The organism is Virgibacillus alimentarius (genome assembly GCF_000709085.1).
In the GTDB taxonomy this organism is placed as follows: domain Bacteria; phylum Bacillota; class Bacilli; order Bacillales; family Amphibacillaceae; genus Virgibacillus_B; species Virgibacillus_B alimentarius.
In genome coordinates this window covers 1-43,225 of the sequence record NZ_JFBD01000017.1, presented here as the reverse complement: position 1 = coordinate 43,225, position 43,225 = coordinate 1, and the positions used below count along the sequence as shown (strand labels likewise).

General features: G+C 38.6%; 50 protein-coding genes, 1 pseudogene and 2 other annotated features. All 51 genes and pseudogenes read right to left on the bottom strand.

Annotated features, from left to right (window positions below; all coding sequences use genetic code 11):
- Positions 1-1,064, bottom strand: a 1,064-nt coding sequence (gene secY / locus GZ63_RS0103655; RefSeq protein ID WP_029266951.1) for a preprotein translocase subunit SecY, incomplete at its 3' end; no start/stop codon positions are given.
- Positions 1,064-1,501 (bottom strand): 50S ribosomal protein L15, encoded by a 438-nt coding sequence (gene rplO / locus GZ63_RS0103650; RefSeq protein ID WP_029266950.1) that lies wholly within the window; start codon positions 1,499-1,501, stop codon positions 1,064-1,066. The genes secY and rplO, both read right to left, overlap by 1 nt.
- A 31-nt stretch (positions 1,502-1,532) precedes the next feature.
- Positions 1,533-1,715: a 50S ribosomal protein L30 gene (rpmD, locus tag GZ63_RS0103645; RefSeq protein WP_029266949.1), complete on the bottom strand. Its 183-nt coding sequence runs from the start codon at positions 1,713-1,715 to the stop codon at positions 1,533-1,535.
- Between the two features lie 13 nt (positions 1,716-1,728).
- Positions 1,729-2,232, bottom strand: a complete 504-nt coding sequence (gene rpsE / locus GZ63_RS0103640; protein ID WP_029266948.1) for a 30S ribosomal protein S5 — start codon at positions 2,230-2,232, stop codon at positions 1,729-1,731.
- Positions 2,233-2,252: 20 nt separating this feature from the next.
- Complete coding sequence (gene rplR, locus GZ63_RS0103635) at positions 2,253-2,615, bottom strand: 50S ribosomal protein L18 (RefSeq protein ID WP_029266947.1); 363 nt, start codon at positions 2,613-2,615, stop codon at positions 2,253-2,255.
- 32 nt (positions 2,616-2,647) lie between these two features.
- A complete protein-coding gene (gene rplF / locus GZ63_RS0103630) occupies positions 2,648-3,184 on the bottom strand; it encodes a 50S ribosomal protein L6 (RefSeq protein WP_029266945.1) in 537 nt (178 codons plus the stop codon).
- A 30-nt stretch (positions 3,185-3,214) separates the two neighbouring features.
- Positions 3,215-3,613, bottom strand: coding sequence for a 30S ribosomal protein S8 (gene rpsH, locus GZ63_RS0103625; RefSeq protein WP_029266944.1), 399 nt, complete (start codon positions 3,611-3,613; stop codon positions 3,215-3,217).
- Positions 3,614-3,641: 28 nt separating this feature from the next.
- Positions 3,642-3,827, bottom strand: coding sequence for a type Z 30S ribosomal protein S14 (locus GZ63_RS0103620; RefSeq protein WP_029266942.1), 186 nt, complete (start codon positions 3,825-3,827; stop codon positions 3,642-3,644).
- Between the two features lie 29 nt (positions 3,828-3,856).
- Positions 3,857-4,396 carry a 50S ribosomal protein L5 gene (gene rplE / locus GZ63_RS0103615; RefSeq protein WP_029266940.1) on the bottom strand — a complete coding sequence of 180 codons (540 nt, stop codon included), beginning with the start codon at positions 4,394-4,396 and terminating at the stop codon, positions 3,857-3,859.
- Between the two features lie 25 nt (positions 4,397-4,421).
- Positions 4,422-4,733 (bottom strand): 50S ribosomal protein L24, encoded by a 312-nt coding sequence (rplX, locus tag GZ63_RS0103610; RefSeq protein ID WP_029266936.1) that lies wholly within the window; start codon positions 4,731-4,733, stop codon positions 4,422-4,424.
- A 37-nt stretch (positions 4,734-4,770) separates the two neighbouring features.
- Entirely contained in the window at positions 4,771-5,139 is a 369-nt protein-coding gene (rplN, locus tag GZ63_RS0103605; RefSeq protein WP_029266935.1) for a 50S ribosomal protein L14, read from the bottom strand.
- 43 nt (positions 5,140-5,182) lie between these two features.
- The gene (gene rpsQ / locus GZ63_RS0103600; RefSeq protein ID WP_029266934.1) at positions 5,183-5,446 is read right to left on the bottom strand and encodes a 30S ribosomal protein S17; all 264 of its coding nucleotides are present in this window, start codon (positions 5,444-5,446) and stop codon (positions 5,183-5,185) included.
- A gap of 23 nt (positions 5,447-5,469) precedes the next feature.
- Positions 5,470-5,670: a 50S ribosomal protein L29 gene (rpmC, locus tag GZ63_RS0103595; protein WP_029266933.1), complete on the bottom strand. Its 201-nt coding sequence runs from the start codon at positions 5,668-5,670 to the stop codon at positions 5,470-5,472.
- Entirely contained in the window at positions 5,660-6,094 is a 435-nt protein-coding gene (rplP, locus tag GZ63_RS0103590) for a 50S ribosomal protein L16 (RefSeq protein WP_029266932.1), read from the bottom strand. The genes rpmC and rplP overlap by 11 nt, the downstream gene beginning before the upstream one ends.
- 6 nt (positions 6,095-6,100) lie before the next feature.
- A pseudogene (gene rpsC / locus GZ63_RS0103585) lies at positions 6,101-6,756 on the bottom strand (30S ribosomal protein S3); the annotation flags it as partial.
- A 3-nt stretch (positions 6,757-6,759) separates the two neighbouring features.
- Complete coding sequence (rplV, locus tag GZ63_RS0103580) at positions 6,760-7,101, bottom strand: 50S ribosomal protein L22 (protein WP_029266930.1); 342 nt, start codon at positions 7,099-7,101, stop codon at positions 6,760-6,762.
- Between the two features lie 18 nt (positions 7,102-7,119).
- Positions 7,120-7,398, bottom strand: coding sequence for a 30S ribosomal protein S19 (gene rpsS / locus GZ63_RS0103575; RefSeq protein WP_029266929.1), 279 nt, complete (start codon positions 7,396-7,398; stop codon positions 7,120-7,122).
- 56 nt (positions 7,399-7,454) lie between these two features.
- On the bottom strand, positions 7,455-8,291 hold the full coding sequence (rplB, locus tag GZ63_RS0103570) for a 50S ribosomal protein L2 (RefSeq protein ID WP_029266928.1): 837 nt from the start codon (positions 8,289-8,291) through the stop codon (positions 7,455-7,457).
- A gap of 27 nt (positions 8,292-8,318) precedes the next feature.
- Positions 8,319-8,606, bottom strand: coding sequence for a 50S ribosomal protein L23 (gene rplW, locus GZ63_RS0103565; protein ID WP_029266926.1), 288 nt, complete (start codon positions 8,604-8,606; stop codon positions 8,319-8,321).
- Positions 8,606-9,229, bottom strand: a complete 624-nt coding sequence (gene rplD / locus GZ63_RS0103560; RefSeq protein ID WP_029266924.1) for a 50S ribosomal protein L4 — start codon at positions 9,227-9,229, stop codon at positions 8,606-8,608. Before rplD ends, rplW begins: the two co-directional genes overlap by 1 nt.
- A 26-nt stretch (positions 9,230-9,255) precedes the next feature.
- A complete protein-coding gene (gene rplC / locus GZ63_RS0103555; RefSeq protein ID WP_029266922.1) occupies positions 9,256-9,885 on the bottom strand; it encodes a 50S ribosomal protein L3 in 630 nt (209 codons plus the stop codon).
- A 30-nt stretch (positions 9,886-9,915) separates the two neighbouring features.
- Positions 9,916-10,224, bottom strand: a complete 309-nt coding sequence (gene rpsJ, locus GZ63_RS0103550; protein ID WP_029266921.1) for a 30S ribosomal protein S10 — start codon at positions 10,222-10,224, stop codon at positions 9,916-9,918.
- 311 nt (positions 10,225-10,535) lie between these two features.
- Positions 10,536-11,726 carry an elongation factor Tu gene (gene tuf / locus GZ63_RS0103545; protein ID WP_029266920.1) on the bottom strand — a complete coding sequence of 397 codons (1,191 nt, stop codon included), beginning with the start codon at positions 11,724-11,726 and terminating at the stop codon, positions 10,536-10,538.
- Between the two features lie 114 nt (positions 11,727-11,840).
- A complete protein-coding gene (gene fusA, locus GZ63_RS0103540) occupies positions 11,841-13,919 on the bottom strand; it encodes an elongation factor G (protein ID WP_029266918.1) in 2,079 nt (692 codons plus the stop codon).
- A gap of 42 nt (positions 13,920-13,961) precedes the next feature.
- The gene (gene rpsG / locus GZ63_RS0103535; protein ID WP_029266917.1) at positions 13,962-14,432 is read right to left on the bottom strand and encodes a 30S ribosomal protein S7; all 471 of its coding nucleotides are present in this window, start codon (positions 14,430-14,432) and stop codon (positions 13,962-13,964) included.
- A gap of 36 nt (positions 14,433-14,468) precedes the next feature.
- A complete protein-coding gene (gene rpsL, locus GZ63_RS0103530; RefSeq protein WP_029266916.1) occupies positions 14,469-14,882 on the bottom strand; it encodes a 30S ribosomal protein S12 in 414 nt (137 codons plus the stop codon).
- Positions 14,883-15,040: 158 nt separating this feature from the next.
- Positions 15,041-15,295 (bottom strand): ribosomal L7Ae/L30e/S12e/Gadd45 family protein, encoded by a 255-nt coding sequence (locus GZ63_RS0103525; protein WP_029266915.1) that lies wholly within the window; start codon positions 15,293-15,295, stop codon positions 15,041-15,043.
- Between the two features lie 205 nt (positions 15,296-15,500).
- A complete protein-coding gene (rpoC, locus tag GZ63_RS0103520) occupies positions 15,501-19,124 on the bottom strand; it encodes a DNA-directed RNA polymerase subunit beta' (RefSeq protein WP_029266914.1) in 3,624 nt (1,207 codons plus the stop codon).
- Positions 19,125-19,306: 182 nt separating this feature from the next.
- Positions 19,307-22,843, bottom strand: a complete 3,537-nt coding sequence (rpoB, locus tag GZ63_RS0103515; RefSeq protein WP_029266912.1) for a DNA-directed RNA polymerase subunit beta — start codon at positions 22,841-22,843, stop codon at positions 19,307-19,309.
- 585 nt (positions 22,844-23,428) lie between these two features.
- The gene (locus tag GZ63_RS0103510; protein WP_029266911.1) at positions 23,429-24,031 is read right to left on the bottom strand and encodes a class I SAM-dependent methyltransferase; all 603 of its coding nucleotides are present in this window, start codon (positions 24,029-24,031) and stop codon (positions 23,429-23,431) included.
- A 178-nt stretch (positions 24,032-24,209) separates the two neighbouring features.
- Positions 24,210-24,575: a 50S ribosomal protein L7/L12 gene (rplL, locus tag GZ63_RS0103505; protein ID WP_029266909.1), complete on the bottom strand. Its 366-nt coding sequence runs from the start codon at positions 24,573-24,575 to the stop codon at positions 24,210-24,212.
- A gap of 40 nt (positions 24,576-24,615) precedes the next feature.
- Positions 24,616-25,116 (bottom strand): 50S ribosomal protein L10, encoded by a 501-nt coding sequence (rplJ, locus tag GZ63_RS0103500; RefSeq protein WP_029266906.1) that lies wholly within the window; start codon positions 25,114-25,116, stop codon positions 24,616-24,618.
- A 53-nt stretch (positions 25,117-25,169) separates the two neighbouring features.
- Positions 25,170-25,315 (bottom strand) — a sequence feature (ribosomal protein L10 leader region).
- A gap of 42 nt (positions 25,316-25,357) precedes the next feature.
- Positions 25,358-26,053 (bottom strand): 50S ribosomal protein L1, encoded by a 696-nt coding sequence (gene rplA, locus GZ63_RS0103495; protein ID WP_029266905.1) that lies wholly within the window; start codon positions 26,051-26,053, stop codon positions 25,358-25,360.
- A gap of 181 nt (positions 26,054-26,234) precedes the next feature.
- Positions 26,235-26,660, bottom strand: coding sequence for a 50S ribosomal protein L11 (gene rplK, locus GZ63_RS0103490; RefSeq protein ID WP_029266903.1), 426 nt, complete (start codon positions 26,658-26,660; stop codon positions 26,235-26,237).
- A 193-nt stretch (positions 26,661-26,853) separates the two neighbouring features.
- On the bottom strand, positions 26,854-27,387 hold the full coding sequence (gene nusG, locus GZ63_RS0103485) for a transcription termination/antitermination protein NusG (protein WP_029266902.1): 534 nt from the start codon (positions 27,385-27,387) through the stop codon (positions 26,854-26,856).
- A gap of 193 nt (positions 27,388-27,580) precedes the next feature.
- Positions 27,581-27,760, bottom strand: a complete 180-nt coding sequence (gene secE, locus GZ63_RS16330) for a preprotein translocase subunit SecE (RefSeq protein ID WP_029266900.1) — start codon at positions 27,758-27,760, stop codon at positions 27,581-27,583.
- A gap of 22 nt (positions 27,761-27,782) precedes the next feature.
- On the bottom strand, positions 27,783-27,932 hold the full coding sequence (gene rpmG / locus GZ63_RS17290) for a 50S ribosomal protein L33 (protein ID WP_084178950.1): 150 nt from the start codon (positions 27,930-27,932) through the stop codon (positions 27,783-27,785).
- A gap of 98 nt (positions 27,933-28,030) precedes the next feature.
- Positions 28,031-28,684 carry an RNA polymerase sporulation sigma factor SigH gene (sigH, locus tag GZ63_RS0103475; protein WP_029266898.1) on the bottom strand — a complete coding sequence of 218 codons (654 nt, stop codon included), beginning with the start codon at positions 28,682-28,684 and terminating at the stop codon, positions 28,031-28,033.
- Between the two features lie 135 nt (positions 28,685-28,819).
- Positions 28,820-29,329 (bottom strand): NYN domain-containing protein, encoded by a 510-nt coding sequence (locus GZ63_RS0103470; protein ID WP_029266897.1) that lies wholly within the window; start codon positions 29,327-29,329, stop codon positions 28,820-28,822.
- Positions 29,330-29,331: 2 nt separating this feature from the next.
- A complete protein-coding gene (gene rlmB / locus GZ63_RS0103465) occupies positions 29,332-30,075 on the bottom strand; it encodes a 23S rRNA (guanosine(2251)-2'-O)-methyltransferase RlmB (RefSeq protein ID WP_029266895.1) in 744 nt (247 codons plus the stop codon).
- A complete protein-coding gene (locus tag GZ63_RS0103460; protein ID WP_029266893.1) occupies positions 30,068-30,472 on the bottom strand; it encodes a Mini-ribonuclease 3 in 405 nt (134 codons plus the stop codon). Before GZ63_RS0103460 ends, rlmB begins: the two co-directional genes overlap by 8 nt.
- A 2-nt stretch (positions 30,473-30,474) precedes the next feature.
- Positions 30,475-31,875 carry a cysteine--tRNA ligase gene (gene cysS, locus GZ63_RS0103455; RefSeq protein WP_029266891.1) on the bottom strand — a complete coding sequence of 467 codons (1,401 nt, stop codon included), beginning with the start codon at positions 31,873-31,875 and terminating at the stop codon, positions 30,475-30,477.
- Positions 31,876-31,879: 4 nt separating this feature from the next.
- A complete protein-coding gene (gene cysE / locus GZ63_RS0103450; protein ID WP_029266888.1) occupies positions 31,880-32,527 on the bottom strand; it encodes a serine O-acetyltransferase in 648 nt (215 codons plus the stop codon).
- A 69-nt stretch (positions 32,528-32,596) separates the two neighbouring features.
- Positions 32,597-32,813 (bottom strand) — a binding site (T-box leader).
- Positions 32,814-32,877: 64 nt separating this feature from the next.
- A complete protein-coding gene (gene gltX, locus GZ63_RS0103445; protein WP_029266886.1) occupies positions 32,878-34,341 on the bottom strand; it encodes a glutamate--tRNA ligase in 1,464 nt (487 codons plus the stop codon).
- Positions 34,342-34,454: 113 nt separating this feature from the next.
- Positions 34,455-35,552, bottom strand: a complete 1,098-nt coding sequence (locus GZ63_RS0103440) for a PIN/TRAM domain-containing protein (protein ID WP_029266884.1) — start codon at positions 35,550-35,552, stop codon at positions 34,455-34,457.
- 214 nt (positions 35,553-35,766) lie between these two features.
- Positions 35,767-37,140: a DNA repair protein RadA gene (radA, locus tag GZ63_RS0103435; protein WP_029266882.1), complete on the bottom strand. Its 1,374-nt coding sequence runs from the start codon at positions 37,138-37,140 to the stop codon at positions 35,767-35,769.
- 201 nt (positions 37,141-37,341) lie between these two features.
- Positions 37,342-39,768 (bottom strand): ATP-dependent protease ATP-binding subunit ClpC, encoded by a 2,427-nt coding sequence (gene clpC, locus GZ63_RS0103430; protein WP_029266880.1) that lies wholly within the window; start codon positions 39,766-39,768, stop codon positions 37,342-37,344.
- Between the two features lie 12 nt (positions 39,769-39,780).
- Positions 39,781-40,848, bottom strand: a complete 1,068-nt coding sequence (locus GZ63_RS0103425; protein ID WP_029266878.1) for a protein arginine kinase — start codon at positions 40,846-40,848, stop codon at positions 39,781-39,783.
- The gene (locus GZ63_RS0103420; protein ID WP_029266876.1) at positions 40,845-41,390 is read right to left on the bottom strand and encodes a UvrB/UvrC motif-containing protein; all 546 of its coding nucleotides are present in this window, start codon (positions 41,388-41,390) and stop codon (positions 40,845-40,847) included. The genes GZ63_RS0103425 and GZ63_RS0103420 overlap by 4 nt, the downstream gene beginning before the upstream one ends.
- A 12-nt stretch (positions 41,391-41,402) precedes the next feature.
- Positions 41,403-41,867, bottom strand: a complete 465-nt coding sequence (locus GZ63_RS0103415) for a CtsR family transcriptional regulator (protein ID WP_029266874.1) — start codon at positions 41,865-41,867, stop codon at positions 41,403-41,405.
- Between the two features lie 234 nt (positions 41,868-42,101).
- Entirely contained in the window at positions 42,102-42,806 is a 705-nt protein-coding gene (locus GZ63_RS0103410; protein ID WP_029266872.1) for an MgtC/SapB family protein, read from the bottom strand.
- Positions 42,807-43,225 lie beyond the last annotated feature (419 nt).

Genomic DNA, 43,225 nt, shown 5'->3' with positions numbered 1-43,225 from the left:
TTTTTTCCAGGTCGGATCCCCGGAATATATCCACCCTGCTTTTGTAAGTTTTCAGCCATTTGTTCTGGATTCACTTGAACAAAAGTATAAAAATAAGTGAAGGCAATAATTAAAACTACATATAATACCATACCAATAGGTTGGGTATAGTCAAAGATCATTTCGATTGTAGAAGCAACTTTACTCCCTTCAAAGAAACTAGCTACCGTACGAGGTGCTATAATAAATGCAATAGCAAAAATAACTGGAATAACTCCTGCAGCATTTACTTTAAGAGGTAAATGTGTTGAGTGTCCCCCGACAGGCGACCGATTCACAAGTTTTTTTGCATATTGTATTGGGATTTTCCGTAGAGCTTGTTGGATAAAAATAACACCAACAACTACTGCAACTACAACTAATGCAATAAGTGATACAATCACGATATTAATAAACAGCTCATCGCCAGGATTGATAAAATACTGACTGTATAATTGTTTTACACCATTTGGCACTGCTGCAACGATCCCTGCAAAAATTAAAATTGAAATACCGTTGCCTACGCCATTGGCTGTAATTTGTTCGCCTAACCACATTAAAAATGCTGTTCCGCTTGTTAGTACGATAGCTATAACCAAGAATTTGGTAATGCTAGGATCGGCAATCAATAAACCGCCAGCCATAGCATTAAAGCCAATAGACATAGCAATTGCCTGGATAAATGCAAGAATGATTGTACCGTACCGGGTAACTTGAGCTAGTTTTTTCCTGCCCATTTCCCCTTGCTTTTTCCATTCCGCAAATTTAGGTACAACATCCATTTGCAATAATTGTATGATAATCGAGGCAGTAATGTAAGGCATAATTCCCATTGCAAAAATGGAAAAGTTCTGTAATGCCCCACCTCCAAATGTATTTAGGAACCCAAAAACGTTTTGTTGGTTCATAAAGTCGATGGCCTGTTTATTAGTGAATGGCACTGGAATAAATGTGCCTAGACGGAAAACGATCAACATTAATAGGGTAAAAATAATTTTCCGCCTAATGTCACCTACGCGCATAAAATTGGAGATTGTGCGGAACATTAGATCACCTCTGTTTTACCGCCCGCTGCTTCTATTGCTTCTTTAGCTGAAGCAGAGAATTTATTTGCTTTCACAGTAAATTTTTTCTCAACAGAACCGTTTCCTAGCACCTTAATACCGGCCTTTTGGTTCTTTATGACACCTTCATTTAGCAACAACTCAGGTGTGATTTCTGTACCTTCATCAAAGCGATTTAGCGCATCTAGATTAACAATGGCAAATTCTTTACGATGAATGTTTGTAAATCCTCGTTTAGGCATACGTTGGAATAGTGGTAGTTGACCACCTTCAAATCCCACACGTGTACCGCCACCTGAACGTGCCTTTTGTCCTTTATGTCCCCTACCTGATGTTTTACCATTTCCAGATGACATACCACGACCAACACGGTTGCGCTGTTTGCGTCCTTCTACTGATTTCAATTCATGTAGTTTCATGCGAGCACCTCCTCTTTACGCTTTATCAAAACTAAATTTCTTTTACCGTTACCATATGAGAAATTTTATTCAACATCCCGCGGACTGCAGGGGAATCTTCTCGTACAACGATATCATTTACTTTTTTAAGTCCTAGTGTTTGAGCAGTTTTTATTTGCCCTTCTTTTTTGCCAATAACACTGCGCTTGAGGGTGATTTCTAATTTTTTAGACATAATATATCCCTCCTTATCCTAACAGTTCTTCTACGGACTTCCCGCGTAATTTAGCTACGTCTTCTGCGCGCTTTAAGTTAGTAAGACCATTTAATGTTGCGCGAATCATATTAATTGGTGTGTTAGCTCCAAGTGATTTCGTTAAAATGTCACCAACTCCAGCAAGCTCAAGCACTGCACGAACTGGTCCCCCTGAAATAACACCTGTACCTTCTGCAGCAGGCTTCATTAACACGTTACCTGAACCGAATCGGCCATGAATTTCATGTGGTATTGTTGTTCCTACGATTGGTACTTCAATTAAGTTTTTCTTTGCATCATCAACAGCCTTTTTAATAGCCTCTGGTACTTCCAAAGCTTTACCTGTACCAAAACCTACATGGCCATTTTTATCACCGACTACTACTAATGCAGCAAAACGGAAACGACGTCCACCCTTAACAACCTTAGCTACCCGGTTGATCGTAACTACACGTTCTTCAATATCTAGTTTATTCGGATCAATGTTTGTATGCATCTATGTCCCTCCTTTATCAATTAAAATTCAAGACCTGCCTCACGAGCAGCATCTGCGATTGCCTTTACACGTCCATGATATAGATAGCCTCCACGATCAAACACAACTGTTTTATAACCTTTATCTTGGGCACGTTTTGCAATCAATTCACCGACTTGTTTAGCAGCCTCTACATTACCTGTGTTCTTATTACTGAATTCCTTATCCATTGTAGATGCACTTACTAATGTTGCTCCATTGATATCATCAATTAATTGCGCATAAACGTTTTTATTTGAACGATATACATTTAAACGAGGTCGTTCAGCCGTACCATAAAGATTTTTACGGACACGAGCGTGTCTTCTTTTACGCACGGAATTTCTATCAGGCTTTGTGATCATTTAGGTCACTCCTTTCCGCTTCCTAACTAGTCTTACTTAGCAGTTTTACCTTCTTTTTGGCGTACATTTTCACCCATGTAACGAATACCTTTTCCTTTATAAGGTTCCGGTGAGCGAATGGCTCTAATGTTAGCAGCAACAGCGCCAACTAATTCTTTATCAATACCCTTAACAACAATTTGTGTGTTTTTAGGTACTTCTATTTCAATGCCCTCTGGTTGCTCTATTTCAACCGGATGAGAATAACCTGCATTTATTGTAGTTTTATTACCTTGTTTTTGCGCTCGGTAACCAACACCAATAATTTCAAGCTGTTTTTCAAAGCCTTTATGAACACCTTCGATCATGTTATTGATGAGGCTTCGTGTTGTTCCGTGCAATGCACGGTGTGCTTTATGGTCACTAGGGCGCTCAAATGTAATTGTGTTATCTTCAACATTGATTTTAATATCCTGGTGCAGTGTTCTTGTTAACTCCCCCTTAGGGCCCTTAACAGTAACAGTGTTATCATCGAACTTTACTTCTACACCTTCTGGGATTTGAATCGGATTAAGTCCTATACGAGACATTCCATGCACCTCCTGTCTTTAAAATGTTAATTACCAAACATACGCTAGCACTTCGCCACCAACAGCTTGCGAACGTGCTTCTTTATCGGATAACACACCTTTTGAAGTCGATACAATAGCTGTTCCTAAGCCATTAAGTACTCGTGGTACTTCATTTGCTTTGGCATAAACACGTAGTCCTGGCTTACTAATACGCTTAACTCCCGTAATTACGCGCTCTTCGTTTGCACCGTATTTAAGGAAAATGCGCAGAACACCTTGCTTATTATCTTCAATGAATTCATAATCACGCACAAAACCTTCACGTTTAAGAATATCAGCGATCTCCTTCTTCATCTTAGAAGCCGGAAGTTCTAATTTTTCATGGCGCACCATGTTAGCATTACGAATACGAGTTAGCATATCTGCGATTGGATCTGTCATTACCATTACTCATTACCTCCTTCCCTTACGGGGTTTACCAGCTTGCTTTTTTGACACCAGGAATTTGACCTTTATGGGCAAGTTCGCGGAAACAAATACGGCATAGTTTAAATTTGCGAATTACAGAATGTGGACGGCCACATCGCTCACAACGTGTATATTCACGTACTCGATACTTTTGTGGGCGTTTTTGTTTTGCAATCATTGCTTTTTTAGCCACGATTTTCCCTCCTTGTATTAGCTCTAAGCTTATTTTTGGAAAGGCATGCCCAGCTGAGCTAAAAGTTCACGCGCTTCTTCGTCTGTATTGGAAGTTGTTACAATTACAATATCCATACCACGCACTTTATTTACTTTATCATAGTTAATTTCAGGGAAAATTAACTGTTCTTTTACACCCAATGTATAATTACCACGGCCATCAAATGCCTTTTTAGAAATACCACGGAAGTCACGAACACGTGGAAGTGACACTGAAATAAGCTTTTGTAGGAATTCATACATACGCTCACCACGTAGTGTTACTTTTGCACCAATAGGCATTCCTTCACGCAGGCGGAAGCCAGCAATTGATTTTTTCGCACGTGTGATCATTGGTTTTTGACCAGAAATTAATGCAAGCTCTTCTACTGCATTATCTAGTACTTTTGAGTTTTGAACAGCATCCCCAACACCCATGTTAATAATTATTTTCTCTATTGCTGGGACCTGCATAACCGATTTATAATTAAATTTATTCATCAAAGATGGTGTGATTTCATCTTGGTATTTTTGTTTAAGTTGATTCATCATGTCGCCCTCCTTTCGCATGAAACTATTTATCTAACGCTTCACCGGATTTTTTAGCGATACGGACCTTCTTACCATTTTGCACTTCATATCCAACTCGAGTTGGTTCGCCAGATTTCGGATCAATTGGCATTACGTTAGAAACGTGAATTGGTGCTTCTTGGTTAAGAATTCCACCTTGTGGATTATCCTGAGAAGGTTTAGCGTGTTTTTTTGTCATGTTAATACCCTCAACTAGAACACGTTCTTTTTTTGGGTATGCTTCGAGAATAGTCCCTTCTTTTCCACGGTCTTTACCGGATAACACTTTTACTTTATCACCTTTTTTTACATGCATGCTTAACGCACCTCCTTACAAGGCTTTTCATTACGGCTTATAATACTTCTGGTGCTAGAGATACGATTTTCATGAATTTTGCATCACGTAATTCACGTGCAACTGGTCCGAAGATACGAGTACCTCTTGGACTTTTGTCATCACGAACGATTACCGCAGCATTTTCATCAAAACGAATATAAGAACCATCTTTTCGGCGTGCACCAGTTTTGGATCGTACAATAACAGCTTTTACAACTTCACCTTTTTTGACAACGCCTCCTGGTGTTGCATGTTTTACAGTACATACAATTACATCGCCAATGTTAGCAGTTTTACGACCTGAGCCACCTAGCACTTTAATTGCTTGTAATACACGTGCACCAGAGTTATCTGCCACTTTTAAACTAGTTTCTTGTTGAATCATACCGCTGTGACCTCCCTTCGGCTACATTCCGAGCGAACTTTATTTATATAATTACCGCTTCTTTAACGATTTCGACTAAACGGAAACGCTTTGTTGCAGATAGCGGACGAGTTTCCATAATGCGAACGATGTCACCTGTTTTAGCTTGATTATTTTCATCATGCGTTTTGAATTTCTTGGAATACTTAACACGCTTACCGTATAATTTGTGGAACTTGTAAGTTTCAACTAAAACGGTAATTGTTTTATCCATTTTATCCGATACAACACGACCAGTGTATACTTTACGATTATTACGTTCACTCATTTGAGGCTAGCCTCCTCTCTAGATTAGTTATTTACACTAACTTCACGCTGACGTACAACTGTTTTCATACGGGCAATTGATTTTCTCACTTGACGAATCCGTGCTGTGTTTTCCAGTTGTCCTGTTGCAAGTTGGAAGCGTAAGTTAAATAACTCTTCTTTTAATGATTTCACTTTTTGTTCAATTTCGGCAGTGGTTAATTCTCTAATTTCATTAGCCTTCATTGCTTTCACCACCAATTTCTTCGCGTTTTACAAATTTAGTTTTTATCGGTAGTTTATGAGAAGCAAGACGCAACGCTTCACGTGCAACTTCTTCTGATACACCAGCGATTTCAAACAAGATTTTTCCTGGTTTTACTACTGCAACCCATCCTTCTGGAGCACCTTTACCGGAACCCATACGAACTTCGAGGGGTTTTGCAGTGTATGGTTTGTCTGGGAATATTTTAATCCAAACTTTACCGCCACGTTTCATATAACGAGTCATTGCAATACGAGCAGCCTCAATTTGACGGCTTGTAATCCATGTAGCTTCAGTAGCTTGCAGTCCGTATTCACCGAATGCTACTGTCGTTCCACCTTTTGCACGGCCTTTCATACGACCACGATGTTGTTTGCGATATTTAACACGTTTAGGCATTAACATAATGCATCTGCCCCCTTCCTTTAGTTTTTGTTTTTAGTTGGAAGGACTTCTCCACGATAAATCCACACTTTGACACCTAGCTTACCATAAGTAGTATCAGCTTCCGCATGAGCATAATCAATGTCAGCACGAAGTGTGTGTAGTGGTACAGTTCCTTCACTGTAATGTTCCGCACGAGCGATATCTGCTCCACCTAGACGTCCGGATACTTGAGTTTTGATTCCTTTTGCCCCTCCACGCATTGCACGTTGGATTGCTTGCTTTTGAGCACGACGGAATGAAATACGGTTTTCTAGTTGACGAGCAATATTTTCTGCAACTAACTGTGCGTTAAGATCAACTTTTTTAATTTCAACAATATTTATGTGAACACGCTTGCCTGTTAGACTGTTTAAAGATTTACGTAGCGCTTCTACTTCAGAACCGCCTTTCCCAATAACCATACCAGGTTTTCCAGTGTGAATTGTAATATTCACGCGATTTGCCGCACGTTCAATTTCAATAGATGAAACTGCAGCAGTGCTAAGACGATTTTCAAGATATTCTCTTATTTTGATATCTTCATGCAATAGATCTGCATAATCTTTGCCTGCATACCATTTGGACTCCCAGTCACGAATAATACCGACACGAAGACCGGTTGGATTTATTTTTTGACCCACTAACTATCCCTCCTTCTTTTCTGTAACAACCACTGTTACGTGGCTTGTGCGTTTGTTGATTTTACTTGCACGTCCTTGTGCACGTGGACGGAAACGTTTCAATGTTGCACCCTCATCTACAAATGCCTCTGAAATTACTAAGTTATCTGGATCCATTTCGTAATTGTGCTCTGCGTTTGCAATTGCAGAGTTTAAAAGTTTCTCTACAACTGGAGAAGCACCACGTTGTGTATGGCGCAGGATTGCAATTGCTTCGCCTACTTCTTTTCCTCGAATTAAATCGATAACCAAACGAACTTTACGAGGAGCTATACGAACAGATTTAGCAACGGCTTTAGCTTGCATGCTGAGTGCCTCCTCTCATTAGCGTTTTGTTTTCTTGTCATCGCCACTATGCCCTTTAAACGTACGGCTTGGCGCAAATTCACCTAACTTATGTCCGACCATATCTTCTGTTATATATACAGGTACGTGTTTACGTCCGTCATATACAGCTATAGTATGACCAACAAATGCTGGGAAAATAGTTGATCTACGTGACCATGTTTTAATAACTTGCTTTTTATCACTATCGTTTAATTTTTCAACTTTCGTTAATAAGTGATCATCTGCGAAAGGTCCCTTTTTTAAGCTACGACCCATGGATAAACCTCCTTTCAGAGTTGGGGAACGAATATTACTTTAATCATCTACATTCGTTATTTTTTGCGCTTACGTTCACGAACAATATATTTATTTGATGCTTTATTACGATGTCTTGTTTTGTAGCCAATTGTTGGTTGACCCCAAGGTGATAGAGGTGATTTACGTCCAATTGGTGTACGTCCTTCACCACCGCCATGCGGGTGATCAATTGGGTTCATAACAGATCCTCGTACAGTTGGGCGCTTGCCTAACCAGCGTGAACGTCCCGCTTTACCTACAGTGATAAGTTCATGTTCAATATTTCCTACTTGGCCAACTGTAGCGCGACATGTTGTAAGTATTAAACGAACTTCACCAGAAGATAAACGTACTAAGCTATATTTGCCGTCACGACCTAAGATTTGTGCTTCAGCTCCTGCCGAACGAGCTAATTGTCCACCACGCCCTGGTTTTAATTCTACGTTGTGAATGATAGTACCTACCGGGATACTTCCGAGTGGCAGAGCGTTACCTGTTTTAATATCAGCATTCTCACCAGACTCAATCATATGCCCAACTTTCAGCCCTTTTGGAGCTAAAATATAGCGTTTTTCTCCATCAACATAGTTAATTAGAGCAATATTTGCAGTACGGTTTGGATCGTACTCGATTGTAGCAACGCGTCCTCGTATTCCATCTTTGTCACGTTTAAAATCAATTAAACGATATTGGCGCTTATGCCCACCACCTTGATGACGCATAGTAATTCTGCCTTGGTTATTACGACCGCCACGTTTACTTTTTGAGCTTAATAAAGATTTCTCTGGAGTATCGGTTGTAATATCTGTGAAGTCTAAAACAGATTTGTTACGAGATCCATTCGATGTTGGTTTAAATTTTTTGATAGCCATCTTTTTCCCTCCCTTTCTATTCCTATATTAACCTTCAAAGAAGTCTAGTTCTTTACTATCTTCCGAAAGTTGAACGATAGCTTTTTTACGATCTGAACGGTAACCGCCATAACGGCCCATTCTCTTGAACTTACCTTTTATATTCATTGTGTTGACTTTAAGAACTTTAACACCAAAAACAGTTTCAACAGCAGTTTTGATTTCTGTTTTGTTTGCTTTTGGACTTACTTCGAACGTGTATTTTTTCTCTCCCATTAGATCAGCAGAGTGTTCTGTAATTACCGGGCGCTTAATAATATCACGTAGATCTGCCATTATGCAAGCACCTCCCCTGCTTTATCAGCTGCATCCTTTGTTAGGATCAACTTGTCATGCATAAGTAAATCTAATACATTTACTTCTTCCACAGTAAGTACTTTTACTGTTTGAAGATTGCTAGCTGAGCGAATTACATTTTCGTCTTTCTCGGAGACTACAATTAATGTTTTCCCGTCTACTTTAAGACCGTCAAGCATGTTAATTACTTGCTTTGTTTTTGGCGCATCGAATGAAAGACTTTCTAAAATAACGAGATTATCTTCTTTCGCTTTAGAAGAAAGTGCTGATTTCAATGCTAAACGTCGTACTTTTTTTGGTAACTTATAGCTGTAGCTACGTGGTGTTGGGCCAAACACAGTACCACCGCCTACCCATTGAGGGGAGCGAATAGAACCTTGACGAGCACGACCTGTTCCTTTTTGTCTCCATGGTTTACGGCCGCCGCCTCTAACTTCAGAGCGGTTTTTCACTGCATGAGTACCTTGCCTTAAAGAGGCTTGCTGCATAACTACCGCCTCACGCAATACATGTTCATTTGGCTCAATTCCAAAAACAGATTCATTTAGTTCTACATCTCCAGCTTGTGATCCATCTTGTTTAAAAAGTGCTACTTTAGGCATGACATATCCTCCCTTCGTATATATAATTATTTAGCCTTTATTGTACTTGTGATTTTAACGTAAGATTTTTTTGCTCCAGGTACGTTTCCTTTAATTAATAAAAGATTTTTCTCTGCATCTACATTAACTATTTCTAGGTTTTGAATAGTTACTTGTTCAGAACCCATTTGTCCTGGAAGTTTCTTCCCCTTGAAAACCCGACTAGCATCAATCGGCCCCATTGAACCCGGTCCTCTGTGATAGTGGGAACCGTGACTCATTGGTCCACGATGTTGATTGTGACGTTTGATAGCACCTTGGAAACCTTTACCTTTCGTTGTTCCTGTCACATCAATTTTATCGCCAGTTTGAAAAACTTCTACGCTGATTTCTTGACCAACTTCATATTCATCAAGATTCGCGGTACGGATTTCACGAACGCAGCGCTTAGGGGCTGTATTTGCTTTTTCAGCATGACCTTTTTCCGCTTTATTTGTACGTGATCCTTTTTTATCAGCAAATCCGATTTGTAGTGCCTCATAGCCATCATTTTCGATTGTTCTTTTTTGCAAAACTACATTGGGCTCAGCCTGGATTACTGTTACAGGAGTTAGTTCTCCATTATCTGAAAAAAGCTGAGTCATGCCGATTTTACGACCTAAGATTCCTTTCGTCATCCGTTACACCTCCTATATTAAACATTCCTATTATAATTTAATTTCAATATCCACACCGGATGGTAAGTCAAGACGCATTAACGAATCAACAGTTTTTGGTGTTGGATCAACAATATCGATTAATCGCTTATGTGTACGCATTTCGAACTGTTCGCGCGCATCTTTATACTTATGCACTGAACGTAGCACTGTGTAAACATTCTTTTCTGTAGGTAGTGGAATCGGTCCAGAAACATTTGCACCGGAACGTTTCGCAGTGTCTACAATTTTCTCGGATGATTGATCCAAGATGCGATGGTCATAAGCCTTTAACCGAATTCGAATTTTTTCTTTTGCCATTACTTTCCCTCCTTCGTCGCCTATTTTAAAACAGACATTCTCCATGAAAATTTCTCGACCACCCGCCATGGCAAAGGGGCCGGGTGTGTCAACAACCTTTCATTTCATCGCCCATTTAGCCAACATTCTCATTATAAAGAATGTATACGGCTTTTGCAAGCCAATTTCAAAAAAGATCTATTAGATTGCACATCTATGTATTATACAAATTCAAAGGTGTAAATGCAAGGGATAGCAGTGATTTTTCATAAAAAAAATATTACAAAAAGCAGATAGCGTTTCACCGCTATCTGCTTTTTAATTAATAGTTATTACTTTTCAATGCTAGTTACTACACCAGAACCAACAGTACGTCCACCTTCACGAATAGAGAAGCGTGTACCGTCTTCAATAGCGATTGGAGAAATTAGTTCAACAGCCATTTCAATGTTGTCTCCAGGCATTACCATTTCTACTCCCTCTGGTAATTCAATAACACCAGTTACGTCAGTAGTACGGAAGTAGAATTGTGGACGATAATTTTGGAAAAATGGAGTGTGACGTCCACCTTCTTCTTTAGATAGTACGTATACTTCTGATTTAAATTTTGTATGAGGAGTAATTGAACCTGGTTTTGCTAAAACTTGACCACGCTTAATATCTTCACGTGCAACACCACGTAATAGAGCACCTATGTTGTCTCCAGCTTCAGCATAGTCTAGTAGCTTACGGAACATTTCAACTCCTGTAACAGTAGATTTCTCAGCTTTTTCTGCAAGACCGATGATTTCAACCTCATCACCGACTTTAATTTGACCACGCTCAACACGGCCAGTTGCAACTGTACCACGGCCTGTAATAGAGAAAACGTCCTCTACTGGCATCATGAATGGCTTGTCAGTGTCACGCTCAGGTGTTGGAACATATTCGTCCACAGCAGCCATTAGTTCAACAATTTTTTCTTCATACTCTGCATCACCTTCAAGTGCCTTAAGAGCAGAACCTTTAACTACTGGTACATCATCACCAGGGAAGTCGTATTCTGTTAATAGATCACGTACTTCCATTTCTACTAGCTCTAGTAATTCTTCGTCATCAACCATATCAGTTTTGTTTAGGAATACAACGATTGATGGTACTCCAACGTTACGAGATAGTAGAATGTGCTCACGAGTTTGTGGCATAGGACCGTCAGCAGAAGATACTACTAGAATAGCGCCGTCCATTTGTGCCGCACCTGTGATCATATTCTTAACATAGTCAGCGTGTCCTGGGCAGTCTACGTGTGCATAGTGACGAGTTTCAGTTTCATACTCAACGTGAGAAGTTGCAATTGTGATTCCACGTTCTTTCTCTTCTGGTGCACCATCGATTTGGTCATAAGCCATTGCCCCACCAGTACCTGATTTTTTGTGCATTACAGTCGTAATTGCAGCAGTTAATGTAGTTTTACCATGGTCAACGTGACCAATAGTACCAATGTTTACGTGACTTTTTGAGCGATCAAATTTTTCTTTAGCCATTTATAATTCCTCCCTTTGGTTGAAAAAAGTTTTTTTGATTTTATTTTAGAGCGCAGTTATGTATGTAACTACGCCTCCAATCATTGTTATACTTTACATCTGTGAAAAAATCAATTATTCACCGACATTTTTCTTGATAATTTCGTCAGCAATACTTTTTGGAACCTCTTCATAATGATCAAAGACCATTGTAAACGTTCCACGGCCTTGTGTGTTTGAGCGAAGTGCAGTTGCATAACCAAACATTTCTGAAAGAGGAACAAATCCTTTAACAAGTTGTGCTGGTCCGCGAGCTTCCATACCTTCAACACGGCCTCGACGTGAAGTGACGTCACCCATAATGTCACCCATGTATTCTTCAGGGATAACAATTTCCACTTTCATCATCGGCTCTAATAAAACAGGATTACATTTATCTTTCGCTGCTTTTAACGCCATTGATCCGGCAATCTTAAATGCCATTTCATTGGAGTCAACGTCATGATAACTTCCATCATATAGTGTAGCTTTAACATCAATCATTGGGTAACCAGCTAACACACCATTTTCAAGTGATTCTTCAATACCAGATTGGACAGAAGGAATGTATTCACGAGGAACAACACCACCAACGATTTTGTTTACAAATTCAAAACCGGCTCCTTCTTCATTTGGCTCAAAGTTAACCCAAACGTGACCATATTGTCCACGTCCACCAGACTGACGAATGAACTTACCTTCTACTTCTGCTGCACTTCGGAATGTTTCTCGGTAAGCAACCTGTGGTGCACCAACATTTGCTTCTACTTTAAATTCACGTTTTAGACGGTCAACAATAACATCTAGGTGAAGTTCACCCATTCCAGAAATAATTGTCTGACCTGTTTCAACATTCGTCTCGGTAGTAAATGTTGGGTCCTCTTCAGCTAGCTTTCCGAGTGCAATACCCATTTTGTCTTGGTCTGCCTTTGTTTTTGGTTCAATAGCAACACCAATAACTGGATCAGGGAAATCCATAGATTCAAGAATAACAAGGTTCTTCTCATCACATAGGGTATCCCCTGTTGATGTATCCTTCAAACCAACGCCTGCAACAATTTCTCCTGCATAAACGGTAGAAATTTCTTCACGAGAGTTTGCATGCATTTGCAGGATTCTTCCAATACGCTCTCTTTTGTCTTTTACAGAGTTTTTAACATAGGATCCTGAATTTAATGTTCCGGAGTATACTCGGAAGAATGTTAGTTTTCCAACATAAGGGTCTGTCATTACTTTAAACGCCAATGCTGAAAACGGTGCATCGTCACTAGATTCACGTGTAATTGTTTCTTCTGTACCAGGAACGATACCTTCAATTGCTGCAACGTCTGTTGGTGCTGGCAGATAATCGATTACGCCATCAAGCAATAGCTGAACACCTTTGTTTTTAAATGCTGAGCCGCAATAGACAGGGTAAAACTCAACTGCTAATGTTGCTCGGCGAATAGCATTTCTCAATTCGTCATTGGAAATTTCTTCACCTTCAAGGTACTTCATCATTAGATCTTCATCAAGCTCAGCTACTGATTCAACTAAGTCTCCTCGCAATTCCTCTGCCTTCTCTTTATATTCATCCGGAATTTCACGAGATTCAGCTTTTCTTCCTAAGTCATCCAAATAATAATGTGCTTCCATATTAATCAGGTCAATAATACCTTCAAAATTGTCTTCAGCACCAATTGGCATCTGCACTGGATGCGCATTAGCTCCTAAGCGATCTTTCAAAGTACTAGTAGAATAAAGGAAGTCTGCGCCAACCTTATCCATTTTGTTAATGAAAACAATTCTTGGAACCCCGTATGTTGTTGCTTGACGCCATACAGTTTCAGTTTGTGGTTCCACACCAGACTGTGCATCAAGAACTGTTACCGCTCCATCGAGTACACGCAATGAGCGCTCAACTTCTACTGTGAAGTCTACGTGCCCAGGTGTATCAATGATATTAATACGATGGTCATTCCATTGAGCCGTAGTAGCTGCAGAAGTGATCGTAATTCCGCGGTCTTGCTCTTGTTCCATCCAGTCCATTTGTGAAGCACCTTCATGTGTTTCGCCAATTTTATGAATGCGTCCTGTATAGAAAAGAATACGCTCTGTAGTAGTGGTTTTTCCCGCATCAATGTGGGCCATGATACCGATATTGCGTGTCTTTTCCAAGGAGAACTCTCTTGCCATGTATTCTTCTCCTTTCTATAAAAGCTTATAGTGTAGTTTTTATTACCAGCGATAATGTGCAAATGCTTTATTCGCTTCTGCCATTTTATGCAATTCTTCACGTCTTTTAACGGAAGCGCCTGTATTATTTGATGCATCTAGAATCTCATTGGCTAGACGATCTTCCATTGTTTTTTCTCCACGTAGACGTGAATAATTAACAAGATAACGTAAACCTAATGCCTGACGTCTTTCAGGGCGAACCTCCATAGGAACTTGGTAGTTTGATCCCCCAACTCGGCGTGCGCGTACTTCAAGTACTGGCATTACGTTTTTCATTGCTTGTTCGAATACTTCCATCGGGTCTTGACCGCTTCTTTGTTTTACGAGTTCAAATGCTTTATAAAGAATTTTTTGTGCTATTCCACGCTTACCATCTAGCATTACCTGATTGATTAAGCGGGTAACTAATTTTGAATTATAAAGCGGATCTGGTAAGACATCGCGCTTAGGTACTGGTCCTTTACGAGGCATATGTCCCCCTCCTTTCTTTTTTATCTAAATTGCTTTTTATTTTTTGGGTTTTTTAGCACCGTATTTAGAACGGCCTTGTGCACGTCCTTCTACACCTGCAGTGTCAAGCGCACCTCTTACAATATGATAACGAACACCTGGTAAGTCTTTAACACGACCTCCACGAAGCAATACAACACTGTGTTCTTGTAGGTTGTGCCCGATTCCAGGGATATATGCAGTTACTTCCATATTATTTGATAGTCGTACACGTGCATATTTGCGAAGTGCTGAGTTCGGTTTCTTAGGTGTCAATGTACCAACACGAGTACAAACGCCACGTTTTTGTGGAGAGTTAAGGTTAGTGAATTGTTTTTTGAAACTGTTGTACCCTCTATTAAGCGCTGGAGAGTCATACTTTTTAGGCTTATTAACACGGCCTTTTCGAACAAGTTGATTAATTGTAGGCATTTTATTTTCCTCCTTTCTTCTTTATTACATATACTGCCATTAGAATTGTGTAAAATTAAAAACTAGTAACTATCTACATTATCAGGTTTGCTAATACCACACATCCAGGTGGTTCATCTTCCGGTAAAAAACAAAGTCTTCGCGTTGCTACGCCAAAACTAATGCTGTTTTACACCCGCTGTAGATGTAGCGACATCAACGCCACAAGCAGTTCCTAGCTTTTTCATTGAATCTACACGTTCACAAGGTATATTTAGCTCTTTTGCTAAATGAACTACCCTTTGTGTTAATTGTTGATCTGCATCATCAGCAATAAACACTTTACTTATTCCACCTTTTTTCATGGCTTTAAGTGTTTGTTTGGTTCCGATAACCATGTATGATTGAACCTGACTCACTTTTTCATAAGACATATCATATCCTCCAAAGTAACAAGTATAAATCGGAGCACCTTGAATATAGTATCATTACCTTTTTTTAATGTCAACTTAAATTTTACTATTTTTCATAAGTGCTTACCAACTTTTTGTCAATATTTGAGTTCTCAGGTATATCTCATTAAAGTGATATCGGAAAGGGGGAATTAGATAAGCCTAACCCCCACTAACCCATATTTTACTATTTAATCGTTTCTGTTGTTTCTTCCGTCTCTTCTGCTTCGTCTGCTTCCGCCTCTGGATCATCTACATCGGCTTCTATTTTACGATACCTCTGCATACCGGTTCCAGCTGGTACAAGCTTACCGATAATGACGTTTTCTTTTAGTCCTAATAAATCATCGCGTTTTCCTTTGATGGCTGCATCTGTAAGGACTTTTGTTGTCTCTTGGAAGGATGCGGCTGATAAGAAGGAATCTGTCTCAAGAGATGCTTTTGTAATACCTAGCAACACCGGCTTACCAACTGCTGGTTGTTTACCTTCACGTAGCACCTCTTGGTTTGCCTCCTTGAATTGATGCAATTCAAGGAGTGAACCAGGTAGTACATCCGTATCCCCAGACTCTACTACTCTGATTTTACGCAACATTTGGCGAACCATTACTTCTACGTGTTTATCGCCAATTTCAACACCTTGCATACGATATACACGTTGAACTTCGCGCAACAAGTAAGCTTGAACTCCTTCTACACCTTGTACCCGCAATAGCTCTTTCGGATCAACAGAGCCTTCCGTTAATTCTTGCCCTGCAATTACTTTATCACCTACAGATACTTTTAGACGAGCATTAAATGGAGCTGTGTACTCTCGTTGCTCTACTTCGCCCTGAACAACAATTTCCTGCTTATCCTTTCCTTCTTTGATTTCTTCAATTGTTCCAAAGATCTCACTAATGACAGATTGACCTTTTGGATTTCTCGCTTCAAATAGTTCCTGAATACGAGGTAAACCTTGCGTGATATCATCACCTGCAACACCACCAGTGTGGAATGTACGCATAGTCAGCTGTGTACCAGGCTCTCCAATAGATTGTGCAGCAATAATACCTACAGCCTCACCAACTTCGACTTCGTCACCCGTAGCAAGGTTGCGTCCATAACACTTCTGACAAACGCCATGTTTTGTATTACAAGTGAATGCAGATCGAATGGTTACTTGTTCAATACCAGCATCGATAATTTGTTTTGCTTGATCTTCAGATACAACTGTATCTTCTTCAGCAATTATTTGCCCAGTTTCAGGATGTTTAACTGTTTCAAATAGAGTACGTCCGATTAGACGATCAATTAATGGCTCAATTAGCTCTGTACCTACTGTTAATGCAGAAACTTTCAAGCCTCGGTCTGTACCACAATCCGCCTCACGGACAATAACATCCTGCGCAACGTCTACAAGACGTCTCGTTAAATATCCAGAGTCAGCTGTTTTAAGTGCTGTATCTGCTAAACCTTTTCGTGCTCCGTGTGTAGAGATAAAGTACTCTAGCACTGTCAGACCTTCACGGAAGCTGGATTTAATAGGCAACTCAATTATTTCACCAGCCGGGTTTGCCATCAGACCGCGCATACCAGCAAGCTGTGTAAAGTTAGAGGCGTTACCTCTCGCCCCTGAGTCACTCATCATAAAGATAGGGTTCGTGTCACTTAGGGACTTCATCAACTTGTCTTGAATCTCATCTTTCGCATCAGACCAAATTGCAATAACTCTGTCATAACGCTCTTCCTCCGTGATTAAACCTCTACGGAATGTTTTTTGTACGTTATCCACTTTAGTCTGTGCTTCATCTAAAATCTTTTCCTTTTCCCCTAACACCACGATATCAGAGACACCTACAGTCATCCCTGCTTTTGTAGAATAAGCAAAACCTAAGTCTTTCATGCGGTCCAGCATCTTAGATGTTTCACTGATTTTAAATCGCTTAAAGACCTCTGCAATAATATCTCCGAGGATACCTTTCTTAAACGGACCGATTAATTCACGTTTTTTTATTTCCTCTTTTACATCAATGTCCGTGTTTACAAAATACTTATCAGGTGTTTTTACTTCCAAGTTACTATTCGTTGGCTCGTTTATATACGGGAACGAATCCGGTAAGATTTCATTAAAGATTAATTTACCGACAGTAGTCAATAGCAATTGATCATGCTGTTCTTCGGTAAATGTTTTGTTGTCCAAGCTGCCTGCATCTACTGCAATCCTGCTATGCAGATGGACATATCCATTTTGATAAGACATTAAGGCCTCATCCGCATCTTTAAATATGCTTCCTTCACCAACTGCACCCTTACGTTCCAGCGTTAAATAATAGTTACCTAAAACCATATCTTGCGACGGTGTAACAACTGGTTTTCCATCTTTAGGGTTTAATATGTTTTGCGCTGCAAGCATTAAAATACGCGCTTCCGCTTGTGCCTCAGCAGATAATGGAACGTGGACTGCCATTTGGTCACCATCAAAGTCTGCATTATATGCCGTACAGACTAGAGGGTGCAAACGTATTGCACGTCCTTCTACTAGCTTAGGCTCAAAGGCTTGAATCCCCAGTCTGTGCAGAGTTGGTGCTCTGTTAAGCATGACAGGGTGTTCTTTGATAACCTCTTCTAGAATATCCCACACATCTGGATGGACACGCTCAATTTTACGTTTTGCCGATTTAATATTATGAGCAATCCCTTGCTCAACAAGTTCTTTCATAACAAATGGCTTAAATAATTCTAAAGCCATTTCTTTTGGCAAACCACATTCATACATTTTTAGATTAGGACCAACCACAATTACAGATCGTCCAGAATAATCCACGCGCTTCCCTAGTAAGTTCTGACGGAAACGCCCTTGCTTACCTTTTAGCATATGTGATAAGGATTTTAATGGGCGGTTTCCAGGACCTGTAACCGGACGGCCACGACGGCCATTATCAATTAACGCATCTACCGATTCTTGCAACATCCGTTTCTCGTTTTGCACAATAATACTAGGAGCCCCAAGATCTAGTAAACGCTTCAAGCGGTTATTTCGGTTAATAACTCTTCGATATAAATCATTTAAATCAGAAGTTGCAAATCGTCCACCATCAAGTTGAACCATCGGTCTGATCTCTGGAGGAATAATAGGTAAAACATCCAGAATCATCCAAGATGTATCATTGCCAGAGTTTCTAAAAGCCTCCATCACTTCCAGCCTTCTGATTGCACGTGTCCTACGCTGGCCTGAAACCGTATTAAGTTCTTCCTTCAAGGCTTCTACTTCTTTATCCAAATCAATATCCTGCAACAATTTTCTTATTGCTTCAGCACCCATTTGGGCTTTAAATGATTTTCCATATTTATCGTAATAAGTACGATATTCTTTTTCTGATAATAATTGTTTTTTCTCAAGGGGTGTATCGCCTGGATCCGTAACAATATATGCAGCAAAATAGATAACTTCCTCTAATGCTCTTGGAGACATGTCTAAAACAAGACCCATTCGGCTTGGGATCCCTTTAAAATACCAAATATGCGATACCGGAGCGGCAAGTTCTAAATGTCCCATTCGTTCACGACGAACTTTGGCCTTTGTAACTTCCACTCCGCACCGGTCACAAACGACTCCTTTATAGCGTACACGCTTATACTTACCGCAATGACATTCCCAGTCCTTTTGCGGGCCAAATATACGTTCACAAAACAAACCGTCTTTTTCTGGTTTCAAGGTACGATAGTTGATCGTTTCTGGTTTCTTTACTTCTCCATAAGACCAGGAGCGAATTTTCTCTGATGACGCTAACCCAATTTTCATATACTCAAAGTTATTTACATCTAACAAGGGGCCTACCTCCCTTTTTTTGTCCGATTTCACCCTAATTTATCTTCTTATCATTTTGTATGTCAGTTCAGATAAATTGTACATTTATGCCTTTTTAACATTATCACTAAGTACTTCAACCTTTTATGATAAAACCGGAGAAGTAAACTTATGTACAGCACATAAGTCTACATTCCGTTGTTTTAGCTTTCTTCAACTTCTAAGTTGAGTTTACTTGCAGATTGCGAATCTTCCTCTTCAAGTTCTCGCAAATCAATTTCTGCTTGGTCACCGGAAAGCATTTTTACATCCAGGCCAAGACTTTGTAATTCTTTAATCAATACTTTGAATGATTCTGGCACTCCAGGTTCTGATACATTATCGCCTTTCACAATAGATTCATACGTTTTAACTCTTCCAACAACATCATCGGATTTAACAGTTAATATTTCTTGCAGTGTATATGCTGCTCCATACGCTTCAAGTGCCCATACTTCCATTTCTCCAAAACGCTGTCCGCCAAATTGCGCTTTACCACCAAGCGGCTGTTGGGTAACAAGAGAATATGGACCAGTTGAACGTGCATGCAGCTTGTCATCAACCATATGTGAAAGTTTAATCATATACGATATTCCCACAGAAACCCGGTTGTCGAATGGCTCTCCTGTTCTTCCATCATAAAGAATAGTTTTAGCATCTCTAGGCATCCCCGCCTCATCAAGGGTATCCCAAACATCTTGCTCTGTCGCTCCATCAAATACTGGTGAAGCTACATGGAGCCCTAATTTCTTTGCAGCCATTCCCAAATGTAATTCAAAGACTTGCCCAATGTTCATACGTGACGGAACACCTAATGGGTTAAGCATAATATCGATTGGAGTGCCATCCGGTAAGAAAGGCATGTCTTCCTCAGGTAGAATTTTGGAAATTACCCCTTTATTTCCGTGACGACCTGCCATTTTATCCCCTTCTGAAATCTTACGCTTTTGGACAATGTAAGCACGAACTAATTGGTTAACCCCTGGAGGTAGCTCGTCGCCATCTTCGCGATTGAAAATCTTAACATCAAGTACAATCCCTCCTGCACCATGAGGCACGCGGAGTGAGGTATCTCGAACTTCACGCGCTTTTTCTCCAAAGATAGCATGCAATAATCTTTCTTCTGCTGAAAGTTCGGTTACACCCTTTGGCGTTACCTTACCTACAAGGATATCCCCATCAGTAACCTCTGCTCCCACACGTATAATGCCTTGTTCATCAAGGTTTTTCAGAGCGTCTTCACCGACATTCGGAATGTCTCTTGTTATTTCTTCTGGACCTAGTTTTGTATCTCGAGATTCCGATTCATACTCCTCTATATGAATAGATGTATAATCATCATCCTTCACAAGTCTTTCGCTCATAATGATCGCATCTTCATAGTTATACCCTTCCCAAGTCATAAAGCCAACAAGTACATTACGGCCTAATGCGAGCTCGCCGTTTTCCATGGATGGTCCATCAGCAAGAACTTCTCCTTTGGTGACTCGGTCCCCTTCGCTTACAATAGGACGCTGGTTGTAGCATGTACCTTGGTTTGAACGAATATATTTCTCTAAACGATAACGATCAAGGTCCCCTTTAACTTCTTTTCCGTCTACTTCAGCAACGCGGCGTACAAGAACCTCTTTTGCTTCTACACGTTCAACAACGCCATCGTTTCGGCAAATAATAGCAGCACCTGAGTCTTTACCAGATACATATTCCATTCCCGTACCAACGATAGGCGCTTCAGGTTCCATAAGCGGTACTGCTTGACGCTGCATGTTCGCACCCATTAACGCTCGGTTGGAGTCGTCATTTTCCAGGAACGGAATACACGCTGTTGCTGCAGAGACAACTTGCTTTGGAGACACGTCCATATAATCGATCTGATCACGAGGAACAATCGTGTTTTCCCCGCGAAAGCGAGCAATAACTTCTTCGTCTGAAAAACTTCCGTCTTCATCTAGTCTGGCGTTCGCCTGGGCAACAACGTAATTATCTTCCTCATCAGCGGTTAAATAATCGATTTGAGCTGTTACTTTACCCGTGCTTGGGTCAACACGTCGATAAGGCGTTTCAATAAAACCAAATTTATTTACCTTTGCATAACTGGACAAAGAGTTAATCAGACCGATGTTCGGACCCTCAGGAGTTTCAATCGGACACATACGACCATAGTGGGAATAGTGAACATCTCGTACTTCAAATCCTGCGCGTTCCCGCGTCAAACCTCCTGGTCCCAACGCAGATAATCGACGTTTATGTGTTAACTCAGCTAATGGATTTGTCTGATCCATAAATTGCGAAAGCTGGGAACTTCCAAAAAACTCTTTGATTGAAGCAATCACTGGACGAATATTTATTAGTTGTTGTGGTGTAATGCTCGATGTATCTTGAATTGACATACGCTCTCGTACAACACGTTCCATACGAGACAAACCAATCCTGAATTGATTTTGCAGCAATTCCCCTACAGAACGAAGTCGTCTATTTCCCAAATGATCAATATCATCTGTATTTCCAACATGATGTAGGAGATTAAAGAAATAACTAATCGAAGATAAAATATCTGCTGGAGTAATGTTTTTTATGTCTCGGTCAACACCTGCATTCCCTATTATCGTTAACTCTCTTTCTCCATCTGGATCGGTAGGGTCGATAATTTGAATGGATTGCAAACGAATTGGATCCTCAAGAAGCGCCTCTTGCGGTTCCAACATTCTTTCTCCAAGCCTATTTTCCTCATCTTCCAAATATGGAATAATTTTATCTAACAGTTTACGTTCTAATCTATCACCCTTTTGCGCCAGAACTTCTCCAGTTTCTTGATCAACGATAGGCTCAGCTAAAACTTGGTTGAAAAGGCGATTTTGGATATTAAGCTTTTTGTTCATTTTATAACGTCCTACATGAGCCAAATCATAGCGTTTCGCATCAAAAAATCGTGAAATTAATAAGCTTTTTGCGTTTTCAACCGTAGGAGGTTCACCGGGGCGCAAACGCTCATAAATCTCAAGAAGAGCCTTCTCTGTAGTTTCTGTATTATCCTTTTCTAATGTGTTTTTGAGATATTCATTATCCCCTAAAAGATCAATTATTTCTTGATCTGTACTGAAGCCTAACGCACGCAATAAGACTGTTATAGGTAATTTACGTGTGCGGTCTATTCGGACATGCACAACATCTTTTGCATCCGTCTCAAGCTCCAGCCATGCTCCTCTATTAGGTATAACGGTTGCTGTTAAGCCTCTTTTACCATTTTTATCTATCTTTTCATTATAATAGACACTTGGTGAACGGACGAGCTGTGATACAATTACACGTTCCGCTCCATTAATAACAAAAGTTCCTGTTTCTGTCATTAACGGAAAGTCTCCCATAAAGACCTCTTGTTCCTTCACTTCTCCTGTTTCATTATTAATTAATCGCACTCTCACACGAAGTGGAGCATTATAGGTAACATCTCTGTCTTTTGATTCTTCTACAGGATATTTAGGTTCCCCCAAACTGTAATCAATGAATTCCAGAGATAAATTCCCTGTGAAATCCTCAATTGGAGAAATGTCTTTAAACATTTCCTTCAAACCTTCTTCTAAAAACCAGTTATAAGAAGCAGTTTGAATTTCGATTAAATTTGGTAAATCTAAAACCTCACTGATACGCGCGTAGCTTCTGCGCTGGCGGTGGCGCCCATACTGAACTAGTTGGCCTGTCAACAGCTTCACCCCTCAAATCACATTTTTCAGAACCAATCAACATACAACTACTTGTTTATGAAAAAATGATTGATTGTTATATTAATGCTAAAAACATTTAGTCTTTAGCTTTATCCTTCTGTTTCACATGACGAAATAGGCAGATCATAACTACCTATAGCAAAGAATTTCCAAGTAACTATCACTTAAAATGCAAGCCATCATTCTTCTTATACTTTTATAGAAAAATAATCTAGTGTAACACAAATGCCGTTATTATCATTTTTTCCTTTTTTATCTGACAAAAAAACGAAAAGAAACACGGTTATTCACTTGTGCTATTTTAAATTATAGGTTATTATTTTTAATAGAAAAATAAATTTAAATGATTATATTCACTCCGCAATATAATGAAGAGGTATATCATCCAAGATATAAAGTATAAGAAGAAAGAGGACTTATCTCTTATCTCAAACACAATTCCCCTGACATTCTATTCAGTGTTTCCTATTAAAAACATTTTATACAATCTTCAACATAAAATTCTCTTGACAAAGAAAACCCTTTGTTGGCATTTTACTATGCTACCATATAGTGATAGATAGGTCAACTATTTGATGATCGTAATATAAAATACCCTTTTTTACGAGCAACAACTTCCACATTTCCAAATATCTCTTCCATCTTATCCATCGCAGAGGGCGCCCCTTGCTTTTTTTGAATCACTACCCATAAGTCACCATTTTTGCACAGAGCGCACTTACTGTCTTCAAACATTTTATGAACGATCTTCTTTCCTGCTCTAATTGGCGGATTTGTGATAACAGCACCAAAAGAGCGTTGCCTTAAATTAGTGAAACGATCACTTTGAACAAACTCTGCATTACTAATGTTATTTTGATTAGCATTCTGCACAGCCAGCATGATCGCTCTTTCATTAACATCGCTCATTACAACATTCCTATTTCTATTGTTATCAGCTAAAACAATCCCTATTGGTCCATAACCGCAACCAAGGTCCAAAAAATCACCTTCGATCGCCGGCGGCTTGAACTGTTCTATCAGCAACCTCGTGCCGAAATCTACTTCGTTTTTAGAAAATACACCAACGTCACTGGTGAATGTATATTCCTTTTCCTTTAATTGATAAGTCCATGTTTTGGGCGAGCTTTTAGATTGGGGTTTATGTGAAAAGTAATGCTCAGACATTAGGGCACCTACTTTGATCGTATTGTGTAAACGGGATTTATAGATGTGTTTTAAGATAATAAAATTAAGTTGCCATTGATATGTAGAGCTCGCCGTATAACGACGAGCTCCTTATTAATATATTTGCGTAAAAGGCTGTTTCCTGTATAATTAACCTTCTAAATTTTCACTTATGAAATTACTTAACTTCTACAGTTGCGCCAACTTCTTCAAGTTTACCTTTGATTTCTTCAGCTTCTTCTTTTGACGCGCCTTCTTTAACAGCTTTTGGTGCATTATCTACTAATTCTTTTGCATCTTTAAGGCCAAGGCTAGTAATTTCACGAACAGCTTTAACCACCTTGATTTTTGAAGATCCAGCATCTTCAAGTACTACATCAAATTCTGTTTTTTCTTCAGCAGCTTCTCCGCCGCCTGCTCCGCCTGCTACCGCAACTGGTGCAGCCGCTGTTACACCAAATTCTTCCTCAATTGCTTTTACTAGATCATTTAAATCTAAAACTGACATTTCTTTTATCGCATCAATGATTTGTTCTTTAGTCATGATATTTTTCCTCCATTTTTAATAATATTTTAACTCGCAATTATGCGCCTTCTTCTTCCTTTTGTTCTGCAACAGCTTTTGCAGCATATGCAAAGTTTCGTACAGGTGCTTGAAGCACGCTAAGCAACATAGAAACCATGCCTTCGTAATTTGGTAAGTCTGCAAGCTCTTTAATTTGTTCAAGAGACGCTACATTTCCTTCGATAACGCCACCTTTGATTTCTAATGCTTCATGCTCTTTAGCAAAATCATTAATGATTCTAGCGGGTGCTATTACATCGTCATTACTGAAAGCTATTGCAGTCGGACCAACTAGCAAATCATTTAATTCTTCTAATTCCGCATCCGTAGCAGCACGTCGTGTCATTGTGTTTTTATAAACCTTATAATCTACGCCAGCTTCACGGAGTTCTTTTCGTAATTCTGTTACTTCAGCTACATCAAGTCCTCGATAGTCCACTAACAGAGTACTTTGACTCGCTTTAAATTTATCCGAAATTTCTTGAACTAACTGTTTCTTTTTTTCAATAACATTAGACATTATTCCACCTCCTAAGACATTCATTACATCGTTTACCCGCACTAGACATAGGCTCTATTATTAACAAAGCCTCCATGTAGACATGGAGGCTTTTTAACAAATAATAATCATAAGGATTGTTTATCTGTCTTTAATACCTCGGCAGGAAATTAAGCGTTCACTTCGCACCTGCTGTCTACGGTTCAACGTATTCTTTTATAACGCATTTTAGTATAACTAATCGGCAATGAAAAGTCAACAATTACTTTGTGAATTCAGAAGAATCCACTTTGATACCAGGGCCCATTGTTGAAGTAACAGACACATTGCGCACATAATTTCCTTTTGCTGTTTGTGGTTTCACTCTTACAATGGTCTCCATAATAGCAACGAAGTTTTCTGCCAACTTCTCATTGTCAAATGAAATTTTTCCAATAGGAACATGAATGTTTGAGGACTTATCAACGCGGTATTCAACTTTACCTGCTTTGATTTCCTTAACTGCTTTTTCAATTTCAAAAGTTACTGTTCCTGTTTTCGGGTTTGGCATAAGACCTTTTGGTCCAAGCACACGACCAAGCTTACCTACTTCAGCCATCATGTCCGGAGTAGCTACAACCACATCAAAATCAAACCATCCTTGGTTTATTTTGTTGATTAGGTCTTGATCTCCAACATAGTCTGCACCAGCAGCTTCCGCTTCTTGTACTTTATCACCTTTCGCAAATACTAGCACACGCTGTGTTTTCCCTGTACCGTGCGGCAATACCATTGCCCCGCGAATTTGCTGATCTGCCTTCTTAGGATCCACTCCTAAGCGGAAAGCAACTTCAACAGTTTCATCAAAGTTTGCTTTAGCAGTTTCTTTTAATATACGAACAGCTTCTTTTATGTCATAAGCTTTTGATCGATCAATAAGCTTTGTAGCTTCTTGATATTTCTTACCTCTTTTAGCCATTTTGTTTCCTCCTTTATTGTGGTTATAACGGTAGTACCTCCCACTTAAAAGCACAAAGACTTTTATAAAGTACACAGATGATAGGCGAAAGTCTTTACACCTTCATCTCATCCATTTATTCATGAAAAAGGTTGCGAGGAGCAAAATCGATTCGCAACCAGTACCGTATTTTGTTTTAGAATTAATCTTCAATTGAAATGCCCATACTGCGAGCAGTTCCTTCAACCATACGCATTGCTGCTTCTACATCTGCAGCATTCAAGTCTTGCATTTTCGTTTCCGCGATTTCTTTTACTTTATCGCGCTTTACAGTTGCAACTTTATTACGGTTAGGTTCACCTGATGCAGTATCAATTCCTGCTGCTTTTTTCAATAGTACAGCAGCCGGTGGAGTTTTTGTCACAAACGTAAATGAACGATCTTCAAACACCGTAATTTCAACCGGAATGATCATCCCAGCTTGCTCTTGCGTACGTGCATTAAACTCTTTACAAAATCCCATGATATTAACACCTGCTTGACCTAATGCCGGTCCAACTGGCGGTGCCGGATTCGCTTTCCCTGCAGGAATTTGCAATTTTACTAACTTGATTACTTTTTTAGCCACGAGACACACCTCCTTAAAGTCCGTGATGTGGTAATAGGGTTCTTACCGTTCCCTCCCACTCATAATTAAACAGCTCTATTAAATACCGAGCATGAATAACAAAAAAATTTTAGCATAAATTATCATATAATGCAAGATCATTTTATAATCATTCGATATAATCATTCGATTTTATCACATTATATTTCTATTTTTATAGTTTTTCAACCTGCGAAAAGTCTAATTCCACCGGTGTTTCTCTTCCAAACATGTTAACATGAACTCTCAGTTTCTGCTTATCCATATCAATATGTTCGATTGTTCCTGTGAATTCCGAAAATGGACCGTCTGTCACACGAACATTTTCTTTTACCTCAAAGTCAACCTGAACAACTGGATCGCTCATGCCCATCTTTTTCAGCAATGTATCTACTTCTTCTGGTAATAGTGGTGTTGGTTTTGCTCCTTGTCCGCTCGAACCTACAAATCCGGTCACCCCCGGCGTATTTCTTACAACATACCAAGAATCGTCTGTCATAATCATTTCCGCCAACACATAGCCCGGGAAGAACTTTTTCTTAGAGACTTTCTTTTTACCATTTTTTATTTCTGTTTCTTCTTCCTCCGGGACAATAACACGAAAGATTTTGTCTTCCATTCCCATTGACTCTACACGTTTTTCGAGATTCGTCCTCACTTTGTTTTCATACCCAGAGTATGTATGAATAACATACCAGTTTTTTTCCATACGATCAGGACAATGTGATTTGTCCCTTCCCTCCCTTATTAAGGCTATTTGCTCTCTATTCTCATTTGTGATTAACATTGCATAAAGTCATCATGCTTTCACATCATTTTAAGCAATATTAAAAAACCCGTTAATCCGGGTTTTGTCAGAAATTATATTCGGCTATATTCATTATAGCATATAATTCAACTATTTATTCAAAAAAAGCATTTAAAAGTTGTGTAATCCCAAGATCAATTAATGCGAAAAATACTGCTACAAATGCTACTGTTGAAATAACAGTTATCGTGTAACTTGTTAATTCACGACCATTAGGCCAGCTTACCTTCTTCATTTCCCGAGATACGTTCTTAAAAAATTGAAAAAGCTTCACACTCGTACCCCCTTAGCATTCGCTATTTCGTCTCACGATGCAATGTATGTTTTCCACAGTTCTTGCAAAATTTCTGTGCTTCCAGTCGTTTAGGGTGTGTGGATACATTTTTATTCGTTGTGTAATTTCTACTTGCACACTCTGAACACGCTAATGCTATTTTCTTATTCATCGTTCCACCCCGCCTGTGGGTTTTTGCTCATATAAATGTAGCATGGTTATAAATCTATGTCAATGTTTAAGGTTATCAGGGCTGCTTTGAAAGTATCTTTACAAAGGTAGCTCGTTTGCGCCTACCAATTTTTCCAATTTACGTTTTACCCGCTGCAATGCATTATCAATCGACTTTTCGTGACGTTTTAATTCAACAGAAATTTCCTGGTAGGAACATCCGTCTAAATATAGTTGGAGTACCTTTTTTTCTAAACCGCTTAATAATTCCGATAATTTTAATTCCATATTAAAAAATTTTTCGCGGTTTACAATCAATTCTTGCGGATCTATCGCTTTTGATCCGGCAATAACATCTAATAGGGTCCGGTCTGTTTCTTCATCGTAAATTGGTTTATCAAGCGATACATAAGAATTAAGCGGAATATGCTTTTGCCTTGTCGCTGTTTTAATTGCTGTAATAATTTGACGAGTGATACATAATTCTGCAAACGCTTTAAATGAAGCTAGCTTGTCCCCATCGTAATCTCGAATGGCCTTATATAGACCGATCATTCCTTCCTGAATAATATCCTCTTTATCTGCCCCTATTAAAAAATAAGTTCTCGCCTTCGCTCTGACAAAGTTTTTATATTTAGTTATTAAAAAATCCAAAGCATAGCTATTTCCTTGATGAATCAACGTTAAAATTTCATCATCAACGAGCGTATGTAAACGTTTATTATCTTTCTTCGTTATTTGCTTGACCTTCACTAATGATGACCCCCCGCCACATTGCAAGTCAATAAAAACAGCTAGCTAGATTAATAGATTCAAGTGAGAACATTATACAATATGTACCTTAAGAACTCAATGCAGGAAAAAGCGAAGAACACTTTGAAAACCCGTCTATATATGTCCTCTTCGCCATTTTTCGAATTTTTCCATAACATCCTGGTCTAAATGTATCTTAGACTGCGGCTGCATTGTTTTATGTTGTTCTATCTTCTCCTTAATTTCTTTGTCAATACTTTTAAGCTCAATAGAAAGTTCTCTTGCAGACTTACGAAGTGCACCTTGCCCAAAAATAGTCCGTTGTTCCGCATAATCGGATGTAGCTACATATACTTTGTTTTTTACATTCATTAAAGTCTTCACTAGCCTTTCAATACATTCATCCGCCGTTTCTTTTTCTTTTGTATATATTACCTCGACTTTATGAGTATTATATTTACTACTCATACCCGGAACATAATAAGCATCATATACAACAATTACACGTAACCCTGAATATGCTTTGTACTCGGCCATTAAATCAATTAAACGGTCACGCGCCTGCCCCATATCGTTTTCTTTTATTTTTTTTAATTCGTCCCATGCCCCAATAATATTATATCCGTCTACTACCAGTACATCCATTATCATTTTCTAATCGGATTCCTTTTGCGATATACTTCATAAAGCAGTAAACTGCATGCCACCGACGCGTTAAGGGATGAAACTTGTCCTTTCATAGGCAGGCTGACTGTCCAATCACATTTTTCCTTTACCAGTCGGCTTATTCCCTTTCCTTCATTTCCAATCACAAGAGCAATAGGGAGTCCTCCATCAAGTTCACGATAATCTTCTTCCCCTCTAGCATCTGTTCCAATCACCCATATGTTTTCTTGTTTCAGCTTTTCAATCGTATTTGCTATATTAGTGACTCGAACAACCGGGATGTGTTCTAAAGCCCCCACTGCTGTTTTAGCTACTGTTGCAGTCAATCCTACTGAACGCCTTTTCGGGATAATGACCCCATGAGCACCTGTTGCATCAGCGGTACGTAAGATAGACCCTAAATTGTGCGGATCTTCCAATTCATCCAAAATGATTAAAAATGGAGCTTCATTTTTTGATTTTGCCTTTTCAAACAAGTCCTCTAGTTCCGCGTACTGATAAGGAGCTACATAGGCAATCACTCCTTGGTGATTACCGCTTACTAACTGATCCAATTTTTTCTTTGGAGTTTGTTGTACGATCGTATCTGATTCTTTAGCCAGCCGTCTTAACTTTCCCTGCATACCTTTGTTTAACTGCTCAGAAATCAGAACTTTATTGATAGACCGCCGGGAATTTAATGCCTCTATTACTGGATTTTTTCCAATTATGATTTCACTATCCACCTTCATCACCCCTTTCGATAAATTCTACAGCATCCGATAATAATTCCGTTAGCCTTTCTCTATTGTTTAAAAGATAATGATAACCAAGCAATGCTTCAAATGCCGTGCTGTACCTGTAAGTTTGCACACTCATATTCTTAGGAATCGAGCCGGATTTGGCATTTCTGCCTCGCGCAACAACCCGACTCTCTTCTTCAGATAAATAATCAGCTTTTATCCAATATAAAATGATCGTTGCTTGCGCTTTTCCAGAAACGAATTCAATTGCTTTTTGGTGTAATTTATTTGGCTTTACTTGACCCGTTTTTAGTAAATATTCTCTCACATGTAATTCATAAACGGCGTCACCCATATAAGCAAGTGCTAAACTTTTTGTTTGTTTCACATCTAAACCCATGTTCAGCCTCGCTTCCAACGAACACCTTGTGCTGTGTCTTCTAAAATAATGTTCTTTTCTTTTAGCGTATCCCGAATTTTATCCGCTCGTTCAAAATCTCGATTTTTTCTTGCTTCTGTTCTTTCTTGAATAAGGGATTCTATTTCTTCATCAAGCATTTCCTCTTCTTGCTTTATATCAATTCCAAGAACTCCTAAAATTGCTAAAATAGTATCTTGAAAAGCTTGAATAACCTTTGTTGATGTTTGCTTAGATTCTAAATAACGATTCGCTTCTTTAGTTAATTCAAACAGTACGGATATAGCATTTGCAGTATTAAAATCATCATCCATTTCTGCCTTAAATTGGTCAGCTAAGCTTTTTACTTTTTCCAACCATTGATCTGCCTCTTCATCCAGATTTAAACTCGATTTTTTCCGATGCTCTAGATTAGAATAAGCTGTTTTTATTCTCTCTAAGCTGTGTTTAGCACTTTCAAGCAGTTCTTCTGTAAAATTTATTGGATTACGATAATGTACACTTAACATGAAAAATCGGATAACCTGAGGGTCATGCTGTTCGATTAATTCCCGGGTCAACACAAAGTTGCCAAGTGATTTAGACATTTTTTCATTATCAATATTAATATATCCATTATGCAGCCAATAATTAGCAAATGTTTTTTCATTTCCAGCCTCAGATTGTGCAATCTCATTTTCGTGATGCGGAAAGGCTAAGTCCTGACCACCTGCGTGAATATCAATGGTTTCTCCAAGATATCTTTTAGCCATCGCTGAACATTCAATATGCCAGCCCGGACGTCCTCTACCCCAAGGGGAGTCCCAGGCAATCTCTCCTTCTTTCGCATGCTTCCACAATGCAAAATCCAGCGGATCCTGCTTCTGTTCCCCCACTTTTATACGTGCACCCGACCTTAGGTCATCAATAGATTGATGTGATAATTTTCCATATCCATTAAATGCTCTTGGCTTAAAGTAAACATCCCCATTTACAGCGTAAGCAAAATCTTTTTCGATTAAGGTTTCAATAAATGCTATTATATCGTCCATCGTTTCTGTTACCCGCGGATTATGTGTTGCCTTTTTAACCCCTAATGCTTCCACATCGCTTAAATATGCTTCGATAAAGCGATTCGCAACATCAGGAACTTCCTCACCTAGTTCCTTTGCTGCATTAATAATTTTGTCGTCAACATCCGTGAAATTTAATACATAATTCACATGATAGCCTCTATATTCAAAATAACGCCGAACCATATCAAAAACAATTGCAGGCCTTGCATTTCCAATATGAATATAATTATATACGGTAGGGCCGCATACATACATGCTTACTTTCCCTTCTTCTAAAGGTTTAAACGGCTCCTTTTCACGAGTTAATGTATTATATAGTGTGATCGTCATGCTCCTAATCCTCCTCTTTTAACTTCTTTATCTCTGCTCTTAATATATCAATTTCTTTTTGCAGCTTATCACAACGTTCAGATACAGGGTCTGGCAATTTGTGATGGTCTAAGTTTTTACGCACCTTTTCTCCATTCTGTACAACAACACGTCCCGGGATACCTACCACTGTGGAGTGGTCTGGCACATCACGCAAAACCACCGACCCACCACCAACCTTTGAACTTTCTCCAATCGTTATCGACCCAAGCACCTTGGCACCGGTGGCTATTAGCGCATTATCTTTTACAGTCGGGTGGCGCTTGCCTTTTTCTTTTCCAGTCCCTCCTAATGTCACTCCTTGATAGATTGTCACATTGTCGCCAATTTCACATGTCTCACCAATTACAACACCCATGCCATGATCGATAAAAAACCTTCTGCCTATTTTTGCCCCAGGATGAATTTCAATACCAGTAAAAAAGCGATTAAATTGTGATATAACTCTTGCAATGAAAAAGAAATTCCGTTTATATAATGCATGAGCAACACGGTGTGACCATATCGCATGCAGACCGGAGTATGTTAAGAATACCTCAAAATAGGTTCGGGCTGCTGGATCTTGTTCAAATACAACATTCATGTCTTCTTTCATTCGTTTGAAAATTCCCACAGAACAAACCCCTCTCCCTTTATTCGATAATTAATAATATAAAAAGCGTCTCTGTGTAATTATACTTTACACAGAGACGCTTACAGCGCGGTTCCACTCTGTTTGGTGATTATATGATCTCCCAACTTCTGCTCTGATAACGGTAGAGGCTCCGCCGCTATGTACTTTTTTCCATAACGGACTCTAAGGGGCATTTCAAAAGCATTGCTTAAAGTCACTTCCAGCCTTAGGTGACTCTCTCTGTGTAAGTCATTTGCTTTTTACTTATCCTTATCATCGTTCAAGTGAATGTCCATTTTTATCGTATAAATACTATATTACATTTACGCTCAGATGTGAATAATTAAGCTTCAATTTTTTTTTAAAACCTCATCAAGTCTTGTTAAAACGACTTCTTTGCCTAATAATTCAATTGCATGAGGTAATTCTGGACCATGGGTTTGTCCAGTTGTTGCAACACGAATCGGCATAAACAACTTCTTCCCTCTATGTTTTGTTTCTTTCTGTGTTGCTTTTATTTCAGCTTTAATTGATTCCTTACTAAACTCGTCAAGATGAATAAGTTTATCTGTGAAAACTTGCAATACCTCCGGAACTTGCTCTCCTTTTAAAACATCCATCGCTGCTTCATCATACGTAATCGATTGTTTGAAAAACAAATCAGTTAATTGAACGATTTCAGCACCATACCTCAATTGTTCCCGATATAAACCGATGACGTCTTCGGCCCATTTTCTTTGTGCATCATCCATCCTCTCAGGCAATTTGCCTGCTTTAATTAAATGGGGCATAGCTAAGCTAATAACCGTTTCAATATCTGCCACTTTAATATATGCGTTATTCATCCACTTTAATTTTTGCACATCAAATATCGCTGCGGATGTCGATAAACGTTTAGGATCAAATATACGAATAAGCGTATCTTGATCAAACAGTTCTTCCTCACCCTCCGGTGACCAACCAAGCAATGTAATAAAGTTAAACAACGCCTCTGGCATGTAACCTAAATCACGGTATTGCTCAATGAATTGCAGTATATGCTGATCTCGCTTACTTAACTTCTTACGCTCTTCATTTAAAATTAATGTCATATGACCAAATCGAGGTGCATCCCAGCCGAATGCTTCATAAATCATTAGTTGGCGCGGTGTATTAGAAATATGCTCCTCCCCGCGAAGAACATGGGTAATATCCATCAAATGATCGTCAATAGCTACAGCAAAATTATATGTCGGTATACCGTTTTTCTTGACGATAACCCAATCACCAAAATCACTGGAATCAAACGTAATATTTCCTCTGACGATATCATTAAATGTATAGGAATGATTAGCAGGAACCCGGATACGGATGGCAGGCTTTCGCCCCTCTTTTTCGAATGCTTTTATTTGCTCTTCCGTTAAGTTTCGATGTGCACCGGAATATTTAGGAACTTGTCCCTTTGCTCTTTGTGATTCTCTCTCTTCCTCTAATTCTTCTTCCGTCATATAACATTTATAAGCTAAACCACGTTCCAATAGATCATCAATATATTTTTGATATATTTCTAGTCGTTCCATTTGTCGATAAGGGCCGTAATTACCACCAATATCAGCGCCCTCATCCCACTCAATACCTAGCCATTTAAGAAACTGAAGCTGGCTTTCTTCACCACCCGCTACATTCCGTTTAGCATCTGTATCCTCGATCCTGATAATGAATTTCCCATCAAAATGTTTTGCATATAAATAGTTGAATAATGCTGTACGGGCGTTACCTATATGTAAATCACCAGTTGGACTTGGAGCATAACGCACACGGACTTCGTTTGCCATCGTTGTTCCCCTTTCTTTTCGTAAAAAAGTCTATCTACATAAGTTTAGTATACTTTGTTCAGAACAAAAAGCGATAACAAACTGTTATCACTTTTTCTTTAGTTATACCTCTTTTATTGTGCTTTTTCAAGTAATTTCGGTTTTGCAAATATCATTCGTCCTGCAGATGTTTGCAATACACTTGTAATTAACACTTCAATTGTTTTTCCGATGTAGTCTTTTCCCTCTTCTACAACTATCATTGTACCATCATCTAAATAAGCGATTCCTTGTTTTTGCTCTTTACCGTCCTTTATTACTTGAACAACTAATTCTTCGCCTGGCAGTACAACGGGTTTAACTGCATTTGCTAAATCATTAATATTTAAAACATGCACATTTTGGAGATCACAAACTTTGTTTAAATTATAATCATTTGTTACAAGTACACCACTAATAACTTTCGCCAATTTAATCAGCTTGCTATCTACTTCTGTTATGTCTTCGAAATCGCCTTCGTAAATTTCTACCGTTACCGGCAACTCTTTTTGAATACGGTTTAACACATCTAGGCCCCGACGTCCTCTATTTCGTTTTAATACATCTGAAGAATCAGCAATATGCTGCAGTTCACCTAAAACAAATTGCGGAATGACAATTGGACCTTCCAGAAAATTAGTTTGACAAATATCTGCAATACGTCCATCAATAATAACACTTGTATCTAGTATTTTAGCTTTTGGCTTACTTTGTTCAGCACTGTTACTTTCAGGAGCCCTCCTTTTGTCACGTTCCTTCCGATTAACGTTTAGTAAATTCACAAACTCTTCCCTACGCCGAAAACCAACTTGAAAGCCTAAATACGCAAGTAAAATAGTTAAAAATAACGGTATTACCTGTGACACAACTTTAATACTGAGATCTTGCAAAGGAATCGTAATAAAATAGGCAATAACTAGACCTAAAATTAATCCTAAACTTCCGAAAAAAAGGTCACCCACCGGCACTTTAATTAAACCATCTTCGATCCACCTTAGGAAACCTACAATGTAGTCTGCTAACCAGTAAGAAATGAGAAATAAAATAATAGCGCCTAAGATTGAGCTTAGATATGGCGATGTTATCCAATTTACCTCGGTAAAATTTAGTAACCTAATGATATCGGGCACATATAAATATCCGATGGTACCACCTATAATTACAAAAAATAAATGAACAATCTTTTTGAGCACCACTGTCACCTCCTAGTATTTTATTATTGCCTATTTATATTAAAAATAGTCCCATATTACCAATAAAAAAACTATCATTTCAAGTACATAATAGCACAGTCACTTAAGCCAGTCAATTTATCAAACTTAAAAGTATATCATTATATTACAGTCATGTCAAATATATGGTCTATTATTTTTGGTATATTCTGTATTTTTCAAATTAAAACCCTACTTATCTTGCCAACCCTACCTCTAATGCTTCTTGAACTGTATCTACACCTATGACTTGAATGTTCTTAGGCACCTCCCAACCATCTAAATTCTTTTTAGGACAGATAACCCGTTTAAATCCAAGTTTAGCTGCCTCCTGTACCCGTTGATCTATTCTGGATACACGCCGTATTTCTCCAGTTAGGCCAACTTCACCTATAAAAATATCCTCAGGCAATGTAGCTTGATTGCGGAAACTAGAAGCAATACTCACAGCAATAGCTAAGTCAATCGCTGGTTCATCCAATTTCACACCACCGGCTACTTTAATATATGCATCTTGGTTTTGCAGCATGAGACCTACACGTTTTTCCAAAACAGCCATCAGCAATGGAACTCGATTATTATCAATACCAGTAGCCATTCTACGCGGGTTGCCGAAGCTCGAAGGAGAAATTAACGCTTGGATTTCTACAAGCACAGGTCTTGTTCCTTCCATTGAAGCAACAACAGTCGATCCGGCAGCACCTTGTGAACGTTCTTCTAAAAATATTTCCGATGGATTCATGACTTCCCGCAATCCTTTTTCTTTCATTTCAAAAATACCCATTTCATGTGTGCTTCCAAATCTATTTTTCACCCCCCGTAATATGCGGTACATATGGTGCCTTTCACCTTCAAAATAAAGTACAGCATCCACCATGTGCTCAAGTAAACGAGGCCCTGCAATTGCTCCCTCTTTCGTAACATGCCCAACGATACAAATTGGGATGCCATTTGTTTTTGCTATCTTCATCAGTTGCCCTGTACATTCACGAACCTGTGATACACTTCCAGGTGCACTTGAAACTTCTTCTCTAAATATCGTTTGAATCGAATCAATGACAACAAAAGATGGCTTAATTTCTTCAATCTGGGTTGCAATGTCTACCATATTTGTTTCTGCTAATACGTATAGTAAGTCGGACGTGACACCAAGCCGATCTGCCCGAAGTTTTGTTTGTCTTGTGGATTCTTCCCCTGATATATATAATACAGGTAATTGTTTTTCTGCTAACTGAGAGGAAACTTGCAAAAGTAATGTTGATTTTCCAATACCAGGGTCTCCGCCAATTAACATGAGCGAACCAGGAACAATTCCACCACCAAGCACACGGTTAAATTCTTGCATCGATGTAGTTATGCGCGGTTCCTTTTCCGATTCAATGGCAGTAATTTTCTCAGGTTTACTTACAGTTTTTAATCCACTGCTTAATGTATGCCGATTATTGCTATGTGATGCCTCTACTTCCTCAACTAGTGTATTCCAGCTATTACATCCTGGACATTTTCCCAACCATTTGGCCGACTCATAGCCACATTCTTGGCACACAAATTTCATTTTACGTTTTGCCAATTAAAACAAATCCTTTCTCTCTTTATATTATAAACGATATGCAATGCTTGAAGGTTACAAGGACCTATCATTTAAATAAAATATTCCCTTAATTATGCCACAAAGATTTACTCGATCGATTGTATAAAGATAAATAAATCTAGCTTAAAAAAACTAGAAGGGGAAAACCTCCTTCTAGTTTTTACCTATTTTTATTATTAATTAAGAGAGTATCGTAAATTCTCCTTTATTACTTAAGCCGATCTTTACTTTTTCTCCTTGACGGATTGTCTCTTTTAACAGCTCTTCGGATAATAAATCTTCAACATTTTTTTGAATCGAACGGCGTAAAGGCCTTGCGCCATATTCCGGTTCAAAACCTTCATTCGCTATTTTTTCAATGGCTTTATCGGTTAATGTAAAATCAATTTCCTGTTCCTGTAATCTCTTTTGCAGTTGTTTCAGCATTAACGTTACAATTTCCTTCATATGCTTTCGCTCTAAAGAGTGGAAAACAATTGTTTCATCAATACGGTTCAAAAATTCAGGGCGAAATGCCTTCTTTAATTCATTAATAACTTTCGCTTTCATGTCGCTATATTCTTGACCTTCTTCCTCAACATTAAAGCCTACATATTTATTCCTTTGTAATTCACTTGCACCTACGTTAGAAGTCATAATAAGAACGGTATTGCGAAAGTCAACGATACGCCCTTTTGAATCTGTTAATCTCCCGTCTTCCAACACTTGTAATAAGATATTAAATACTTCAGGATGCGCTTTTTCCACCTCGTCAAGCAAAACAACGGAGTATGGCTTTCTGCGTACCTTCTCGGTAAGTTGACCTCCTTCTTCATATCCAACATAACCTGGAGGAGAACCAACCAGACGAGAAGTAGCGTGCTTTTCCATATACTCTGACATATCAATACGTATCATTGCATCTTCATCTGCAAACATTGCTTCTGCTAAAGCACGGGCTAGTTCTGTTTTTCCTACCCCAGTAGGTCCTAGGAATATAAATGAACCAATCGGACGCTTTGGATCTTTCAGACCCGCTCTTGCCCTTCTAATTGCTTTTGAAACAGCATTTACTGCTTCTTCTTGCCCAATTACTCGGTCATGCAAGATTTCTTCCATATTTAAAAGTCTGTCACTTTCATCCTTTGTTAATTTAGCAACTGGTACACCAGTCCATACAGAAACAACGCTAGCAATATCCTCCTCAGTAACTTCAGAGTCTTCTTGCCCTTGTTTCTCTTTCCATTTACCCTTTGTTTCATCCAATTCTTCACGAAGCCGTTGTTCTGAGTCCCTTAAGGAAGCTGCTTTTTCAAATTCTTGACTTTGAACTGCCGCATCTTTCTCTTTGCGCACTTCCTCGAGTTTATGTTCTAACTCTTTTAAATTTGGGGGAATCGTATAGGAACGAAGACGAACTTTTGATCCGGCCTCATCAATTAAATCGATTGCCTTATCCGGCAGAAAGCGTTCCGTGATATAACGATCAGATAAATTCGCAGCTGTATTAATCGCCTCATCTGTAATTGTTACACGGTGGTGTGCCTCATAACGATCACGTAAACCTTTTAAAATTTGTATGGTTTCTTCTAATGTTGGTTCATCCACTTGAATCGGCTGAAATCTCCGTTCTAATGCAGCATCTTTTTCGATATATTTGCGATACTCATCTAATGTTGTAGCACCTATACATTGTAACTCACCACGTGAGAGGGATGGTTTTAAAATATTCGATGCATCAATTGCTCCCTCAGCACCTCCTGCACCGATTAAAGTATGAAGCTCATCAATAAATAATATAATATTGCCGGCTTGGCGAATTTCCTCCATCACTTTTTTAAGACGGTCCTCGAATTCACCGCGATATTTTGTCCCTGCAACAACGGTTCCCATATCAAGTGTCATTACTCGTTTATCTCTTAATATTTCAGGGATTTCATTATGAACAATTTGCTGAGCCAACCCTTCTGCTACAGCAGTTTTCCCAACTCCAGGTTCACCAATTAAGACAGGGTTGTTTTTCGTACGTCGACTAAGTACTTGAATAACACGCTCTATTTCTTTATCACGTCCAATAACCGGATCAATATTTCCTTCCTTGGCACTAGCTGTTAAATCTTTTGCCAGTGAATCCAGTGTGGGTGTATTCGCATGTGATGATTGTCCACGACTTTGCCTACCCGCCTGTGACTCGTTACTTCCAAGCAGCTGCAACACTTGTTGTCTAGCCTTATTTAAACTAACACCTAGGTTATTTAAAACACGGGCTGCTACCCCTTCTCCTTCACGGATTAACCCTAATAAAATATGCTCTGTCCCCACATAGGAGTGACCTAGTTTTCTAGCTTCGTCTTGGGATAATTCTACAACCTTTTTTGCACGTGGAGTATAATGGATTGTTTGCATCGGCTGTTTCCCCATACCAATTAAATCCTCTACTCCTTCTTGAATTTTTTGGACTTCTAACCCTAAAGATTGCAGTGCTTTTGCAGCTATTCCATCCCCTTCTCGAACAAGCCCTAACAGAATATGTTCGGTACCAATATTGTTATGACCAAGACGAACTGCTTCCTCCTGTGATAACGCTAAAACCTTTTGTGCTCTTTCAGTAAAACGACCAAACATCATATCGCATTCCTCCTACTTTTTTTCTAATTGTAAACGTTCACGGATAAGTGACGCTCGTAGTACATCGCGTTCATTTGCTGTTAAGGCCTTTTTTGCATAATGTTGTAGGAAACCTGGCTGTGTAAGAACCATTAATTGATTAAGTATATTTCGCGATACATTTTTAATTAAACCTAAATCAATTCCTAAGCGTACATTTGATAGACAAGTTGCCGCTTCTTTTGATTCTATGATACGACTATATTCTAAAATACCATATGATCGATAAATTCTATCTTCTAAACTTTTATTTGACTGTTCGATAATTCGATTCCGAGCTTTGCGTTCATACTCTATTAATTGCTGTACAACACTTTGCAAATCTTCTACAATATCTTCTTCTGATTTTCCGAGCGTGATTTGATTCGAAATTTGAAAAATATTCCCTTGTGCTTCACTGCCTTCACCGTAAATTCCCCGTACCACATGTCCTAATTGATTAATTGCTGGTATCATACGGTTAAGTTGCTTTGTAACTGTTAAAGCTGGGAGGTGCATCATCACAGAAGCTCGCATTCCCGTACCAACGTTTGTTGGACAACTTGTTAAATAACCTTTCGTTTCATCAAAAGCATAGTCTACTTTTTCTTCTATCCAGTCATCTAAATCAAAGGCCTTTTTTAATGCCTTTGCTAATTGAAGCCCAGGAAAATAAAGTTGAATACGAATATGGTCTTCCTCATTGATCATTACAGAAACCTGTTCATTTTTCGAAATGAGAGCTGCAGCATTTTGGACTTTCTTTGCCAAATGCGGACTAATTAAGTGTTTTTCCACCAAAACCCATCTTTCAATTGGTGTTAAATCATTAATTAAGATAAATTCAAAGTCTTCATAGTTCTGAAATGTTTGATGTTCGTATGATTGTTGGAAAATATGGCAGATTTTTTCTAAACTATTCTCACCAGCAATAATTGGAAATGGAGTATCGGCACAATTACGCGCTAAACGAATCCGACTGCTTAAAACAATGTCATTATCCGGGCCACCTTCTTGCATCCAAGGACTGATTGCTTGCTTCATAAAATGCTCTAATGTCATGAGTCATCAACCTCTTCTGAATGATGAATTTGCCTTTCCAGTTCTTTTATTTTATCTCTTACAATTGCTGCTTCCTCGAAGGCTTCATTTTCAATGAGTTGCTGTATCTCTTGCTTGTGCTGCTCAATTTGTTTCTTCGTGTGCAAGTTGCCACCTTTACGCTTAGGAATTTTCCCGCTGTGCTTCGTATTGCCACTATGTACACGGCGAAAAATCGGATCAATATGTTTAGAAAAGGTATGATAACATTGTGCACAACCGAATTTTCCTGTCCGTTTAAAGCTCGAAAAATTCATTTTACATTCAGGACATTGTAATTCTGTTGTCTGCTGAAAAGTCTTATTATGGCTGCCTATTTGAGCAGCATCAAAATTAAATAAATCTGACAGTAAATCATGAAGGGAATAGCCTTCTTCCGGATAAGTCATATAGCCTTTTTCCTTTGCGCATACTTCACAAACATATACCTCTGTTTTATTTCCATTTACGGTTTGTGAAAAGTGGAGTGAAGCCGGACGCTTATGGCATTCTTGACATTCCATAAATCCTCCCCCTTACTTGTTTAAATATTTCAGTGTAGCAAGCATTGATGATAGGATACGGGCTCGCACCTCATCACGCAGTGGTAACTTAAAAGCTAATGTAGTTCTTTCAATTGCACTTAACATAATTTTTGCTTCCCGCTCTGTAATAATTTCTTCTTCCAGCAATCTTTCCAGCACATCCATTGATGCTTGCTGCGTTACTGTCGGATTAATCAATTTAATAATTTCATCAATCATATCGGACTTATCCTGATGCTTGATACGCATAATTCGAATATACCCTCCACCACCACGCTTACTTTCTACAATATACCCTTTTTCTAAAGTAAAACGCGTGTTTATTACATAATTAATCTGTGAGGGCACGCATTGAAATTGATCTGCCACTTCATTTCGCTTAATTTCAATGACATCTTGACCTTTTGATTGTAAAATTTTCTTTAAGTATTGCTCAATCACATCTGATATACTCATAAACCCTCCCCCTCTTATGAATTTAAACCCATTTAATAAAGTTTTTCATCATATTCGTTATTCTAAAAAACAAAATGAGAGAATTTAGCTCTACACCTGACTTTGACTATCTTTGACTTTAACTTTATTATACGAAAAAATATGTGAGATGCAAATACCCTGTCTATAATATGATAGACAAACTTATGTATATCAAAACCTTATTTTATGGGTTTATTAATAAAAGGGTACATGCTAAGAGCGCTCAGTAATGTTTTTGATATGTTCTATTTTTGAAATTTCCTCAAATAATTGAACCCTATTTAATTCATCATCTCGTTCAATTTTAATAAAGATATTTCTTAAATTATTTTCCACCTTAACAATTTCAACATTGTTTATAGATAAATTAAATCTTTCAAAGACGGAAATGATATGATTTACCTTTAAGCCTGGTAACGCCACAATTTCAATGAGATTATTCTTATGGGATTTAGTAAATATTTTTTCGAAATTATTTAGGAAAATTAAACTGAGTAAAATGACGGCTGTCGTAAACACTGCCGTAGCATACATGCCTGCACCGACAACTAATCCTAGTCCCGCTACGGCCCATATAGAAGCAGCAGTTGTTAAACCACGAATCGTTCCGCCATAAACAATAATAGTACCTGCACCTAGAAAGCCAATTCCACTTATAACATAAGATGGGATTCTAGAAGGATCAAATCGTAACACTACATCCTTATATTGATCAAGAACAGCTTCAAATCCGTATAGAGATAACAGCATCATTAAACATGAACCTATTCCTACTAAAATATGAGTGCGGAAACCTGCTGAATGATTTTTTAATTCACGCTCAAAGCCGATTAATCCTGAAAGCAATAGAGCAACAAGGATACGCATGATTATTATAAAAAAATGTTCACTAACTAATTGTTCTAAAAACACAGCCAATAGCTAACCCCCCTTGTTAATTAGCAGTATACTTTATTTTACAGCAAAATTCAGAAATTAAGTAGTAATAAAGTTACATATTAATTTGAACAACGATTATGTATATTTTAAAGCTTTGTGAATACATTATAGCAGTTTTCCAAAGGAAAACATTAAATAAACCATTTGATGTAATGATTGTAGAGAGAAAATTATATGAACTCAGATACAGAAATGTAATAGGAAATGCTGTATTCTTTTAAGATAGGAGTATGAATTACCAGCGTATAACAAGAGTTCCTTTTACATTTATTGGTTGAATTTAGAAGTGATTAGGTAGAATAAGTCATTTAGATACAAATAGATACTAAAAAAGCTAAAGCATGACGTATTTTGCATGCTTTAGCTTTTTGTTTTTTGCCTGGCGGCGTCCTACTCTC

Excerpts from the sequence above, each read along its gene's own strand:
- rplO (WP_029266950.1), bottom strand. The coding sequence starts at position 1,501 with ATGAAACTACATGAATTGAAATCAGTAGAAGGACGCAAACAGCGCAAC.
- rpmD (WP_029266949.1), bottom strand. The coding sequence starts at position 1,715 with ATGTCTAAAAAATTAGAAATCACCCTCAAGCGCAGTGTTATTGGCAAA.
- rpsE (WP_029266948.1), bottom strand. The coding sequence starts at position 2,232 with ATGCATACAAACATTGATCCGAATAAACTAGATATTGAAGAACGTGTA.
- rplR (WP_029266947.1), bottom strand. The coding sequence starts at position 2,615 with ATGATCACAAAGCCTGATAGAAATTCCGTGCGTAAAAGAAGACACGCT.
- rplF (WP_029266945.1), bottom strand. The coding sequence starts at position 3,184 with ATGTCTCGTATAGGACTTAATCCGATTCAAATCCCAGAAGGTGTAGAA.
- rpsH (WP_029266944.1), bottom strand. The coding sequence starts at position 3,613 with ATGGTAATGACAGATCCAATCGCAGATATGCTAACTCGTATTCGTAAT.
- rplE (WP_029266940.1), bottom strand. The coding sequence starts at position 4,396 with ATGAATCAACTTAAACAAAAATACCAAGATGAAATCACACCATCTTTG.
- rplX (WP_029266936.1), bottom strand. The coding sequence starts at position 4,733 with ATGCATGTAAAAAAAGGTGATAAAGTAAAAGTGTTATCCGGTAAAGAC.
- rplN (WP_029266935.1), bottom strand. The coding sequence starts at position 5,139 with ATGATTCAACAAGAAACTAGTTTAAAAGTGGCAGATAACTCTGGTGCA.
- rpsQ (WP_029266934.1), bottom strand. The coding sequence starts at position 5,446 with ATGAGTGAACGTAATAATCGTAAAGTATACACTGGTCGTGTTGTATCG.
- rpmC (WP_029266933.1), bottom strand. The coding sequence starts at position 5,670 with ATGAAGGCTAATGAAATTAGAGAATTAACCACTGCCGAAATTGAACAA.
- rplP (WP_029266932.1), bottom strand. The coding sequence starts at position 6,094 with ATGTTAATGCCTAAACGTGTTAAATATCGCAAACAACATCGTGGTCGT.
- rplV (WP_029266930.1), bottom strand. The coding sequence starts at position 7,101 with ATGCAAGCTAAAGCCGTTGCTAAATCTGTTCGTATAGCTCCTCGTAAA.
- rpsS (WP_029266929.1), bottom strand. The coding sequence starts at position 7,398 with ATGGGTCGTAGCTTAAAAAAGGGACCTTTCGCAGATGATCACTTATTA.
- rplB (WP_029266928.1), bottom strand. The coding sequence starts at position 8,291 with ATGGCTATCAAAAAATTTAAACCAACATCGAATGGATCTCGTAACAAA.
- rplW (WP_029266926.1), bottom strand. The coding sequence starts at position 8,606 with ATGGCAGATCTACGTGATATTATTAAGCGCCCGGTAATTACAGAACAC.
- rplD (WP_029266924.1), bottom strand. The coding sequence starts at position 9,229 with ATGCCTAAAGTAGCACTTTTTAAACAAGATGGATCACAAGCTGGAGAT.
- rplC (WP_029266922.1), bottom strand. The coding sequence starts at position 9,885 with ATGACGAAAGGAATCTTAGGTCGTAAAATCGGCATGACTCAGCTTTTT.
- rpsJ (WP_029266921.1), bottom strand. The coding sequence starts at position 10,224 with ATGGCAAAAGAAAAAATTCGAATTCGGTTAAAGGCTTATGACCATCGC.
- tuf (WP_029266920.1), bottom strand. The coding sequence starts at position 11,726 with ATGGCTAAAGAAAAATTTGATCGCTCAAAAAGTCACGTAAACATTGGT.
- fusA (WP_029266918.1), bottom strand. The coding sequence starts at position 13,919 with ATGGCAAGAGAGTTCTCCTTGGAAAAGACACGCAATATCGGTATCATG.
- rpsG (WP_029266917.1), bottom strand. The coding sequence starts at position 14,432 with ATGCCTCGTAAAGGACCAGTACCTAAGCGCGATGTCTTACCAGATCCG.
- rpsL (WP_029266916.1), bottom strand. The coding sequence starts at position 14,882 with ATGCCTACAATTAATCAACTTGTTCGAAAAGGCCGTGTTAATAAGCCT.
- GZ63_RS0103525 (WP_029266915.1), bottom strand. The coding sequence starts at position 15,295 with ATGTCTTATGAAAAAGTGAGTCAGGTTCAATCATACATGGTTATCGGA.
- GZ63_RS0103510 (WP_029266911.1), bottom strand. The coding sequence starts at position 24,031 with ATGTCTGAGCATTACTTTTCACATAAACCCCAATCTAAAAGCTCGCCC.
- rplL (WP_029266909.1), bottom strand. The coding sequence starts at position 24,575 with ATGACTAAAGAACAAATCATTGATGCGATAAAAGAAATGTCAGTTTTA.
- rplJ (WP_029266906.1), bottom strand. The coding sequence starts at position 25,116 with ATGTCTAATGTTATTGAAAAAAAGAAACAGTTAGTTCAAGAAATTTCG.
- rplA (WP_029266905.1), bottom strand. The coding sequence starts at position 26,053 with ATGGCTAAAAGAGGTAAGAAATATCAAGAAGCTACAAAGCTTATTGAT.
- nusG (WP_029266902.1), bottom strand. The coding sequence starts at position 27,387 with ATGGAAAAAAACTGGTATGTTATTCATACATACTCTGGGTATGAAAAC.
- rpmG (WP_084178950.1), bottom strand. The coding sequence starts at position 27,932 with ATGAATAAGAAAATAGCATTAGCGTGTTCAGAGTGTGCAAGTAGAAAT.
- GZ63_RS0103470 (WP_029266897.1), bottom strand. The coding sequence starts at position 29,329 with ATGGATGTACTGGTAGTAGACGGATATAATATTATTGGGGCATGGGAC.
- GZ63_RS0103460 (WP_029266893.1), bottom strand. The coding sequence starts at position 30,472 with ATGGGTTTAGATGTGAAACAAACAAAAAGTTTAGCACTTGCTTATATG.
- cysS (WP_029266891.1), bottom strand. The coding sequence starts at position 31,875 with ATGACGATCACACTATATAATACATTAACTCGTGAAAAGGAGCCGTTT.
- gltX (WP_029266886.1), bottom strand. The coding sequence starts at position 34,341 with ATGGCAAACGAAGTCCGTGTGCGTTATGCTCCAAGTCCAACTGGTGAT.
- clpC (WP_029266880.1), bottom strand. The coding sequence starts at position 39,768 with ATGATGTTTGGTCGTTTTACTGAAAGAGCACAAAAGGTTTTAGCGTTA.
- GZ63_RS0103425 (WP_029266878.1), bottom strand. The coding sequence starts at position 40,848 with ATGACATTAGAGCATTTTATGAAGCAAGCAATCAGTCCTTGGATGCAA.
- GZ63_RS0103420 (WP_029266876.1), bottom strand. The coding sequence starts at position 41,390 with ATGGAATGTCAAGAATGCCATAAGCGTCCGGCTTCACTCCACTTTTCA.
- GZ63_RS0103415 (WP_029266874.1), bottom strand. The coding sequence starts at position 41,867 with ATGAGTATATCAGATGTGATTGAGCAATACTTAAAGAAAATTTTACAA.